Source organism: Streptomyces sp. NRRL S-1813, assembly GCF_000719605.1.
Classification (GTDB): Bacteria; Actinomycetota; Actinomycetes; order Streptomycetales; family Streptomycetaceae; genus Streptomyces; species Streptomyces decoyicus.
In genome coordinates, this window is sequence record NZ_JOHB01000041.1 from 1 (window position 1) to 56,331 (window position 56,331).

A 56,331-nucleotide genomic window follows, 5' to 3' on the forward strand; every position below is an offset into this window, starting at 1 on the left:
CGGAGCCCGGAGCCCGGAGCCCGGAGCCCGGAGCCCGGAGCCCGGAGCCCGGAGCCCGGAGCCCGGAGCCCGGAGCCCGGAGCCCGGAGCCCAAGGCCCGGAGCCCGGAGCCCAAGGCCCGGAGCCCAAGGCCCGCCGCCAACCCAAGGCCCACCGTCCAGCGCCCGAGGCTCGTCGTCCCCGCCCAGCGCCCAAGCCCCGCCGCCCTGAACTCAAGGCTCAGCGCCCCCAGCCCGTAGCCCTGAGCCCGAAGGCCCGGCGTCCCGAGCCTCATAGCCGCCCCTGAGCCCCACCGCAGCCACGGGCCCCACCGCAGCCAGGGACCTCACCGCCGCCAGGGACCTCACCGCCGCCCTGAGGCCCAGCACCCCTCAAGACCACGCCCACCCCGACGCCCCTCACCCCCCAACGCGGCGCACGAAGTCCATGAACTCCTTGGCGGCCGCTCGTATCTCTCCCTCCGTCCAGTCCATGGCGGACGCGGAAACCGTCACCTCGGTCAGTGCCAGGCCGGGCGGGCCGGGCGGCGTGGGCTCGAACCATCGCTGGAACACCGCTGTCCTGGTTTCCTCCGCCTGGCGCAGCACGGCCTCGTCGAGCAGCTCGGGCGGGTGCGGCAGCCACACATGGAACTGATGGGTGTGCGGCACCTCCGGGTGCACCCTGAACCACGGGACACCGGCCTCGGCCAGGCTCTCGCCCAGCGCGTGGGCCACGACCTTCGCATGGGCCACGTACTCCGGCAGCCGTGGCAGCTCACGGTCCATGCCGATCAGCGCGGCCAGCGCGGCCGGCCACTGCTGGAACAGCTGACCGCCGTACCGGTGCCGCCAGGCCCGTGCCTCCTCGGCGAATTCCTCGGTGCCCGCGAGCGCGGCGCCCGATATGCCGTCCAGTGACTTGTAGAAGGAGACGTACACGCTGTCCGCGAGGGCCGCGATCTCCGGGAGCGTACGGCCGAAGTGCGGGCCGCACTCCCACAGTCGCGCGCCGTCGAAGTGCACCACCGCATCACGGTCCCGCGCCGCCGCCACCACCGCGGTCAGCTCGTCCCACGACGGCAGGACGAATCCGGCCTCCCGCAGCGGGAGTTCGAGAGAAAGGGCTCCGAACGGCTCCGCCAGGTCGTATACCTCCGCGGCGGTCGGCAGCCGCGGTGCGTTCGTCGGATGCACCATGCGCAGCCCGCTGACCACCGCATAGGCGTCGCGCTCATGCATCTCCAGATGTGACAGGTGATGGCCGGCGACCGTTGCGTTGCCCGTACGCCCCGCCCAGCAGCGCAGTGCCACCTGCTGGGCCATCGTGCCGGTCGGGAAGAAGGCGGCGGCCTCGGTGCCCAGGGCGTCGGCGGTCCGGCGTTCCAGCTCGCCGACCACGCTGTCGTCGTTGCCGTAGAAATCCGGCCGGTTGTCCAGGTCGTACGCGGCCGGAGCATCGGTCACCAGACGGTCCAGCCGCTCGCGGAGGGTCTCCAGGGACGCGTCTCCCGCCAGCATGCGCTCCGATCCGCGGAAAGCCGCCAGCCTCCGTGCCCGCTTCGCCGACTCGGCACTCGTCCCGGCCTGCGCGGCACCTGAGACTTCCTCCGAGCCCGAGCCCGAGCCCGAGCCCGAGTCCGTGACGCCGCCGGCCGCTTCCCTCATGCGCCTCATATGCCCCCCTGGCTGCTGTTTCCCTGACGCTTTCTGCGCTTCGTTGCATCGAGCATGGCGCAGTCCCGCGCGGCGCCGCGACCCCTGTGGATAACTCCCGCGCGAGACCCCTGTCTCACCTTCCGCACAGCTCTGAATACCGCCGGAAACACTCGCGTAGCATGGCGATGAATCGTCCGGTACCCCCCGCGGACTGGAACGGAAGGCCATCGCCGCGTGAATGCAATGCCACCCACCGAGGCCCAGGACCGACCCGCCCGGCTGACCGTCGGAGTCGTCGGCGCGGGCCGTGTCGGGCCCGCCCTCGCCGCTTCGCTCCAGCTCGCAGGGCACCGCCCGGTTGCCGTGTCGGGCGTCTCCGACGCCTCCGTACGACGCGCCGCCGAGCTGCTGCCCGATGTCCCGCTGGTCACCCCGGCCGAGGTGCTCGCCCGTGCCGACCTCGTTCTGCTGACCGTCCCCGACGACGCCCTCGCCGGCCTGGTGAGCGGCCTCGCCGAGACCGGCGCCGTACGGCCCGGCCAGCTGCTGGTGCACACCTCGGGCCGGTTCGGCACCGCCGTGCTGGACCCGGCCACCCGCGCCGGCGCCCTGCCCCTCGCCCTGCACCCGGCCATGACGTTCACCGGCACCTCCGTGGACGTCCAGCGGCTGGCCGGCTGCTCGTTCGGTGTGACCTCGCCCGACGAGCTGCGGATGGCCGCCGAAGCGCTGGTCATCGAGATGGGCGGGGAGCCCGAGTGGATCGCCGAATCGGCCCGTCCGCTCTACCACGCGGCGCTCGCCATCGGCGCAAACCACCTGGTCACGCTCGTGGCCCAGTCGATGGAGCTGCTTCACGACGCGGGCGTGCAGGCCCCGGACCGGATGCTGGGGCCCCTGCTCGGCGCCGCCCTGGACAACGCGCTGCGGTCCGGTGACGCGGCGCTGACCGGCCCGGTCGCACGGGGTGACGCCGGCACCGTCGCCGCCCATATCGCGGAGCTGCGCCGGCATGCGCCGCAGAGCGTCGCCGGATATGTCGCCATGGCCCGTACGACCGCGGACCGGGCACTGGACCACGGTCTGCTGAAGCCGGAACTGGCCGAGGACCTGCTCGATGTGCTCGCCGACCACGGCGACGGCCCCGGCCCCGCACCGGGCACCTCCGCCCCCGACACCTCCGGTCCCCACACCTCCGGCCCGGACCCCGACGCCCCCGACCCCGACGCCCCCGGCCCCGACGTCTCCGGCCCTGACACCACCGGCCCGGACCCCGACGCCCCCGACCACGGCCCCGAGGAAGGCGACCGATGACCTCCTCGCCGCTGAGCCCGCACCCGGACCGGCCCGCGAACGCGAGCCATCCCACCCCGCCCATGGACGCCGGCCACCAGGCCCGGACCGCGGACGCAAGCCACCCCGTCCCGCCCGCGGGCGCAAGCCACCCCGCCCACCCCGCCCACCTCGTCCACACCGCCGCCGCCCTCCGCGACCTGCCGCGCAGCACCGGTGCCCGCGCCGTCGTCATGACCATGGGCGCCCTGCACGAGGGCCACGCCACCTTGGTCCGCGCCGCCCGCCGCCGGGTCGGTCCCGAGGGCCAGGTCGTCGTCACGGTCTTCGTCAATCCGCTGCAATTCGGTGCCGGGGAGGACCTCGACCGCTATCCGCGCACCCTGGACGCGGATGTCGAGCTGGCCGCCGCGGCGGGCGCGGACGTGGTCTTCGCCCCCTCCGTCGACGAGGTCTACCCGGGCGGCGAACCGCAGATCCGGATCGCCGCGGGCCCCATGGGCACCCTCCTGGAAGGCGCCAGCCGCCCGGGGCACTTCGACGGCGTACTGACCGTCGTCGCCAAGCTGCTGCATCTGACGGCGCCGGACCTCGCCTTCTACGGGCAGAAGGACGCCCAGCAGCTCGCGGTCATCACGCGGATGGCCGCCGACCTCAACTTCCCCGTCGAGATCGTCGGCGTCCCCACGGTGCGCGAGGACGACGGACTCGCCCTCTCCAGCCGCAACCGCTATCTCTCCGGCCCGGAGCGCTGCACCGCGCTCGCGCTGTCGGCGGCGCTGTTCGCGGCCCGCGACCGGCTCGCCGCCGAGGAGGCGCTGCGCGTCCGCGCCGCCTCCGTGGGCCACCACCCGGCGCCGGACCGTGCCGCGGCGCTGGCCGCCCTCGGCGAGGACCGGGCCGCCGCCGACGCACACGCCGTCGCCTACGCCGCCGCGGGCGCCCTGCACGGCCCGGCGGTGGCGCGCGCCGCGGCCCGCGCGGTGCTGGACGACGCCGCCCGTCTGGATCCGCCGCTCACGCTCGACTACCTGGCCCTGGTCGACCCGTCGGACTTCACCGAGGTCCCGGACGCGTACGAGGGCGAGGCCATCCTCGCGGTCGCCGCCAAGGTAGGCAGCACGCGACTCATCGACAACATCCGCCTCGTCTTCGGCGCCGGACGACCGGAGGCGACGGCTGCCCAACAGGGCGGAACCACCACGGAAGCGGCGGACACGGGGAACACGGGGGACGCAGTCACATCCGCCGCTGCCGCTCCCTCCGCTTCCGCTTCCCCTCCCTCCGTCACCTCCACCCCGCCCGCCACACTCCCGACCACCCCCCAAGGCCCCCTCGGAGCGACCCGATGACCGCCACCGGAACAGGTACCGCCCCCGGCCCCGTCTCAAGCACCGGCATACGTCTGAACGCCCCGGCCCCGGGCTGGTCCATCGAGGCGGACGTCGTGGTCGTGGGCTCCGGGGTGGCCGGGCTGACCGCCGCGCTGCGCTGCGCCGCGGCCGGCCGCCGCACCGTCGTCGTCACCAAGGCCCGCCTGGACGACGGCTCCACGCGCTGGGCGCAGGGCGGTATCGCGGCGGCTCTCGGCGACGGCGACACCCCCGAGCAGCATCTGGCCGACACCCTCGTGGCCGGCGCCGGACTGTGCGACGAGACGGCCGTACGGGCCCTGGTCACCGAAGGCCCGGCCGCCGTCCACCGGCTGATCAGCACCGGCGCCCGCTTCGACACCGCCCCGGGCAGCGACGAAATAGCGCTCACCCGCGAAGGCGGCCACCACCGCCGCCGTATCGCGCACGCAGGCGGCGACGCCACCGGGGCCGAGATCTCCCGCGCGCTCGTCGAGGCGGTCCGCGCGGCCGGGCTGCGCACCATCGAGAACGCCCTCGTCCTCGACCTGCTCACGGACGCCGACGGCCATACGTCCGGCGTCACCCTGCACGTCATGGGGGAGGGCCAGCACGACGGCGTCGGGGCCGTACACGCCCCGGCCGTGGTGCTCGCCACCGGGGGCATGGGGCAGGTCTTCTCCGCGACCACCAACCCGGCGGTCTCCACCGGTGACGGGGTGGCCCTGGCACTCCGCGCCGGCGCGGAGGTCTCCGACCTGGAATTCGTCCAATTCCACCCCACCGTCCTGTATTTGGGCCCGGAAGCGGAGGGCCAGCAGCCGCTGATCTCCGAGGCCGTACGGGGCGAGGGTGCCCACCTCGTCGACGCCGACGGCACCCGTTTCATGGTCGGCCAGCATGAACTCGCCGAACTGGCGCCCCGTGACATCGTCGCCAAGGCGATCATGCGCCAGGCCCACGAACAGGGCGTCGAGCACATGTATCTGGACGGCCGGCACTTCGGCGCCCAGATGTGGGAGACCCGTTTCCCGACCATCCTCGCCGCCTGCCGCAGCCACGGTATCGACCCGGTCACCGCGCCGATACCGGTCGCCCCCGCCGCGCACTACGCCTCCGGCGGCGTACGCACCGATCTGCGCGGGCGCACCACCGTCCCCGGCCTCTACGCGTGCGGCGAGGTCGCCTGCACCGGCGTCCACGGCGCCAACCGGCTCGCCTCCAACTCCCTCCTGGAAGGCCTGGTCTTCGCGGAGCGGATCGCCTCGGACATCGCCTCGGACATCGCTTCGGAAACCGCCGTGAGCGGCGCCGCGGACCACCGCGCCGGCCCGGCTCCGGCTTCCGAGCCGTCCACTCCGTCCGCCCCCCGCACCACCCTTCCGCTCCTCGCCCCCGAGGCCCGGATCACCGTGCAGCGGATCATGACCGCCGGTGCCGGCGTGCTGCGCAGCGCCGAGAGCCTCGCCCGCGCCGCCGCCGAACTGGACCGCATCCACCGCGAGGCGGCCGGGAGGAACGGCACACCGGGCACCCGCGAGCCCGCCGACGGGCCCCTCTCCGGGAGCACCGGGAGCACCACGAGCACCGGGAGCACCACGAGCACCGGAAACGCCGCCGCCGCCCCCGCCGACCGCAAGGCCCCCGAGCCCGGTGTGGAAGCCTGGGAGGCGACCAACCTCCTGTGCGTCGCCCGGGTGCTGGTCGCCGCGGCGCAGCGCCGTGCGGAGACCCGCGGCTGCCATTGGCGCGAGGACCACCCGGACCGTGACGACGCCTCCTGGCGCCGGCACTTCCGCATCACCCTGGATGCGGACCGCGCGTTGACCCTCCGTACGACGGCGACCGCCGATTTCCCGCCGACCACGGCCTCCTGACCCCAGGCTCACCCACCCCACCGGTCCCACCCACTCCACCGACGACCCTCGACCCACCGCCCGCCAAGACAGCCCACACCGCCTCTCTCCCCGAATACGGAGCCCAGCCCGTGAGCAGCACCCCCGACGACCTCCCCCTCCTCCAGATCGGCGGACCCACCGGCGGCGCCTCCGCCTGGGGGTCCCCCCAGACAGCGTCCGGGGGCGGCTGCGGCGACGCCTGCGGCTGCGGCGGCGACGAGGGCGCGTACGAGCTCGACCCGCTGACCTGCGGCCTCGACCCCGACCTGGCCGCGCTCCTGGTGGCGGCCGGGCTCGACCCCGTACAGGTCGAGGACATCGCCCACCTCGCCGTTGAAGAGGACCTCGACCAGGGTGTGGACGTCACGACCGTGGCGACCGTCCCCGAGGACGCGGTCGCCACCGGCGACTTCACGGCCCGTGAGGCCGGTACGGTCGCCGGGCTGCGGATCGCCGAGGCGGTGCTGTCCATCGTGTGCACCGATGAGTTCGCGGTCGAGCGTCATGTCGAGGACGGCGACCGGGTCGAGGCCGGCACCACGCTGCTGAGCGTCACCACCCGCACCCGCGACCTGCTCACCGGCGAGCGCAGCGCACTGAACATCCTGTGCCGCCTGTCGGGCATCGCGACCGCGACCCGGGCCTGGGCGGATGTGCTCGAAGGGACGAAGGCCAAGGTCCGTGACACCCGTAAGACGACACCGGGGCTGCGCGCCCTGGAGAAGTTCGCGGTGCGCTGCGGTGGCGGCGTCAACCACCGGATGTCGCTGTCGGACGCGGCCCTGATCAAGGACAACCACGTGGTCGCGGCGGGCGGCATCGCCGAGGCGTTCACGGCCGTACGGGACGAGTTCCCCGGTGTGCCGATCGAGGTGGAGGTCGACCGGATCGACCAGATCCCGCCGATCCTCGCCGAGGGTGCCGATCTGATCCTGCTGGACAACTTCACCCCGGAGCAGACCCGGGAGGCGGTGGAACTGGTCGCCGGCCGCGCCATCCTGGAGTCGTCGGGCCGCCTCACTCCGGACAACGCCCGTGCCTACGCGGACACCGGTGTCGACTACCTCGCGGTGGGCGCGCTCACGCACTCCTCCCCGATCCTCGACATCGGCCTCGACCTGCGCGAGGACGACGAGCAGGGTCCCCAGGGTGCGGATGACGCTGCGCGTGAGGACCGCTGACCGCCATGCTGCTGACCATCGACGTAGGCAACACCCACACGGTCCTCGGCCTCTTCGACGGCGAGGAGATCGTCGAGCACTGGCGGATCTCCACCGACGCCCGGCGCACCGCCGACGAGCTCGCCGTCCTCCTCCAGGGCCTGATGGGCATGCACCCGCTGCTCGGCGACGACCTGGGCGACGGCATCGAGGGCATCTCCATCTGCTCCACGGTGCCCTCCGTCCTGCACGAGCTGCGTGAGGTGACCCGCCGCTACTACGGCGATGTACCCGCCGTCCTGGTGGAGCCGGGCGTCAAGACGGGCGTGCCGATCCTCATGGACAACCCGAAGGAGGTCGGCGCCGACCGGATCATCAACGCCCTGGCGGCCGTCGAGCTCTACGGCGGCCCCGCGGTGGTCGTCGACTTCGGTACGGCCACCACCTTCGACGCGGTCAGTGCGCGCGGCGAGTACGTCGGCGGCGTGATCGCACCGGGCATCGAGATCTCCGTGGACGCGCTGGGCGTCAAGGGCGCCCAGCTCCGCAAGATCGAACTGGCCCGGCCGCGCAGCGTGATCGGCAAGAACACCGTGGAGGCCATGCAGTCCGGCATCCTCTACGGCTTCACGGGCCAGGTCGACGGTGTGGTGCAGCGGATGGCGCGGGAGCTGGCCGAGGACCCGGACGAGGTGACCGTGATCGCCACCGGCGGGCTGGCGCCGATGGTGCTCGGTGAGTCGTCGGTGATCGACGCCCACGAGCCGTGGCTCACCCTCATCGGCCTGCGACTGGTCTACGAGCGGAACATCGCCCGGTCGTAGAGGGACACCGGCCGGTCGTGGCAGAGACCGCCCGGCCGGAGCGGGCGGAGTGGGCCGGAGCGGCCGGAGCGGGCGGAGTGGGCCGGAGCGGCCGGAGTGCGCGGCGCCGCCGGGGCAGGGCGGAGCACCGCCCGGCCCTCCGAGCCGTTCCGCGCCGCGCCAGGGCACCGGTGGTGCGGCTCGCTGCCGCGCCACCGTTCACGAATTAAGCGGCTTTTGTCGGAAACGGTCGTAAAGTCGCCACATGCCAATGCCAAACGGAACCCGCGGCGGCATGGCGTTCAGCGCCGATGAGTTGCGTGTGCTCCGTCGCGCCCTCGCCCATGCCCTGCAAACGACGTCCCACCCCGCCCCGCTCGGCGTCCCCCGCCCCGAGTGGTCGCAGGACATCCAGGAATATCTCCGGCTGGCCGAGGCCGTGGACGAGGCGGTCCGCGAAGGCGGCCGGCTGCGCGCCTTCCTGCTCGCCGACCTCGCCCGATACCGCGAAGCCCTGCCCGGCTCGGCCACCGGCTACCTCGCGCAGCTGGCCGAGGCGCTGGCGGCCGGCCATGTCCCCGGCCCCGACGATCTCGCCGCCCTGCGGTCACTGGGCGAGCGGCCCGGCACGGCCGCCGAACGCGAACGTCGCAGCGCCCTGCTGCGCCACTGCGAGCAGCTGGCCGAACAATCCGTACGAACCCGGCTCCGCGCGCTGCCAGGCGGCCGCTCAGCCGCCCGCAACGGGCGGGAACCGGAGCCCGCACGGGAGCCGAAACCGGAACGCAAGCCGGAGCCTGCGCCGTCGCCGCAGCCGAAGACGCCGCAGCGGGACCGGCCCATCCCCACGCCGGGAGAGGTCTTCCCGCCCCGCCGCAAGCCCGCCCCGCCCCCCGAGAGCCGCACCGCCTGACCGCTGCGTACCCTGGCTGCGTACTCTCGGAGGCTCAGCCCTATAAGGAGGCCACACGCCATGGATTACGTCGCAGCGCTGCTCCCGCCCGTAGTGATGGCCGTGGCCTTCACCGCTCTGATCGTGACGATCATCAAGAGCCAGGGCGGAGCGAACAAGGCCAAGGAGGACGCGGCCGTGGACGCCGCGCTGGCCCGCGCCGAATCCGCCGGCCAGGAGCCCGCGGCGCACCGCGCCTGAGCCGCCCGCCGCCCTTTCGGCGGCCCGCACGCACCGTACGGCCCGGGATTGATCATCCCGGGCCGTACCTCCTTTTTCCGGCACAAACGCCACGAGATCAACGGGCATTCGCGACATCTCCCACTATTGTTCTTGTGTGCCGAGACGCTTGGGTGATCTGGAAGACGCGGTCATGACGCGGGTCTGGGAGTGGAACCGCCCGGTCACCGTTCGCGAAGTCCTGGAAGATCTTCAGAAGGAACGGTCGATCGCCTACACCACGGTCATGACCGTATTGGACAACCTCCATCAGAAGGGCTGGGTGCGCCGCGAAGCAGAAGGCCGCGCCTATCGATATGAGGCGGTCTCCACTCGCGCCGCCTACGCGGCCGCACTGATGAACGAAGCATGGTCCGCCAGCGACAACCCCGCGGCCGCTCTTGTGGCCTTCTTCGGCATGATGTCGCCGGAACAGCGGCATGCCCTGCGTGATGCCGTGCGGATGGTGCAAGTCGATGAACCCGCGGAAGACGCAGAACAACAGGCACCGGAGCCCGAAGAGGCCGCGCCCGCGGAAGTAGACGAAGCACAAGCGGCACCGGAAGGCGCCGCTGAAGCCGGATCGGCCGAAGGGGATGAACCCGGGGCGAGTGCCACCGGCAACGGGCGATAGCGTCCCGGCATGCCTCCGCATTCAAAAGGGCTCACCGTCCGCCGTGCCAGGACCGCCGATGTACCGGCCGTGCGCCGTCTCATCGACGCCTACTCACGCAACGGGATCCTGCTCGACAAAGCCACCGTCACGCTTTACGAGGACATCCAGGAGTTCTGGGTCGCCGAGCGGGACGAAGACGCCGAGGTCGTCGGCTGCGGAGCACTCCACGTCATGTGGGAAGACCTCGCCGAGGTCCGCACCCTGGCCGTGGATCCCCGGCTGAAGGGATCCGGCGTCGGCCACCAAGTCCTGGAGAAGCTGGTGCGCACTGCGAGCTGGCTCGGAGTACGGCGCATTTTCTGTCTCACCTTCGAAGTCGACTTCTTCACCAAGCACGGCTTCGTGGAGATCGGCGAAGCCCCGGTAGACGGTGATGTCTACAGTGAGCTGCTGCGTTCCTATGACGAGGGCGTTGCGGAGTTCCTGGGCCTCGAACGAGTGAAGCCCAACACCCTGGGTAACAGCCGGATGCTTCTGCACCTGTGATGAGTGTTCTATGTCCGAATCGCTCCCCTATCTCATGGCTACGGAAGCATGCGTTCCCCGGTCTGCGGGCAAGTGAACCCTACCCAAGGGTTTGTGTTTTTCCCGGAAAAGCGGTTTGCTTTCCGTCGTAATCCGCATTCGATGAAAGGGAAACCGGTGGCACAGAAGGTTCAGGTTCTTCTTGTCGACGACCTCAACGGTGGCGAGGCGGACGAGACGGTGACGTTCGCTCTCGACGGCAAGTCCTACGAGATCGACCTCTCGGACGGCAACGCGCAGAAGCTGCGCGACTCGCTTGCCGACTTCGTGAAGGCCGGCCGGCGTACCGGTGGCCGCGCTTCTTCGGGCCGTGGCAAGGCACGTGCCGCTGCTTCCGGCGGCAGCCAGGACACCGCGAAGATCCGTGCCTGGGCGAAGGAGAACGGCTACAACGTCAATGACCGTGGCCGCGTCCCCGCCGACATTCGTGAGGCATTCGAGAAGGCCAACGGCTGATCGCCTCTCGCGCGGTCCGATTGGCTATTACGAGCACGCGACAACCGGGCACGGTGGCACTCCGTTGCTGCCGCGCTCACGAGCCGCACGAGGTCGGGGGCGCCTCCAACGTCCCCGAATCCTGCCCCGAACCCCGTGGTGGGCAGGGAATTCTCCGCCTCGCGCCCGGTCCGGGGAGGCCGCACCCACCTCGCGGCCTCCCGCGAGCCGAATCCGTATGACAGTGCTGTGCCGGCGGAGAACGCCGGCGCGGGCATCCGGTCTCCCGTCCCACGCGTCGTGAGATCCGCTGCGAGTGCGCCCCACTCCAGCCATTCCAGGATTCCCGGGAGTTCTTCGGCGCCGCCGGCCGCGATGAGCATGAGCAATTTCGGCCGATCACCCGTGTGTTTCCCGCCGCATCCGGCCCGAAGGAGCGCCACCGGGCCGGTGCGCGGCAGTCGCCGCAATACGGCGCTTCCCGCATCGGCCGGCATCTCCAGGACATCGAAGCGCAGCCCCGTCAGCAGCTCCACCGGCTCCGTTCCGGTGGTCGGCCAGCCCAGCTCCTCCTCGTACCAGCGGCGGACCGTGACGAGGGTGGGGGCGAGGGGACTGCGGGGGCGCGGAAGCACGCGGGCCATGCCCGGTGCAACTCCCGAAAACCCGGGAAGTTACGCTGGGTGGATACTTGGATACGCACCGTACCCGCGCAAGAGGGTGTGCGGGGGCATTCAGTGGCGTGCGGATGTTCGCCCGTAGCGGATGGAAGGGCTCTGCGCCGCATGGAGTGTCAGTCCCTGCGGGTAAGACAGTCTCAGTGGGAAGAGACGGTGTGACCGGCGCCCGAGGCGCTTCTCCCCGGCTGACGGCCGGTGGCGGACGGCGTGTCGGTACAGGGCGCGTTCGCCACGGGCGTAGTGGCAGTGGGCGTATATGCCTGGCCTGCGGGAACATCGTCTCGCACCATCGAGTTGGAGCAGATGTCAGCTGTTCGGCAGTAAATTTCCCCGCCGGAGCGGGGGTGATCCGGACGGGTGTCGGCAGTTGGAATGAGCTGTCCCGCCCCGCGGGACTAGCATGCGGAAGGACAGGGAGGGGACCGACCCCTAACTGCCTGACCGCTCTGAGGAGCGATTAACGATGTTCGAGAGGTTCACCGACCGTGCGCGGCGGGTTGTCGTCCTGGCTCAGGAAGAAGCCCGGATGCTCAACCACAACTACATCGGCACCGAGCACATCCTCCTGGGCCTGATCCATGAGGGTGAGGGTGTCGCCGCTAAGGCCCTGGAGAGCCTCGGGATTTCGCTCGAGGCGGTCCGCCAGCAGGTGGAGGAGATCATCGGGCAGGGCCAGCAGGCTCCGTCCGGGCACATTCCCTTCACCCCCCGTGCCAAGAAGGTCCTGGAGCTCTCGCTCCGCGAGGCCCTCCAGCTCGGCCACAACTACATCGGTACGGAGCACATCCTGCTCGGCCTGATCCGCGAGGGCGAGGGCGTCGCCGCCCAGGTCCTGGTGAAGCTGGGCGCCGATCTGAACCGGGTGCGGCAGCAGGTCATCCAGCTGCTCTCCGGCTACCAGGGCAAGGAAGCCGCCACCGCCGGCGGCCCCGCCGAGGGCACTCCCTCGACGTCCCTCGTCCTGGACCAGTTCGGCCGCAACCTGACGCAGGCCGCTCGCGAGACCAAGCTCGACCCGGTCATCGGGCGCGAGAAGGAAATCGAGCGGGTCATGCAGGTGCTGTCCCGCCGTACCAAGAACAACCCGGTCCTCATCGGCGAGCCCGGCGTCGGCAAGACGGCGGTCGTCGAGGGCCTGGCGCAGGCCATCGTCAAGGGCGAGGTGCCCGAGACCCTCAAGGACAAGCACCTCTACACCCTCGACCTCGGTGCCCTGGTCGCCGGCTCCCGCTACCGCGGTGACTTCGAGGAGCGCCTGAAGAAGGTCCTCAAGGAGATCCGCACCCGCGGCGACATCATCCTGTTCATCGACGAGCTCCACACCCTGGTGGGTGCGGGCGCCGCCGAGGGCGCGATCGACGCCGCGAGCATCCTCAAGCCCATGCTGGCGCGAGGCGAGCTCCAGACCATCGGTGCCACCACGCTCGACGAGTACCGCAAGCACCTGGAGAAGGACGCGGCCCTCGAGCGCCGCTTCCAGCCGATCCAGGTCGCGGAGCCGTCGCTCCCGCACACCATCGAGATCCTCAAGGGTCTGCGGGACCGCTACGAAGCGCACCACCGCGTCTCCATCACGGACTCCGCGCTGGTCGCGGCGGCCACCCTCGCCGACCGCTACATCTCCGACCGCTTCCTGCCGGACAAGGCGATCGACCTGATCGACGAGGCCGGCTCCCGGATGCGGATCCGCCGCATGACCGCACCGCCGGACCTGCGCGAATTCGACGAGAAGATCGCCGATGTGCGCCGGGAGAAGGAGTCCGCGATCGACTCGCAGGACTTCGAGATGGCCGCGGGCCTGCGCGACAAGGAGAAGCAGCTCCTGGCCGCGAAGGCGAAGCGGGAGAAGGAGTGGAAGGCCGGCGACATGGACGTCGTCGCCGAGGTGGACGAGGAGCTGATCGCCGAGGTTCTGGCGACGGCCACCGGCATCCCGGTCTTCAAGCTCACCGAGGAGGAGTCCTCGCGGCTGCTGCGGATGGAAGACGAGCTGCACAAGCGCGTCATCGGCCAGAAGGACGCCATCAAGGCGCTCTCCCAGGCCATCCGCCGTACGCGTGCCGGCCTGAAGGACCCCAAGCGTCCCGGTGGCTCGTTCATCTTCGCCGGTCCGTCCGGTGTCGGTAAGACCGAGCTGTCCAAGACGCTGGCGGAGTTCCTGTTCGGCGACGAGGACGCGCTGATCTCCCTCGACATGTCGGAGTTCAGCGAGAAGCACACGGTCTCGCGGCTGTTCGGTTCGCCTCCCGGCTACGTCGGCTACGAAGAGGGCGGCCAGCTCACCGAGAAGGTGCGCCGCAAGCCGTTCTCCGTCGTGCTCTTCGACGAGGTCGAGAAGGCCCACCCGGACATCTTCAACTCGCTGCTCCAGATCCTGGAGGACGGTCGCCTGACCGACTCCCAGGGCCGGGTCGTGGACTTCAAGAACACGGTCATCATCATGACGACCAACCTCGGCACCCGGGACATCTCCAAGGGCTTCAACCTCGGCTTCGCGGCCCAGGGTGACACCAAGTCCAGCTACGAGCGGATGAAGAACAAGGTCAACGAAGAGCTCAAGCAGCACTTCCGCCCCGAGTTCCTCAACCGTGTCGACGACACCGTCGTCTTCCACCAGCTGACCGAGGAAGACATCATCCAGATCGTCGACCTCATGATCAACAAGGTGGACGAGCGGCTCAAGGACCGCGACATGGGCATCGAGCTCAGCAGCGAGGCCAAGTCGCTGCTGGCCAAGCGCGGGTACGACCCGGTGCTCGGCGCCCGTCCGCTGCGCCGCACGATCCAGCGCGAGATCGAGGACGCACTCTCGGAGAAGATCCTCTTCAGCGAGCTGCGTCCGGGCCACATCGTGGTCGTCGATGTCGAGGGCGAGGGTGAAACCGCCAAGTTCACCTTCCGCGGCGAGGAGAAGTCGGCACTGCCCGACGCCCCGCCGATCGAGTCCACGGCCGGCGGTTCGGGCCCGAACCTGAGCAAGGACGCCTGACCGGCACCGCGGATATCTCGCATACGGCACTGCCCCGGAATCGTTTCTCACGGTTCCGGGGCAGTTCTGTATGCGGCAGAGAAATGCAGCGCCGTAATTGCTAGGTCATTTTCGGCCGTTTCTGGACAACGTTCCCGGCGCCCGCCCGCTACATCTGAACGACGCCAATCCCTTCGGGAACACCCCGCACCGGCGGAATACGACGGCCGATGCGAAGTGTGTCCAGTTTCGGAAAGGCGGACAGCCACTCCATGGAAACGCCCAGATCGTAGGCGAGCCACAACCGGGTCAGGCCCTCGGCCGGAACAATGCCCTCGATGAGCTGGTCGGGCGTGAAAGGACCGGCGATCCGCAGATGCGGGCGCCCGCCCAGCCGGCGCAGTGCATGCAGCTCCTCCAGGTCGGAGACCGGAAAGTACAGCTCGGCCGGTTCCAGGTGGGCGATGATCTCGCGGGCGTAGCGGGCGGTGTCATGGCGCCGCCAGGCTCCGGCGAGCTGCGTCCGTACCTCGTGATGGGCCCGGTCGCGCAGGCCCGTCAGATAGTCGATCGCCATGTCGTCGGCGATCGAGGTGGCGGTGATCGCGAGGAGGTAGGCCTCGCGGTCGGAGACATGGGCGGGGTCCGGGAGCATCTCCAGCACGATCGGCCCTATCCAGCCCAGCGCGCGGGCCCCGGACGGCGTGCTGGGCCGCACCATGTCGCGGGTGAAGCGCTGCACCCGCGCCCGCACCGCCGGGTCCAGCTCGGTGGCGTGCTCCAGACAGGCCGCCGCGAGCAGCTTGCGGTGCCGGGCCTCGGCGGCGCGTACACCGGGGTGCGGGGCGAGCAGCCCGTCCAGGAGGGCCGCGCACTCATCGGGCCGGGCCAGGGCCACGGCCATCCGGATGACGTCCTCCCAGTTGTCGTGGTGGGCATGGTCGAGCAGCAGCTCGAAATCGTGCCGCTGCACCGTCGCCCGGGCGGCGAGATAGTCCTGGAAGGTGCGGTGCACGAAGTCGACCGTGCCGGGGGTGGGCTCACGCAGCAGCCCGGTGCGGTTGAGCAGATGCCGGAAGACGTCCTCGGGGCCGCCCTGGCGGGCCGCGTCCGGGATCGCGGGCAGATGCCGGGCGAGGGTGTCGACCGCCGTCACCCGGTCCATCTCCGAGCGGCCGTTGACCAGCATCCAGTGGGCGAGCTTCTGGAGCAGCTGGATCTTGGGCTGCCGGGTCAGCTCGACCCCGTCGGTGGCCGCCATCGCCCGCTCCCGGTCCCGGCGCTCCAGCAGCATCGACAGCGCCGCGTCGTAGAGCTCCTTGCGGCCGTTGGGCAGATACCCCCGGCGGTCGCGGTGCAGGGCGCACAGCAGCCCGCACATCAGCGGATTGGTCGCCAGCCGCCCCAGATCGCGGGTGATCCGTACGGCATTGAGCAGCGTCCGCTCGTAATGGCCGAGCCGGTCGAGGTCGGCCGGGCTCTGCTGGGCCGCGGCGCGGTGCCAGCGCTGGATGAACGCGGCGACGTCCTCGCGGCTCATCGGGGCCAGCGACACCTCGCAAAAGCCCTCGTCGGCGAGCCAGTTGCCGGGGACGGCGGACGGCCGGGACGTGACGATCCAGACGTTGCCCGGATAGCGCACGGTCCACTCGCCGAGCTTGCGGCGCACCTGCTCGCGGTCGCTCTCGGGGGCCTCGTCGATCCCGTCGATCAGCAGCAGCGCGCGGCCCGCACCGAGAACGCGCTCCGTCCAGCCGGCCGGCGCCTCCCCGGCCTCCCCGTAGCCGACGGCGCCCAGAAAGGTGGCGGGGGAGGGGGAGGCCCTCGCGGGCGAAGCGGCGTACGGGCAGCAGGAACGGAACCCGGCCGCGCAGACCCGCGAGCACCTCGGGCAGCTCGTCGCGGGCGGTGGCGACGGTCAGCCACTGGAGCAGCGTCGTCTTGCCCGACCCGGCCACCCCGCGGACCAGCACCTGCCCGCGGCCCGACAGCGCCTGCTCGGCGGGGAGCGGCGGGTCGTCCTGCCCGGCGGTGTCCGGCGCGGAAGCGGCGTCCTGCGGCGCGTCGGCGTCCGTGGGGACGGGCTCGCACTGGAGCCCCAGGTAGGCGGCGTCGAGCGGCCAGCTGTCGGGGGAGTGCGCGAGGTCGATACCGAAGATCGTGAGGTGGTTGTGGAGGGCGGCGGTGTCGTGGGCGTAGCGGGCCTCGAAGGCGGCGTCCCGGAGGGCGGGGTCGTGAACGGTGCTGTCGTGGGGGGAGGGGGCCTCCGGGGCGGTGTACGGGGCGGCGATGTCCTCGCGGCCGGGGCTCACCGGGGCGGCGTACCGGGAGGTGGCGTCCTCGGCGGCCGGAAGCGGGGGCCGGAGCCCGGACGTGCCGTGGCCGTCGATCAGAGTGGCGAGGGTCCGGGTCTGCTCGACGAGGCTGCGGGCCACGTACCCCGACCGCCGGGTGAAGAAGTACAGGATGTGCAGCGCGACGGCATCCAGCAGCAGGCTGTGCAGCCGGGCGCCGTCGGCGGTCAGATGCCGGGTGACACCGGGCACCGTCTCGCACAGCCGACGGGCGAATTCGGCGGGCAGGAGCCGGGCGGCGTCGAGATCGTCCATCTCGATGTCGGCGAGGGCACGGAGGGTACGGGCCAGGGCGGTGGTGACGGCCCGGCCCTCGTCGCCGCACGTCCCGTCCAGCGCCTGCTCGACGAGGACCACGGCGAGACCGTGCAGCTCCCGCTCCGTCAGCGCCGGCTTCTCGCCGGTGAAGGAGAGCAGCGCGGAGATGCGTACGGGCCGGTCGACCGGCCCGGCGAACGGCCCCTCGGTGACGAAGAGCTTGCGGACCAGCGGATCGAGGGCGTGGGGGGTGAGGCGGGCGACGATGTTCGCGGGATCCATGAGTTCCCCGTAACTGCGGTACTGGGTATCGGGTTTGAGGGGGTCGGCGCTGCTCGTAAGCCTATGTGCGGGGGCGCGGGTAGCGGGTGAGTTTGATGTGGGGAGGGAGGGAGTGGCGGGGCTCCGGGCGGAGGCGTGAGAGGCGCAGCTCCTGGAGATCGGGCAGGGCTGCCAAGGGAGAAAGATCGATGGGAGCGTCGATCCCGCTTTGGAGCTGGAGTTTCCGGACGTCAGGGAATGCGGGCAGGGCCGAGCTCAGCAGGCGGCTCATATCGGATCCGGGGCGGCGCGTGCTGTTGAAGATTTCGAGCGTTCGCACCTGCGGAAGCCGGAGGCCGGAGGCCGGAGGCCGGGCGGCAGGCGCAGGGTGCCTCCTTCTGTTCCCAGACCGAACGTGAATCGCTCCAGCTCCTTCAGGGAGGCCAGCGCATTCCACTGGCGCTCGTCGAAGTCATCGGGGATGTGATCCAGTTGGAGGGGGAACGGATGGGCAGGTCCGCGAGCGGGGCGACGCTTTCGACCGCGGGGCAGTCCCACAGCGACAGCCACTCCAGTGACGGGAACTCACGGAGGAACGCGAGGTCGGTGATCTCCGGGTTCTCCGTGATGGCCAGCTTCGGATCAGCTCGGGCTGCAATGCGTCGAGGAGTTCAGAAGCTGTGTAGGGGCCGCCCACAGAAACGCGTGACCGGCCACCGAGTGTCTTGAGCGCTCGCAGCTCGGAGGGAGACGTCGCGGTGACGGTCACATCGGCGTCCAGATGCTGGATGATCTCCTGGGCGTATCTGTCCGTATCGGCTGCTCCGCGAACCGGCCCCCGGGTTCCGCGGCGGCGGGCACGGCCGGCAGGGCCTCGCCGATGATGCGCTCCGCCCGTTCGCGGTCGAGTTCCGTACGGCCGTTGCGGATGAGCCAGTAGGCGAGCCGCTGGAGGAGCTGGATCTGCGGCTCGTCGCTCAGCTCGATGCCCGTGGGGGCGGCCATGTCGCGTTCGCGGTCGCGGCGGGAGAGCAGCATGCCCAGGGCGGCGTCGTAGAGCTCCTTGCGGCCGGTGGGCAGATAGCCGCGGCGGTCCCGGTGCAGTGCGCAGGTCAGGCCGCACATGAGGGGGTTGGTGGCGAGCCGGGCGAGGTCCTGTTTGGTGTGTACGGCGGCCAGCAGGGACTGCTCGTAGGCGTCGAGCCGGCCGGGGTCCTCGGCGGCGCAGCGGGCCGCGCCGTGCCAGCGGCCGCGGGGTGGGCAGCGGCGCGCCGTCCCGGGTGAGGGTGCGCAGCGGGAGGACGAAGGGGATCCGGCCGTAGAGGCGGGGGAGGGCCGTCTCGCCGGGGCCTTGGTGCAGGAGACGGCCAGCCACTGGACGAGGGTGCTCTTGCCGGAGCCGGCGACACCGCGCAGCAGCACCCGGTCGCGGCCGGCCAGGGCCTGGTCGGCGGGGGCGGGAACGGGGGCCGCCGGTTCGGACCGGGGGGCGCCCTCCTCGGTGAAGGGGCTGATGCCGGGCAGCTCGCAGCCGGCCGGGGCCGTCGCCTCCAGGCTCGTATAGGCCGCATCCAGCGGCCACCGGTCCGGGGAGTGGGCGAGATCGATGCCGTAGACGGTCAGCCGGCCGTGCTTGCGCGCCAGGTAGGCGAGGTAGCTGCGCTCGAAGGCGGCGTCGGCGGCCCGTGGGGACGGATGCCGCTCGATGAAGGCGTCGATGATGCCGATCAGGCCGTCCAGGCTCCGGCTCTGCTGGACGAGGGTGCGGGCCACGAAGGCCGAGCGCCGGGTGAAGAAGTGGACGATGTGCAGGCAGGCGGTGCCGAGCAGGGCGTCGTGCAGCAGCTCGGCGTCCCGCGAGAGGCCGCGGACGGCGGGTGGGCGGGCCGCTTGCAGACGGGCGGCGAGGGCGGCGGCGCCCAGGTGGACGGCCTGGACGTCGTCCATGTCGAGCTCGCGAGGCCGCGCAGCGTGGCGGCCAGGGCGTCGGCCACGGCCGGCTCCTCATCGGCGGGGAGCGGGCGCTCGCCGGGGCCGCAGGCCCGTACGGCCCGGTCCACCAGCTCCGTCGCGAGCCTGTGCAGGTCCTTGTCGGAGAGGGGTCCGCTTCTCGCCCTTGAAGGTGACCAGGCCGGATATCCGTACCGGCGCCGCCACCAGGCCGGCGCCCGGCCCCTCCTTGACGAAGAGCTTCTTGACCAGCGGTGCGACCACGCCCGAGACGAGCCGGGCACCCACTGCTGAAGGGTCCATGGTGCGGTCCGCCCTCCCCCGTGGCCGGTGCTGTCGTCCGGCCAGGCCAGGGCGCCGCCGGGGCCGCCGGGCGGGGATCGGCCAGGTTCACGCGGAGGGTGGACGGCGCGGGGAGGGTGTGGTCCAGGCCACGGATATCGGGCCTCCCATTCCCGGCGAATACGGACATTTAGCGGCCTTGAGTTACCGGGGTCACAAAGGCCGGGTTACCGGGGTCACAAAGGGCGAGTTACCGGCGTCACAAAGGCCGGGTAACCCGGGTCACAAATACCCGAGTAACCCCCGTCACAGTGGTTCTCGACCCCGAATCGGGCGTCCGAATGGCCGCCGAAAGGGATTGGATCTTGTTTATCGGTGACATGGCGCACAGCTGATTTGGGGCCTACTAAAGAATTTAGGGGAAGTGGGCTGCGGAGCCGCCGGGGTTTTCGGGGGCGAGGGTGGGGGGCTCGGGCGGTGGAGACCCGGGGGGACCGGGCTCCCAAGCGACATCTGGAGAAAGTGCCTGTTCAAGGGGTGCGTGGCGGATCCGCCAGGTGTTCCAGATGTCCGGATTTGGGGGTTTCGCGCATGTCTGCGGAGAGGGCGCAAGGGCCCAGTTCACTCGGCTCCACGTACGGGCCGGGTTAGTAGAAAGGCACCTTGGCGGGGCGGCGAATGCGGGTTACCAAGGAATGGCAATCCCGGACCGCAGCCGGGAAAGCCAATCAAAGCTCTGGAGGAAACCCGCATGTCGAAGTTCGCCGCTCTCCGCAATTCGAAGAAGACCGCTCTGCGCAATCGCGTCGCCATAGTGGCCGCCGGTGTCGGCGTTACCGCCGCGCTCGGCGCCGGTGCCGCCACGGCCGCCGACGGTGGTCTGCTGAACCTCACCTCGGGTGTCGGTTCGACCGTCACCGCGCAGGCCGACGCGCAGGCCAAGTCCGTCGCCGACGCCAAGGCCGCCGCGGCCAAGGCCAAGAAGGACGCGGCCAAGAAGGCCAACGCCTGGGTGACGCCGGTCGACAAGTACACCCTGGGCTCGACCTTCGGTCTGGCCGGCAACATGTGGTCGCACAGCCACAGTGGCCAGGACTTCGTCGTGCCCAGTGGCACCCAGGTCAAGGCCGCGCACTCCGGCACCGTCGTCAAGGCCGGCCCCAACGGTGGCGGCGACGGCCCGGCGTACGGCAACGCCATTGTGATCAAGCACGCCCCCGGGGTGTACACCCAGTACGCGCACCTGTCATCGATCCAGGTCCAGGTCGGCCAGCAGGTCGGCACCGACCAGCAGATCGGCCTGTCCGGCAGCACCGGCAACTCCTCCGGTCCCCACCTGCACTTCGAGGTCCGCACCGGCCCCAACTACGGGTCGGGCATCGAGCCGACCGGATTCCTGCGGGCTCACGGCGACACCGTCTGAGCTGAGTCCGGCCGGGCTGGCCGGCGGTGCGGCGGGTTTGCCGCCGTGACCAGTTCTGTGGCGACCTCGAGGATGGCCTTGCGCTTCTCCTCGGGGTCGCCCTCCACGTTCTGCATCGCGAACATGCCCGCATGCATGGAGAACAGCGCCGTGATGCAGCGCACCTGATCCGTCAGCTCCGATTCGGGCTCCTTGAGGAGGCCGAAGAGCGTCAGCATGCGTGACTTGAAGGTCTCGCCGATGCTCAGATCGCGCACCGCCGCCTGGTTCTCCTGCATGAAGCGGAAGAGGGGCTCGGCCGAGCGCAGCGACTCGCTGTAGCGGCGGATCAGCTCCTGCTTGGCCTCCAGGGTGCGTGGCTGCTCCTCGGCCCAGACGATCAGCTCGTCGATGGGCCTGGCCAGGTCCTGGAACAGGCTGATGACGATGTCTTCCTTGGTCTTGAAGTGGTAGTAGAGGGCCGCCTTGGTGACCTCGAGCTTCTCGGCGATCTCGCGCAGCGAGGTCTTGTCGTAGCCCTGTTCGGAGAACAGCTCCAGCGCTACGTCCTGGATGCGCTGGCGGGTGTTTCCCCTGCGCGCCTGTGCGCTCATGGCGTTCTCCTGCGTTGTCGGTACTGGTCAGAGAGCTGCCCAGCCGGGCACCAGAGAAACTTACTTGACGCCCGGCTAGTTGGCCGCCTACCTTCATCACTGTACTGAACTAGCCGGGCGGCAAGTAAGTGGGAGTGAGCAATGGGGAAGTCGCAACATGCGACCCCGACGGGGGACGGACGGATACCGGCGACGAAGGGGAAACCGGGCGCGGCACAGGACCCGGGCTCGGCCAAGCAGCCGCCCGGTGTACGGGTGGTGCTCTTCGCGCTGATGATCGCGATGCTCCTCGCGATGCTGGACAACATGATCGTCGGTACCGCGATGCCGACGATCGTCGGTGAACTGGGCGGGATGGACCATCTGTCCTGGGTCGTCACGGCCTACACCCTCGCCACCGCCGCCTCGACGCCGATCTGGGGCAAGCTCGGCGACATGTACGGACGCAAGGGCGTCTTCCTGTCCTCCATCGTGCTCTTCCTGATCGGCTCCGCGCTGTCCGGCATGGCACAGGACATGGGACAGCTGATCGGCTTCCGCGCCGTACAGGGCCTGGGCGCGGGCGGTCTGATGGTCGGCGTCATGGCGATCATCGGCGATCTGATTCCGCCGCGGGAGCGCGGCAAGTACCAGGGCATGATGGCCGGTGTCATGGCCGTCGCCATGATCGGCGGGCCGCTGGTCGGCGGCAGCATCACCGACCACCTCGGCTGGCGCTGGAGCTTCTACATCAACCTGCCGCTCGGTGCGATCGCGCTGGCCATGGTGACCGCGGTGCTCCACCTGCCGAAGAAGCGGTCGCAGACCCGGATCGACTACGTCGGCGCCGCGCTGCTCACCCTCGGCATCACCTCGCTGGTACTGATCACCACCTGGGGCGGCACCGAGTACGACTGGCTGTCCGGCCAGATCATCGGCCTCGGAGTCCTCGGCGTGGTCGCGCTCGCCCTCTTCGTGCTCGTGGAGCGCAAGGTCAGCGAGCCGGTGCTGCCGCTGCACATCTTCCGCAACGGCAACTTCTCGCTGGTCACGCTCATCGGCTTCCTGGTCGGCTTCGTGATGTTCGGGTCGATGACGTTCCTGCCGCTGTTCCAGCAGACCGTGCAGGGCGCCTCGGCCACCAACTCCGGCCTGCTGCTCCTGCCGATGCTGCTCGCGATGATGGCCGTGTCGCTGTTCGCCGGCCGGGTCACCACCCAGTCCGGCAAGTACAAGATCTTCGTCGTGGTCGGCGGCGGGCTGATCACCGCGGGCCTCGCGCTGCTGTCCCTGATGGACACCGACACCACGCGCTTCACCTCGGGCGTCTACATGGCGGTGCTCGGCGCCGGTATGGGCTTCCTGATGCAGACCACGATGCTGATCGCGCAGAACAGCGTCGAGATGAAGGACATGGGCGTCGGCTCGTCCTCGGCCACCCTCTTCCGTACGATCGGCGGCTCCTTCGGCGTCGCGATCTTCGGTGCGATCTTCACCCACCAGGTGCAGTCCACGATGGCCGAGCGGATCGGCAAGGCCGGCGAGAAGATGACCAGCGGCGGGGCCCAGATGGACCCGAAGGGCCTGGCCAAGCTCCCGCCGATGATCAAGGACGCCTACGCGCACGCCGTCGCCACCGGCACCCACCACGTCTTCCTGTGGGGCGCCGCGATCAGCATCGTCGGCTTCGCCGCGGCCTGGTTCCTCAAGGAGGTGCCGCTGCGCGGCGGCCCGGCCAAGCCCGCCGAGAGCCCGGAGGCCGGAGACGCCCCGGCGGACCGGGTGGCGGTGCCGGAGGCCGTCTGACCGGCCCTCTGACCGGCCCTCAGTTATCGGTCCCGTAGCGGCCCCCGGCATCCCGCCGGGGGCCGCTCGACGTGTACGGGGGAACCGCTGTGTACGGGGGGACCGCTGTGGACGGGACGACCCGGTCCCCGGTCACCCGATCACCTGGTCACCCGGGCCGGCGGGTCAACCGGGCCACCGGCTCAGCGGTCCGGAAGATGGAGAACCGGAAAGCTGCCCGTATTGGTCGGGGCGTTCTCCGGCAGCCAGAGGACGGAGACGGCACCGGTCGAGCCGTCGGTGAGTTCATCCGCGTTGCGGAAGGTGAGGCGGGCACCCAGTACGCGGGCCTGGCCCGCCGCGATGGTCAGCCCCAGCCCGTGGCCGCGGCCCGCCCGGTCGCTGCTGCCGGTACGGAAGCGGCTGGGACCCTCGCGCAGCAGCGCCTCGGGGAAACCCGTGCCGTGGTCGCGGACCCGCAGGACCCGCCCCTCGACGGTGACCTCGATCGGCGGCTTGCCGTGCCGGGCGGCGTTGGCGATCAGATTGCCGAGGATCCGCTCCAGCCGGCGCGGGTCCGTGGTGACCTCGGCGTCCCGTACGACATCGATGGCGATGCCCGGGTCGAGGGCGCGCACCCGCCGGGTGACGAACTCGCCGAGCGCGACGTCCTGAAGCTCGGCGCGCTCCGCATGGCCGTCGAGCCGGGCCACTTCCAGCACGTCCTCGACGAGGGTGCGCAGCGCCTGCGCACGGTCGCGTACGAGTTCCGAGGGACGGCCGGGCGGCAGCAGTTCGGCGGCGGTCAGCAGACCGGTCACCGGGGTGCGCAGCTCGTGGGCGATATCGGCGGTGACCCGCCGCTCGGCCTCGATGCGCTCCTGGAGGGCGTCCGACATGGCGTCCACGGCAAAGGCCAGATCGTCGGTCTCGTCGCGTACCCGCCCGCTGCCGACCTCGTCGCGGATCCGGACCGCGGTGTCGCCGTCGGCGAGCTTGCCGGCGGCCGCGGCCGCCTTGCGCAGCCGCTTGGACAGCCGCCCGCCGACCAGCACCCCCAGCGCGCAGCCGCCGACCACCACCGCGGTCGAGCCGATGACCAGCGCCTGGTCGAGATCGTCGAGGACGGCGAAGCGGTCGGGGAAGCGGTCGTGGACGGACAGCACCCGGCCGTTGCTGAGCGGCGAGGCCGCCCACACATCGGGCGCGGTCTGACCGGTGTCCTGGAGGTAGGTGGCGCGCTTGTTCTTGGCCACCTCGTCACGCAGCGCCTCCGGCAGCGCCGGGTCGTCGATCTTCGCGCCGAACTGGAGCCGGTTGGTGGAAACGAAGATCTTCTGCGTGAAGTTGAGCCGCTCGATCTGCACATCCCGGCTGTTGTCGAGCATGGAGTGACGGGCGGCGTTGTGCACCACAAGGCTCAGCGCGATCGCGACCAGCGCTCCGACGAGTGCGATCGCGGCACTGAGCTTCCATCTCAGCCCCGTCCGCAGGGCCAGCCTGACCACCAGAGGTGTCAGCCTCTCAACTTGTATCCGAAGCCGCGGACCGTCTCGATCCGGTCCTGGCCGATCTTGCCGCGCAACCGCTGGACATGGACGTCCACCACCCGGGTGTCACCACCCCAGCCGTAGTCCCAGACCCGCTCCAGCAGCCGGTCGCGCGAGAGGACCGTACCCGGCGCGTTGGAGAACTCCAGCAGCAACCGCATCTCGGTCGGCGTCAGCGCGACGTTCTCGCCGCCCTTGCGCACCTCCATGCCCTCGGTGTCGACCTCCAGATCACCGAAGCGCAGCACCGCCTCGGCGGCATCGGCCGGATCCGCCGCGGCGGCACCGGCCCGGTCCGGGCCACTGGCGTGACCGAAGCGGCGCAGCACGGCGCGGATCCGGGCGACCAGCACCGCGCCGTCGAACGGCTTGGTGACATAGTCGTCCGCGCCGGCCTCCAGACCGAGCACCACATCGATCGAGTCGGCGCGCGCCGACAGCATGATCACGGGAACCGTCGACTCGTCACGGATCCGCCGGCACAGGCTGACACCGTCGAGTCCCGGCACCATCACATCGAGCAGCGCGATGTCGGGGCGGTCGGCGCGGAACGCCTCCAGGCCCGCGAGCCCGTCGGGCATCGCGGTGACCGTGAATCCGTCGCGTTCCAGGGCGAGCTGGGTGGCCTCGCGGATGACGTCGTCGTCCTCGACGAAGAGCACATGGGTCTCGGCCATGCGGTTGTCTCAACCCTCCGTTTCCGTGCCGTCGTCCGGCAGGCTGCCGTCGGCGGTGGTCTTGCTGTAGTCGGTGTGATACGGGCGGCCGTGCTCCTTGAAGCGGCCGTCCGCCCAGCGGTAGCTCATCACGTCCTCGCCGGAGGGGCAGCACACCTTGTCGCCCGTGGCGTAGGTCTGCTTGGAGACCTCGAGGTCGCCCTTGTTGACCCCGGCGTAGACCGACGGCTGTTCGTTGATGTACACGGTGTCATACCCGTCCGGGGCACCCTCGTGCCTGCGGAAGACATACGCGCCGATGCCGACGGAGTCCGCGCAGGTCATGACGTTCACGATGACATCGGGGGCCTTGGCGCCGGTCAGCGACGCATACGTCACCTCGACCGGGTACTCGTCCGCGGCGCACGGCTTGGCCAGCGACCTCTTCACATCCTGGCCGACCTTCGGGGCGTGCTTCAGCAGCTTGACGGCGTCGACCTTCTTGTAGCGGGCGGTCGCGGTCGGGCTGGGAGTGGTGTGCACCGCGCCCTTGGGCGCGGGGGTGGCGCCGGCCGTCCCCTCGCTGCGCACGCCCTCGCCGCCCGGATTGCACCCGGCCAGCAAAAGGCCGACGGCGGCCACACCTGCCGTGGCCGCGCCGCCTTTGGTCAACCCGCTCCTGGTCAACCTGTTCCTGGTCAATCCGCTCCTGCTCACCGTGCTGCTCGCACAGCCGCCGAACCCGCTGCTGTTCCTGAGGTGATTGTCGCGCGTCGAGGTGTGAGCCGTAAGGCGCCTGGCGTTGTGTCCGTTTTCATCGGCAAAGACGCGTTTCGTGTGGTGCTTGGTGTGATGTCGGTTGTGGTGCTGCGTGACGTGGCGCCGCGTGCCGTGCGCCGCGGGTCAGGCCGCGCACCGCTCCCGGCCCTGCTCGCCACGCTCCAGCATCCGCGCATCGATGTCGCGCATCTGAAGCTCCTGCCGCAGCCGGGCCAGCGCACGGTGCAGCGTGCTCTTGACCGTTCCCGTGGACATGCCCAGCGCCGCCGCGGTCTCCTCCGTGCTCATCTGCTCCCAGTGTCGCAGCACGACGACGCTGCGCTGCTTGGGAGCCAGTACCCCGAGGATGTCCATCAGCAGGGCGCGGTCGGCGCGCTGCTCGGTGCCGTCGTCCACGCTCGCGTCCGGGAGCTGCTCGGTGGGCACCTCTTCGAGCTTGCGCGCCCGCCACCACTCCGTCCGCGTGTTGATCATGACGCGGCGGAGGTAGGCGTCGGCCAGTGACTTGTCCGCGATGCCGTCCCAGCGCCCGTAGGTGCGGACCAGTGCCGTCTGGAGCAGATCCTGCGCGTCGACCGGGTCGGGCACCAGGCGCCGGGCGCTCCGCAGCAGGGCCTCCTGCCGCGTACGAACGTACTCTTCGAAGTCCAGTACCTTGCCGCCGCTGGTCGCCATTCCGACGCCTCCGATCCGCTTACGTTTCCCCACGTTGACCGTGCTGGCGGTCATCTCCAGCACGAGGAAGACGCTACGGAGGGGGTGTTGCGGCGTAATGTGCGTCGGCCCCACAGCGAGTGCACGGAAAACCCTCGGTTGTGTAACAGCCCGCCAGGGGTCATACCTCGGACGGACGGCGGCCCCGTTTGGGTCATCCTCCGGGGGGAGAAGCACCCCCGCCGGAAGGCCTATCGGCTGTGACGCGGCGGCCATCGCGCAGGCGGAAGGTCTTCTTCCGGTCGTATCCGGTGCACTTTCCGGTCAAGTGACGCCAAAGGTGACACGGGGTCAGGCAACGGCAGAGGACACCGAAGGGCGCGGCCGCCGAAGTGACCGCGCCCCCTTCCTCGCTTACAGGCCTACAGGTAATTCCCTGCGGCTGACGGCCGCACTACGTGAGCGGCAACCGATAGCGGCCACCGCCGAGCGGCTCCACCAAACCGTCCGCGACCAGCCCGTCCAGCGCCCGGGCCCGCTGCACCGGCTCGCCCCACACCGCGTCCAGCGCCTGCTGCGGCACCGGCGAGACCGCCTCGCGCAGAACGGCGAGCAGCTTGCCGCGCACCTGCCGGTCGGTACCGGCATACGTCTGGGTGCGGCGCGGCGGACCGTCGTGCGCCGGGGACCCGGCCTGCCGCCAGGCGCACTGCGCGGCGATCGGGCAGCGCCCGCACTCCGGTGCACGCGCCGTGCACAGCAGCGCACCCAGCTCCATCGTGGCCGCCGCCCAGCGCGCCGCCAGCTTCTCGTCCTCGGGCAGCAGCTGGCGGGCGAGTTTGCGCTCCGCCGCGGTGGTGGCGTTCGGCGGGAACTGACGGCCGGCCACCGCGCGGGCGAACACCCGGCGCACGTTGGTGTCCAGCACCGCGTGCCGCTGCCCGTACGCGAAGGACGCGACCGCGGCGGCGGTGTACTCGCCGACGCCGGGCAGCGCCAGCAACTGGCCGTGCTCGCGCGGTACGTCGCCGCCGTGCCGCTCCTGTATGGCGGAGGCGGCGGCATGCAGCCGCAGGGCGCGGCGCGGATAGCCGAGCCGGCCCCAGGCCCGTACCGCCTCGCCCGGCGCCTCGGCGGCCAGGTCGGCGGGGCGCGGCCAGCGGGCCAGCCACTGCTCGTAGACCGGCAGCACTCTGCTGACCGGGGTCTGCTGCAACATGAACTCGCTCACCATCACACCCCAGGCGCCCGCCTCGGGGCGGCGCCAGGGCAGATCGCGGGCGTGCTCGTCGAACCAGTCGGTGACCGGGCGGTGCAGCGCGGTCCCGTCGGCGGCTCCCGCGGCCGCGTCGGCGGCAGAAGCGGTCTCGGCGGCGGCGGTCGTGGCAGTGGTGGTGACAGGCGTCGAAGTCATGGCACTGCCGATCCTGGCACGTCCAAGGTCGCCCAGGAAACGTACCGGGCCCGCCCCGCCGCGCGCCCACCCGCACGCAGGACGGCCGGTTGCGCACGGTTGGCGGCTACCGGCGGTACGAGGCGGCCGGGCGCCGGCCCGGACGAGCGGCACGCGGTCGCCGGGCGGCAACCCGGGGCAAGCGGCACGCGACGGCCGGGCACCGGCTTGGACGAGCGGCACGCGGCGGCCGGGCGGCAACCCGGGGCAAGCGGCACGCGGCGGCCGGGCGGCAACCCGGGGCAAGCGGCACGCGGCGGCCGGGCGCCCCGACACGATCCGGTGGGAACTGGTTACTCTCCGTAATCGTTGCTGGAATAATGGAGGCGTCGCAAGCGAGGATGCGGGCATGGCGGAGATGAACGGTGCGGAGGGTATGGACGGCGGCGCGGTGGGGCCGGGTGGTGCGGTGGGGCCGGACCGTGGCGCCGGGGCAGACGGTGAGGCCGGGGCAGGCGGGGTGGAACGTGTGGGCGGCCGAGCGGCGGGGGCGGGCGGTGTGTCCGAGGCGAGTGGCGCGGCGGGGCTGGACGGCGGGGCGGGGCCGGGCGGTACGTCCTGCCCGGAGGCGATCCGGCGGGCGCTGGCCGCCCATACGACGATGACGCTGGCGTACGCGGACGAGGACGGGCCGCAGGCGTGCGCGGTGCTGTACGCGACCGCCGCGAGTGCCGTGGCCGTCGCGAACGAGGTGACTGGCGCGACTGACATGACCGGCGGGACCGGCGCGACTGACATGACTCACGCGGCGGGCACGGTGGGTGCGGTGGGCGGTGAGGCGGCGGGATATGGGCCCGCGCTGTACTTCGTCACGGCGACCACGACGCGGCACGGCCGGGCCCTCGCGGAGCCCGGCGCACGGGTCGCGTTCACGGTGCAGCAGGATGGTCAGGAGTGGAGCGCCCTGACCGGGCTTCAGGGCCGGGGCCGCTGCCGCGTCCTGGCCGGTGCCGAGCGGGCGGCCGGCTGGCGGATCTATCTGGAGCGCTTCCCCTTCGTGGCGGCGAGCGACCGGCTGCGCGCCGCCCTGGAGCGGACCGAGCTGTGGGAGCTGCGCCCCGACTGGCTGCGGCTGATCGACAACGGACGGGGCTTCGGCCACAAGGAAGAGTGGTCTAGCCCGTGAGCCCGTGAGCCCGTGAGGCTGGGGTGGCTGGGCTCGTGAGGTGGGGGTGGCCGGGTCCGTGAGGAGGGGGCCTGGCGCCGTGAGCCCCGAGCGCCCGGCGTCGCGAGGTGCGATTGCCCGGCTCGGTGAGGCGGGGGTGCCTGATGTCGTGAGGGAGGGTGGAGTGCCTGATGCCGTGAGGGCACAGTGCCAGGCGTCGTGAGGTGGGGATGCCAGGTGTTGTGAGGCGGGGGTGCCTGGCGTCGTGGGGGCCGGTGTTGTGAGGCGTGAGTGTCGGGTTCTGTGAGGGGGAGCGCACCGCAGGGGCTCGCGTTTCTTCTCCGCTTCGTCGGGCGCCAAGTGTGCTGTATCCGGTGAAAGTGAGGCCGGAGTGGAGCAGAAGCTGACCTAAGGGGGCATCAGGCCCGTTAGGGCCGGAAACGCGGCCGGGGAGCCGTCGCCGGGCCGATCATGGGAAAAGTTGCAGCCGGATGCGGCGGGTACTGGCCGGTGCTGGTGCCGATCTCTCGTAGAGTTTCCGCGTGGGATCACTGCGCAATCCGATCGGGCCGCTTCCCTCCTCCATCTACTGGCGGCGGAGGGCCGTTGCGCTGGCCATCGTCGTGCTGCTCGCCCTTCTGGTGGTGTGGGCCCTCAACTTGGGCGCAAGCGGCGGAAAGAGCGGCGACGAGGGCAAGGGGTCGCAGGGTGACGGGCCCGCGACGTCCATCACGCCGGGGCCCTCCGCCAGTGGTCCGGTGAACGACCAAAAGCCGGGCGGGCGCGATGAGTCGGGCGGCGGGGGCTCGGACTCCGGGGCTGGTTCCGGTGGTGGCTCGGGTGCCGCGGGCGGCGACAGCGACGGTTCCGGTGGTGGCTCGGGCAGTTCGGGTTCCGTTCCCGATGGGCCGATCGGCCAGGGCTCGGGCAAGAATGCCGTCCGGGCCGCCTCTTCGCTCCCCAACTGCGTTTCCGGTAAGGCGGAGTTGGTGCTGCGCAGCGTCAAGGATTCCTATGAGCCGGACGTCAAGCCGAAGTTCGAGCTGACGATCAAGAACGCGGCCGGTGCCGCCTGCAAGGTGGACCTCGGGCAGAAGGCCACGGTGCTCACCATCACCGACACCGCGGGCGACGACCGGGTGTGGGCCTCGAACGACTGCCCGTCGGGCACCGCGCCCGCGCTGCTGAAGGTGCCGGCCGAGAGTTCCGTGAAGCGCACCATCGTGTGGGACCGCCGGGCCAGCGGCCCGCAGTGCGCCACTCCGAGCTCGGCCATGGTGCCGGCCGGCAAGTACCTGATCGAGGCGAAGGTGCCGGGGCTGGAAGCGGCCGATACGTCGTTCGTCCTCGCCAAGGACTGAGGCCGGGAGCGGGCGGCAACGGCCGGGGGAACCGGCCGGGGTGCGACCGGTCCGCTGACGCCGGTCCGCTGAGGCCGGCCCGGCTAGTCGGCCGTTCCGCCGGACCTGGCGCTGTGGCGTGACAGCTGCGACACCTGCGATACCTGCGACGGCTGCGACAGGTGTGCGACAGGTGTGCCGGAGGATCTTTCGCCGCGGCGCGGTGCCACACCACGGCGGTGAGGCACGGTGCCCGCGGCGCCACGGCGGTGAGGTCCGACCCCATCAGCGCCATGCGGCATCAGCCCCATCAGCCCCATCAGTGACGTCGACCGTCGACCGTCGGCCGGGTTGCATCTACCTCCCGCGCACCATCCGGCACCATCAGTCGCACCTACCCTCCAGGCACCGTCAACGCCCGCCCGCTCCAGGCACCGTCAGGCGCACGCACCCTCCGCGCACCGTCGTACGTACGTACCTTCTGGGCCTGGCCCGGCCGACATACGCACCTTCGGGCCCAAGCCCGCCGCAAGCACTCCGGCACCGGCGCCCCGCACGCACCCTCCCCGCCCAGGGCGCCGCACGTGCCCTCCGGTCCAGGACGCCGCACGTGCCTCCGATCCCTGGCCCCGGCACGCCCCCCCGGCGCACCTACACGTACCGCTCCAGGATCGACGACTCCGCCAGGCGTGACAGGCCCTCGCGGACCGAGCGGGCGCGGGCCTCGCCGACGCCGTCGACCGTCTGGAGGTCATCGACGCTGGCGGCGAGCAGCTTCTGGAGGCCGCCGAAGTGGTCGACGAGGCGGTCGATGACCGTGCCGGGCAGCCGGGGGACCTTCGCCAGCAGACGGAAGCCGCGCGGGGAGACCGCGGAGTCCAGCGTCTCAGGGGCGCCGGTGTAGCCCAACGCGCGGGCCACGATGGGGAGTTCGAGAAGTTCGGTGTGGCTGAGCGCGTCCAGTTCGGCGAGCGCTTCGACGACCGTGCGGGAGCGCTTGGCGGTCGGCTCGGGGACGTAGTCGCGGACGACCAGCTCGCGTTCCGGCTCGACGCCGGCGATCAGTTCATCCAGCTGGAGGGTGAGCAGCCGGCCGTCCGTGCCGAGCTCGACGACGTACTCGGCGATTTCCGTGGCGATCCGGCGGACCATCTCCAGGCGCTGGGCGACCGCGGTGACATCGCGGACCGTCACCAAGTCCTCGATCTCCAGGGCGGAGAGGGTGCCGGCGACCTCGTCCAGGCGGAGCTTGTAGCGCTCCAGGGTCGCCAGCGCCTGGTTGGCGCGGGAGAGGATCGCGGCCGACTCCTCCAGGACGCGGCGCTCGCCGTCCACATAGAGGGCGATCAGGCGCATCGACTGGCTGACGGAGACGACCGGGAAGCCGGCCTGGATCGAGACGCGCTGGGCGGTGCGGTGGCGGGTGCCGGTCTCCTCCGTCGGGATGGAGGCGTCCGGGACCAGCTGGACGCCGGCCCGCATGATTTTGGTGATGTCCTTGTCGAGGACCAGCGCACCGTCGAGCTTGCACAGTTCGCGCAGCCGGGTCGCGGTGAACTCGACGTCGAGGACAAAACCGCCGGTACACATGGATTCGACGGTCTTGTCGAAGCCCAGCACGATCAGCCCGCCCGTATTGCCGCGGAGGATGCGCTCCAGGCCGTCGCGCAGGGCCGTACCGGGCGCGACGGCGCTCAGCGTGGCGCGCATCAGGCTCTCGGTGCCGGAACTGCCGCCGGACCTGCCGGGAGTCGATGCCCGGTCGTTGGCTGCCACTGCACTCCTCCGTCGGAAGGTCTGTCGGTCCGCAGGCCGCCCGGCCCATGCCGTGTTGACGTACAGCGGAGCGTACGTGGCCGACAGGCAATTCTGCGGTGACGGGCGAGACCAGGGCAAAGTCTACCGGCGTGCGCCCTCTTCCTGTGGGGCCTCCCGGCGCACCCGCTTGGGCAGGACGCTCAGGGCCTGTCCGATGTCGGCGACCTCGAGCACCCGCATCCCGTCGGGGATCTTTCCGGGGTCGGACGGGACCAGGGCGTGGGTGAAGCCGAGGCGGGCCGCTTCGGACAGCCGGCGCTGGACGCCGGTGACCCGTCTGACCTCGCCGGCGAGGCCCACTTCGCCGATGGCGACCAGGTTTTTGGGGAGGGGGGTGTCGCTGGCGGCGCTGGCGAGGGCGAGCGCCACCGCGAGGTCGGCGGCGGGTTCGGTCAGCTTCACTCCGCCGACCGTCGCGCTGTAGATGTCGCGTTTGCCCAGGGCGCTGATCCGGCCGCGCTGCTCCAGGACGGCGAGCATCATCGAGACCCGGGAGGTCTCCAGGCCGGAGGTCGTGCGCCGGGGGGAGGGGATCTGGGAGTCGACGGTCAGCGCCTGCACCTCGGCGACCAGGGGGCGGCGGCCCTCCAGGGTCACTGTCAGGCACGTACCGGGCACGGGCTCGGCGCGGCGGGTCAGGAACAGGCCAGAGGGGTCGGTGAGGCCGGTGATGCCTTCGTCGTGCAGCTCGAAGCAGCCGACCTCGTCGGTGGTGCCGTAGCGGTTCTTGACGCCGCGGACGAGGCGGAGCCGGGCGTGCCGGTCGCCTTCGAAGTGCAGGACGACATCGACGAGATGCTCCAGGAGGCGCGGTCCGGCGATGGCGCCGTCCTTGGTGACATGGCCGACCAGGAGGGTGGACATACCGCGGTCCTTGGATGCCCGGATCAGTGCGCCGGCCACCTCGCGGACCTGGGCCATGCCGCCGGGGGCGCCCTCGATCTCGGGGGAGGCGACGGTCTGCACCGAGTCCAGGATCAGGAGGGAGGGCTTGACCGTGTCCAGGTGGCCGAGGACGGCGGAGAGGTCGGTTTCGGCGGCCAGATACAGATGGTCGTCGAGGGCGCCGATGCGGTCGGCGCGCAGCCGTACCTGGCTGGCGGACTCCTCGCCCGTCACATACAGGGTGCGGTGGGCGTCGGAGGCGGCCTTGGCGGCGACGTCCAGCAGCAGGGTGGACTTGCCGACGCCGGGCTCGCCGGCCAGCAGCGCGACCGCGCCGGGGACCAGTCCGCCGCCCAGGACGCGGTCCAGCTCGGGCACGCCCGTCGAGCGGGCGGTGGCCTGCTTGCCGTCGACCTCGCCGATGGGCAGGGCCGCGGTGGTGACCCGGCCGGGCGCGGTCGTGCGCACCGCGGGGGCGCCGCCGAACTCCTCGACCGTGCCCCACGCCTGGCACTCGGGGCAGCGCCCGAGCCACTTTGCGGTGGTCCAGCCGCATTCCGTACAGCGGTAGGAGGGGCGCTCCTTGCCCGAGGATTTACGCGTTGCCATGGGGTCACCGTAGCGGTGGGGTCTGACAAAGCTCCCGCAGGCTCTTCAGGAGCAGGGCCCCGTCCGGACTTCTCGGGGCGGGGGCGGGCCGTGCTCGCCGGCGGGTGCACCGACCGAGTGGCGCACACGGAGCGCCCTCGCGGTGTAAAGGGCCATTCGTGTCCTCTTTTGAGGGAGATGGTCACCCGTAAGGGTTAAAGTGTCCCACGCGAGCAAGACCGGCTGCATCATCCGCCTACCGTCGCCGGGGTGATGAGCAGCAGGCCCGAGCACCCCACGCACTCCACCGGCGCACACCGGTCGCGCGGCAACGGCCGGCGCCGGAGCCGGCCGCAGCCCTCCGAGCGGCCCGGCCCGGACGCCACGCGCCCCCCGGAGAAGCGCCCCGACGGCTACGAGCCCTACCTGGACGGGCTGTTCACCTACTGCCTGTCGGTGCTGTGCGAACATGACGCGGCGACCGCGGTGCTCGGTGAGATGCTCGCACTCGCCGAGCGGCACCACGGCCGGCGCCCCGCCGACCGGGCGCGCTACCGCTCGTGGCTCTACGCCCTGGCCCGCTGGGCCTGTCTGCGCCGGCTCGCCGAGCGCACCGGCCCGGCCGCCAAGAGTCCGCCCCCCAAGAGCCCGGACACCAAGGGCCCGGACACCAAGGGCCCGGACGCCGCAGCCACCGCCGCAGCCGCTGCCGCAGCCACCGCCGACGCCGAGCGCCGGCAGCGTGAACTCGCCGCGCTGGCCTGGCCGGAGGCCGCGGGCACCACCCCCCAGCAGCGCGAGGCGCTGGAGCTCTCCGTGCGCCACCACCTCTCGGCCGACGAGGTCGCCGCGGTGCTCGGCGCCGACCCGATCGCCACCCGTGCGCTGCTGGCCGCCGCGTCCTGCGAGGTGGAGCGGACCCGGGCGGCGCTGGCCGTCGTCGAGTCCGGCCGCTGCCGCGAGGTCGCGCAGCTGGCGGGCGACACCCAGATGCTGCTGGGCGCGGCGCTGAGCCGGGAGCTGGTGCGCCATGTCGACGACTGTGCCGAGTGCCGGCGGACCGCCGAGCGGGCCACCGCCCCGGGGACCTGGCCGGGTACGGCGCCGGTGGTCCGGGGCACGCTGCCGCTGGTCGCCGCGCCGCACGAGGCCGTGTTCGGTGCGCTGGCGGCGGCCCGGGGCGCCAAGTCGGGCCGTGCGGAAGGCGTGGCCGGTGCGGGAGGCGGTGGCCGGACGGGTGGGGCAAACGGTTCTCCTCGCTATGACCGCAACGGATTTCCCGTCGGCCCCCCTACGGACCGGGTGGCCCGCCGGCGCAGGCGGCGCGGCCGGGCGCTGACCACCACCGTGGTCGCCACGGTGATCGCGGCGCCGGTGCTGGCCCTGTGGGCGGCGTACCAGGGCGGCTCCGCCACGGACGAGGCGGCGGACGGCACGCCCTCGGTGACGGCCAGCGACACGGAGGCCGGGGAGCGGCTGGGCGGCCGCCCGTACGAGAACGCGGGCAACGCCAGGACGTCGCCCGAGCCCGGTATCCGGACCGGCGACGGGACGCCCGATGTGTCCGTCGAAGTGATCAGCGCGGACGGCACCCCGCAGCGGCCGGGCGGGCCGGACAGCCGCAAGGTGTCCGGCCACGCTCTGCTGACGGTCGCCGCGCAGCCCAGGGGCCGGACCACGGTCCTCACGCTCAGCGCCTCGGGCGGCGCTCCGGTGCGCTGGCGCGCGTCGGCGGGCGCGGCCTGGCTTCAGATGAGTCATACGGCGGGGTCGCTGCGGCCGGGCGAGTCCACCACGATCACGGTCTATATCGACCACGACCGGGAGCCCGCGGGCCACTGGCGGGCCAGGATCGCCATCGAGCCCGGCGGCACCGCCGTCACGTTGAAGGGCCATGGCACGACCGGCCCCGCCCCGGGCCCGCAGCGCCCGACGCCACCCCCCAAGCCGAAGCCGACACCGCGCCCCTCGCACCCGGCGCCGACACCCACCCCGACCCCGACGACCCCGACGCCCGCCCCCACGTCTCCGACGCCGAGCCCGAAGCCGACCGGCCCCGGCCCGTCCTCGACACCGTCGAACACGACGCATCCCGCCCGCTGAGCGCACCGGAGGCACGTCGCGCGCACCGGCGTCACGCCGCCCCGGACGTGCCCCCTGCCTCCTCTTCCGCTGCTTCTCCTACGTCCTGCTTCTCCTGCGTCCGCCCCTTCTGCTTCTGAGGCTTCTTCGGGGGCGTGGGGTCCGCCGGATGCGGCGCCATCGGCAGTGTCGCCGCCAGCCGCTCCTCGCACAGCTCGGCGAGCTTGGCGTAGCCCTTCTTGCCCATCAGCTCGGTCAGCTCCGGCTTGTAGGAGACGTAGACCGGGTCGCCCGCGCCGTGCGCCGAGGTCGCCGAGGTGCACCACCAGTGCAGGTCATGGCCGCCGGGGCCCCAGCCGCGCCGGTCGTACTCGGCGATCGTCACCTGAAGGATCTGGGTGTCGTCCGGCCGGTCGATCCAGTCGTAGGTGCGCCGGACCGGCAGCTGCCAGCAGACGTCCGGCTTGGTCTCCAGGGGCTCGCGGCCCTCGCGGAGCGCGAGGAGGTGCAGGGAGCAGCCCGCGCCGGCCGGGAAGCCGGGGCGGTTCTGGAAGATGCAGGAGCCCTCCCAGCGCCGGGTCTGCCGCTCGCCGTCCTCGTCCTCCTGGACCCAGCCCGACTCGGTGCCCACGTCGTGGTGCTGCCACACGTCGGGCGTGAGCCGTGCCACGTGTTCGGCGACCCGCTTCTCGTCGTCGGCGTCCGAGAAGTGCGCGCCGAGCGTGCAGCAGCCGTCGTCCGCCCGGCCGGCCTGGATGCCCTGGCAGCCGCTGCCGAAGATGCAGGTCCAGCGGGAGGTCAGCCAGGTCAGGTCGCAGCGGAAGATTTGTTCGTCGTCGGCCGGGTCGGGGAAGGTGACCCAGGCGCGGGCGAAGTCGAGGCCGACCTCGTCGGCCGGGGCCTTCTTCGGGGACCGCGCCCCCTCAGTCGCCTGAGAGCGCCGCTTTTCTTCCTTCATGAGCGCTTTTTCGTGCTTCGCCTTTTTCGTCTTTGCCACGCCTCCAGCCTAAGGCGCGTCGCGGGGGGCACCGCGACGACAGGAGTGCGTGGCGGTCGCAGTAGGTTTCCCCGTATGAGACTCGGTGTCCTCGATGTGGGTTCGAATACGGTCCATCTCCTGGTGGTGGACGCACACCCGGGCGCGCGCCCGCTGCCCGCCTATTCGCACAAGGCGGAGCTGCGCCTTGCCGAACTCCTCGACGAGGCCGGGGCGATAAGCGACCCGGGCGTGGAGCGCCTGGTGGCGACCGTCCACGAGGCGCTCCAGGTGGCGGAGGACAAGGGCGTCGAGAGCGTGCTGCCGTTCGCCACCTCGGCGGTCCGCGAGGCCACCAACGGGGAGGACGTGCTGCGCCGGGTCGGCGTGGAGACCGGCGTCGAGCTGCGGGTGCTCTCCGGTGAGGACGAGGCGCGGCTCACCTTTCTCGCCGCCCGCCGGTGGCTGGGCTGGTCGGCCGGCCGGCTGCTGGTGCTCGACATCGGCGGCGGCTCGCTGGAGATCGCGTACGGCCTCGACGAGGACCCGGACGTGGCGGTGTCGCTGCCGCTGGGCGCCGGACGGCTGACCGCGGGCGATCTGCCCGGTGACCCGCCGGAGGCCGACGACGTCCGGACGCTGCGCCGCCGGGTGCGCGCCGAGATCGCCAAGGTGGTGAGCGAATTCAGCCGCTACGGCACTCCCGACCGCGTCGTCGGCACGTCCAAGACCTTCCGGCAGCTGGCCCGTATCGCGGGCGCCGCGCGCTCGGGGGAGGGGCTCTACGTCCAGCGGGAGCTGACCCGCAAGAAGCTGGAGGAGTGGGTGCCGCGGCTGGCCGCGATGTCCGCGGACGAGCGGAGCAGGCTGCCCGGTGTGTCCGAGGGACGCTCGCGGCAGCTGCTCGCCGGGGCGCTGGTCGCCGAGGCGGCGATGGATCTGTTCGGGGTCGAGACGCTGGAGATCTGCCCGTGGGCGCTGCGCGAGGGCGTCATTCTGCGGCGGCTGGACCATCTGCCGTAGGGCGCCCGGCGGCTGCCCGGCGCCCGCACGGCACCCGGCCGCCGCCCGCCCGGCGGGCGTGAGACTCGTCACGCCCCGTCGGACCCCGCCACACCCGTTGTCCCCGGTCCCGCCGTCCCCCGCCTCCACCGACAGGGGGCCGGGGCCGCCGGACCTCCTGCCCTGCGCCCTGCCACGGCCCGTACGCTGTCCTTCGTGACAGAGCCAGTGGTGCGCATCCCGGATGCGAAGGTCGCGCTGTCCACGGCCTCGGTGTATCCGGAGTCGACGGCGACGGCCTTCGAGATCGCCGCGCGCCTCGGCTACGACGGCGTCGAGGTCATGGTGTGGACCGACCCGGTCAGCCAGGACATCGAGGCGCTGCGCCGGCTCTCCGACCACCACGGTGTGCCGGTGCTGGCCATCCATGCCCCGTGTCTGCTGATCACCCAGCGGGTCTGGTCCACCGACCCCTGGGTCAAGCTCCAGCGCGCCCGCACCGCCGCGGAGAAGCTGGGCGCCTCGACGGTGGTCGTGCACCCGCCGTTCCGCTGGCAGCGCAGCTACGCCCGGGAGTTCGTCCGCGGGGTGTGGCGGATGGAGCACGAGACGGACGTGAAGTTCGCCGTCGAGAACATGTACCCGTGGCGCTACCGGGACCGCGAGATGCTCGCGTACGCCCCGGACTGGGACCCCACCAACGACGACTACCGGCACTTCACGGTCGATCTGTCGCACACCGCCACCGCCCGCAGCGACGCCCTGGAGATGGTGGGGCGGATGGGCGACCGCCTCGCGCACGTCCATCTCGCCGACGGCAACGGCTCCGCCAAGGACGAGCACCTGGTCCCGGGGCGCGGCAGCCAGCCCTGCGCGCAGATGCTGGAGCGGCTGGCGGCCACCGGTTTTGAGGGCCATGTGGTCGTCGAGGTCAATACCCGCCGGGCGATGTCCGCCACCGAACGCGAGGCCGACCTGGCCGAGGCGCTGGCCTTCACCCGGCTGCATCTCGCCTCGCCGACCTGGGTCCCGGGTTCGTGAGCGGCCGCGGGGACGGGCCGCAGGACGCGTCCCCCGGGCCCGGTACGCCGCCCGCACCACCGGTACGCCGCCGGGGCCGCCCGGCCCGCGCCGCCGCCGAGGCCGGTCCCGGTGCCCGTGAGCGGATTCTGGCCGCGGCCCGTACGGAGTTCGCCGAGCGCGGCTACGACAAGACCTCGGTCCGGGGCATCGCCAAGGCGGCCGGGGTGGACGCGGCGCTGGTGCATCACTACTTCGGCACCAAGGAGCAGGTCTTCGAGGCCGCCATCGAGCTGACCTTCGCGCCCGCGCTGACCATGCCGGAGGCGGTCGCGGGCGGCGGTGAAGGGGTGGGCGAGCGGATGGCCCGCTTCATGTTCGGCGTCTGGGAGAACCCGGTCACCCGGCAGCCGCTGCTGGCGATCATGCGCTCGGCGCTGACCAACGACACCGCGGCGGCGGTGCTGCGCGGCCTCATCGAGCGCCGGATGCTCCAGCGCGTGGCGGGCGAACTGCACGTCCCCGACCCGGAGTTCCGGGTGCAGCTGGCCGCCGGGCACCTCATCGGGATCGCCATGCTGCGCTATGTGATCAGGATGGACCCGGTCGCCTCGGCGGACCCGGAGGAGATCATCGCCATGGTCGCGCCGACTCTCCAGCGGTATCTGACACAGCCCTGACAATCGGCTTCCGCGGCGCCCCAGAGGCCTGATCGCTGCCACGACCTGCACGAACGACTTCCTCCCGGGTGTCCGCAGTCCGGGCAGGCGTCTCACATGCCGGAGAGGCTGTCCAGATCTTGGATCAGAGGCGTAATCTCGACGGGAGCTGATATATGACGCCGCCCGGTATGTGGCAGGGCCAGGTAACCGGCGCCGGCGGTCATACGGACGAACATCCCGAGGGAGTGACCATCGTGCCCGAGCTGAGGTCCCGCACCGTTACCCATGGCCGCAACATGGCCGGCGCCCGAGCCCTTATGCAGGCCTCCGGCGTAGCGCGGGAGGACTTCGGCAAGCCGATCATCGCCGTCGCCAACAGCTTCACCGAGTTCGTGCCCGGCCACACCCACCTCCAGCCGGTCGGCCGGATCGTCTCCGAGGCGATCCATGAGGCCGGCGGCATCGCCCGCGAGTTCAACACCATCGCGGTCGACGACGGGATCGCCATGGGCCACGGCGGCATGCTCTACAGCCTGCCCTCCCGCGACCTGATCGCCGACTCCGTGGAGTACATGGTCGAGGCGCACTGCGCCGACGCGCTGATCTGCATCTCCAACTGCGACAAGATCACCCCGGGCATGCTGATGGCCGCGATGCGGCTCAACATCCCGACAGTCTTCGTCTCCGGCGGCCCGATGGAGTCCGGCAAGACGACCCTCGTCGACGGCACGGTCCGCACCCTCGACCTGGTCGACGCGATCTCGGACGCCGTCAACGACAAGATCTCCGACGAGGACATCCTCCGTATCGAGGAGAACGCCTGTCCGACCTGCGGCTCCTGTTCCGGCATGTTCACCGCCAACTCCATGAACTGCCTGACCGAGGCGCTCGGCCTCTCGCTGCCCGGCAACGGCTCGACGCTGGCCACCCACACCGCCCGCAGGGCGCTGTACGAGAACGCCGGCCGCACGGTCGTCGAGATCACCAAGCGGCACTACGACGAGGACGACCACACGGTCCTGCCGCGCAACATCGGCACCCGCGCCTCCTTCGAGAACGCCATGGCCCTGGACATCGCCATGGGCGGCTCGACGAACACGATCCTGCATCTGCTGGCCGCCGCCCAGGAAGCCGGCCTCAGCTTCGACCTGGACGACATCAACGCGGTCTCGCGCCGGGTGCCGTGCCTGGCCAAGGTCGCGCCGAACGTCGCGCCGGGCGGCACGTACTACATGGAGGACGTGCACCGGGCCGGCGGTATCCCCGCCATCCTCGGTGAGCTGTGGCGCGCCGGCATGCTCCACGAGGACGTGCACACCGTGCACAGCGCCTCGATGGAGGAGTGGCTCAAGACCTGGGACGTGCGCGGCGGTTCACCGTCCGACCAGGCCGTCGAGCTGTGGCACGCGGCGCCCGGCTGCAAGCGTTCGGCGACCGCCTTCTCCCAGTCCGAGCGCTGGGACAGCCTCGATGTGGACGCCGAGGGCGGCTGCATCCGTGACCTGGCGCACGCCTACTCCGTCGACGGCGGCCTGGCGGTCCTCAAGGGCAACCTCGCCGAGGACGGCTGCGTCGTGAAGACCGCCGGCGTCGACGAGTCGATCTGGACGTTCGAGGGCCCGGCCGTGGTCTGCGAGTCGCAGGAAGAGGCCGTCGACAAGATCCTCAAGAAGCAGATCAAGGAAGGCGACGTCGTCGTCATCCGCTACGAGGGCCCCAAGGGCGGCCCCGGCATGCAGGAGATGCTCTACCCGACGTCCTTCCTCAAGGGCCGCGGCCTGGGCAAGGCCTGCGCACTGGTCACCGACGGCCGCTTCTCCGGCGGCACGTCCGGCCTCTCCATCGGCCACGCCTCGCCGGAGGCGGCGGCCGGCGGCACCATCGCCCTCGTCGAGGACGGCGACCGCATCCGGATCGACATCCCGAACCGCACCATCGAACTCCTCGTCGGTGACGTGGAGTTGGAGTCCCGCAGGCTGGCCCTGGAAGGCGTCTACGCGCCCAAGCAGCGCGAGCGCAAGGTCTCCCAGGCGCTGCGCGCGTACGCGGCGATGGCGACCAGCGCGGACAAGGGCGCGGTGCGCGATGTGAGCAAGCTGGGCTGAGGCCGGGGCGCACACGGCACGGCGCAGCAAGGCGAGCAAGACAGAGCAAGACGCAGCAGGACGCCGCACGGTGCCGGCGGTCGTGGAATACGACCGCCGGCACCGTGCTTCGCTTTGTTTTTTCGGCTACGGCCCGCCGCTGACCGGCCGTCTCTCCAGGGAGAATCGATCACCGTGGTTGAGGACGACCCCACCGCCGGCCGAACCCCGCGCGACGTTCTCCTGGAGAGCCTGTTGGGGAGGCTGCGAGAATTCGTGGCCTCCCCTTTGACGCCGGGTTCGCATGTGCTGCGGGGGCTGCTCCCACCGACAGAAATGGATCGCGGGGCGAGAGTCGTCTTGTGGGACGGCCAAGACCTTGGCACCACATACGCCCTGGAGATCCCGCTGCTCGACGATGACGGCGAGGAAATCCCCCACGATCACTTCATCGCCGCACTACGCGCGTGCATCGTCCAGCGCCCCGGCCGGTATGGGGCCCGTTCTTGGAACCGGGGGCACCTCAGGCGCCGGGCAGCGCCCCGCCCTTCACGGCGGTGACGAAGGACGACCAGGCGGTGGCGTCGAAGAGCAGCGCCGGGCGGTGGGGGTCCTTGCTGTCGCGGACGGGGACGAGGGCGGGGAAGTCGTCGGAGACTTCGAGGCACTGGCCGCCGTCCGGGTTGCTGTAGCTGGACTTGCGCCAGGTGGCGGTGGTCAGGAGGTCGTCGGAGACCTCGATGCAGGCGCCGCCGTCCTGGTTGCTGTACGTGCTCTTGCGCCAGGTCACGGTGCTCAGGTCGATCGCTCGCACGGCACTTCCTCCAACATCCGCATGACGAACTTCCGCGATTCGGCCGGGCTCAACGCCAGGTCACGCACCGCATCGTACGCGCGTTGCAGACGCTCAACAGAACTGGTTTCTTCGATGAGTTCGCCTCGATGGGCGTTCTCCGTGTAGGCGACGGTGCGGCCGTCCGGTAGCCGCAGGAACATCACATCGGTGCTTACCAAGCCGTGCGGCCCAGAGCCATGCGGCAGTACATGGAGCGTGACGTTCGGACGCTCAGCTGCCTCGGCCAGGTTCTCCAGCTGTTTTCGCCACTGCTCGCATCTTCTAGCGACGTGCGTAACACAGCCTCGGAAAGGATGGTGCGGAAAGGTGGCGCGTCCTCACCCATTAACAGCTCGCGGCGCCCTATGCGCGCTTCGACATCTCGGGTCAGCTCTTCGCCTTTGGTGCCGCCCGCTGCCAGCACTACGCACGCGTACCCGTCCGTCTGAAGCATGCCCGGAAGAAGACTCACGCCGTAGTGCCACAGGCTTAACGCCTCCGCTTCCAGCGTCATATAGCGCCGGTACCGCTCCTTGAACTGCTTAGGATCCCCCGCTGCCAACTCCCACAGCGTCAGCAGCAGACCAGGCGTCCCGTAGTGCTGATCCAGCGCCTGTGCCACCTCCGGGCCGCCCAGCGTCTGGCCGCCCTCCATCTTGCCGAACAACGACCAGTCCCAGCCCAGCACCTCGCCCAGCTGCCGCAGGCTGTCGCCCTTCTGGGCGCGCAGTAATCGCAGCTCTTCCACGAATCGTTGGCGCGGCTCCTGGCTCCGACCGGTGACCGCTCGCCTCGGCGGCATGGCGACCTCCTCCGTGGAAGGTGTGGAACTAACGGTGCGTGGTCGCGAAATACGGCGCGCAAGCGGCATTCACGGCCTTTTCCGGGCCCATTCTCGTAAGGGCCGGAACACACACGGTAGTTGCGCTCCGGTCCTCCAGGCAGGAAAAACGACAGACAGGAGCGGTGCTGATGACAGAGGAACGGCGGGCGGCGGCCGACAAGAGGGCAGAGGCCGAGGCGGCCTGCGCCGAGCTGGCGGCCGCGCTCAAGCGGACGGGCATCGTCCTGCCGTCACTCGGCGTCGACCCCGTCTCGTACGGCTACGCGCAGCCTCGTCCGCTCATCGAGCTGGGGCGCTGCAACCTGGAGACGACGCACCGGCTCATCGCCGCGCTCGACCGGGAGGCCCGGTGACCGCGCGCGTCCCGTACGTCTCCCCGGCGTGCCATGTCGGCACGCACGCGAGGTGCACCAAGGGCAGCGCCGGGCCCGAGGCCACCACCGTCCCCGGAGTCCGGCGGGAAGCCTGCGCCTGCCGGTGCCACGCCCCGGGCGGTGCGCGGCCCGGGGGTCACCAGGCGGCCGGGTCCTTCGTCGCCGCGGCGAAGACCGTGCCGTCCGGCGCCGCCGCGTAGATCCGGCCGCGGGACGCGTCCACCCGGGGTGCGGGCAGCATCTGGAGATAGCCGTTGTGGCGGCGGCCGTCCAGCCGCGGCGGAGTCTGGCCGAGCAGCCCGCCGGAGTGGGTGTCGACCGCCAGCAGCCGTCCGTCCGCCGCGGTGAAATACAGCGTGCCGCCGCTGACCACCGGTGCCGAGCCCCGGCTGACCGAGGTCTCGGTGTCCCACTTCCGTTCCCCGACGGCCTGCAACGCACCGCCCTCGGCCAGCAGATACACCGACTCGCCGTGCACCACGGCGGCCACCTGCTCGAGCGGCGCGGCCAGCGGGAGGCGCCGGGTACGGCCGGTGGCCGGGTCGTAGCGGAGGACGGCGGTGGTGCGGTACGTGAACTTCGCGTCGGTGACGGTCAGATAGAGGGCTCCCGACGTACCGGTTCCGGCCAGGGCGAGGGTGCCGGGCAGCCGCCGGGACGAGCGGACCGTGCCGTCCGCCGGGTCGATGGCGGTGACCTGGGTGCCGGTCCCGTCGGGGGTGCCCTCGGCCGCATAGGCGGTGTGCGGGCCGCCGAACGAGGAGAAGAGCGGCAGTTGGTGGCCCGGGAAGCGCTTGTGCCAGCGCTGCCGGTGGGTGGTGCTGTCGAGTGCGGAGACCGTGCCGTCCGCGGCCGTCAGCAGGATGCGGTTGCCGACGATCCTGGTCTCGCCCTCGTATCCGGAGAGGTCCTTGGTCCAGCGGGTGGCGCCCTTGCCGCCGGGCGACGGATCAAGGGCGCTCAGCTTCTTGCCGTCGCCGGAGAAGACGTACAGCAGCCCGCCGGAGAGCACCGGCGGGGTCGGCGACGCGGCGTACTTCGCGGCGTTCTTGCCCTGGGAGCGGTGGTCCGTACGCCGCCACGACGGCCGGCCGGTGTCCGGATCGAGCCGGGCGGCCGGGACACCGGACTGGCCACAGAAGACGGCGCCGGATCCGGCGGTGCAGAAGGGCATTTCGGCGTCATGGCCCGTGGGGCGCTCGACGAGCGTGGTCCGCCACGGGTGGAAGGCGGCACGTTCGAGGTGCGACGGGCGGGTCTGGAGGGCGGGGTCCTGCCCGGTCCCGCCCGGGGCCAGCGCCCGGACGCCCGCGAAGGCCCCGGCGCCGGTCACGACCAGGGCGAGCGCGGCCCAGAGCGGCCAGCGTCGGGAGCGGGCCGGGCGGCGGGGACCGTCGGGGCGGCCCGAGTCGGTGCGGTGTCCGGGGGCGGCCGGGGGGCCGGCGTCGGCGGGGCTCTCGACGGGCGCGGGCACGGGGGCGCGGACATGCGTCGTCTCGGCGCGCGGCGGGGCGGTCTCGGCTCGTACGGGCGCGGGCTGTGCCGGCTGCCGCTGTACGTGCCGGCGCTGTTCCGGTATCCGTACCTCCGCCGGCGCCACGTCCGGCAGCGCACCGTCCGCCAGAGCGCCGTTCGCTGCCGCCGCGTCCGGCAACGCGCCGCCCGGTAGCGCACTTCCCGGCAGCACGCCTTCCGTCAGCGCGGCGCCCAGCGGTGCCCCCGGCGGCGCCCCGTGCGGCGCATCCGTCCGCAGCAGCTCCATCAGCGCGCCCGGCGTCGGCCGGTCCGCCGGGTCCTTCGCCAGGCAACTCTCGACCAGCGGCACCAACTCCGCCGGTACGCCCGCCAGATCGGCCTCGTCGTGCACCACCTGGTACGCGACGATGTAGGGGCTCTCCGAGTCGAACGGGCCGCTTCCGGTGGCGGCATGCACCAGGACCGAACCCAGCGCGAAGACATCCGCGGCCGGCCCCACCTCGCGCGGCCGCTGGAACTGTTCGGGTGCCATGAAGGGCGGCGTACCGATCAACTTGCCGGTCTCGGTGCGCATTTCGCTGTCCGACGGCCGGGAGATGCCGAAGTCGATGACTTTCGGACCGTCGGCGGCCAGCAGCACGTTTCCCGGCTTGAGATCGCGGTGCACCACCCCCGCGCGATGGATGTCGCGCAGCGCCTCGGCGAGCCCCGCAGCCAGCCGCCGCACCTCCGCGACCGCCAGCGGGCCGTTCCGCTTCACATGGTCGGAGAGGGTCGGGCCGGGAATGTGGAGGGTCGCCATCCACGGGCGTCCGGCGTCCGGGGCGGCGTCCACGACGGGTGCCGTGAAGGCCCCGCTGACCCGCCGCGCGGCGGCCACCTCCTGCCGGAACCGCCCGCGGAACTCCGGGTCCTGGGCGAATTCGGCATGGATGACCTTGACCGCGAGCTGTAGTCCGGAGGTCGAGCGCGCAAGGTGGACCACGCCCATACCGCCGGAGCCGAGCCGCGCCTCCAGGCGGTACTGGCCGGCGTATTCCGGATGCTCCGCTTCCGGGCCGACCCCGGAATTGCGCAGCGATGGCATGGTTCCCACCCCCGTGTTGTTCCCTTGCCATTCGGTCGCAGGTGCGACGCGCGGAGCCTAGTCGATGGCGCGTACGAGAGGAGTGAGGCTTGCTAGCGTGCCGTGGCAGAACCGCGCCGCGTTGGGTCGCGGACATCATCACGAGCGCCTTCACGCGCTTCGTCAACGGGGGAGAACAGCATGACGACTCAGGACGATCTCGGCTCCGTGGAACCGGCCGGCGACCAGGTGCTCGCCGCCGCGGCCGGCGGGCTCACCTGTCCCGTCGCACCCGGCTACCGCGTCAAGGTCCGCCAGGGGCCCGGCACCAACTACCCGGCCGTCCGCACGCTGGCGGAGGGGGCCCGGATCCAGATCCGCTGCCAGCGCCCCGGCCAGTCGGTCAGCGGCCCGTACGGCACCTCGGACATCTGGGACTGCATCGGGTCCGGCCAGTACGTCTCCGATGCGTACGTCCGGACGGGCAGCAGCGGCATGGTCGCGCCGCGCTGCGCCAACTGAGGCGCGGCGCCACCACACCTCCGGACACCGGGCCCGGCCGGGGATAATCGCCGTCATGAGCGATGAGCAGACGTCCTCGCCGAGCCCGGAGCCCGGCGGCCCCGGGCACGGCGGCCCCGAGCCGGAGGAGCTCCGTTTCTTCGGCACCACCTGGGTCCACCACGACGGCGGCTACGGCCTGCGCCGGGCCGGTGCCGCGGTGGGCTCGCTCGCGCTCGCCGCGGCCGGTGCGGTCGTGCTGCGCTTTGCGTTCCAGGGCCTGGAGATCGCCGCCGTCGGCCCGTTCGTCGGCGTCCTCGTCGTCGCCGGCTTCGCCGTCTGTAGCGCCCTGGCCTTCCGCCGCACCTGGGACGGCTTCGTGCGCCGCCCCGCCCCGGGCGCCCGGGGCGCGGCCGACACGTCCTCCCACGGCCTGATGCTGATCGGCTTCATCGGCTCGCTGCTCGCCTACTTCTGCCGCAGCCTCGTGGAGGCCCCCGGGGAGAAGCTGTACCGCGCCGAGTACGCCGCGGCCCGTGAGCGCCACGAGCGCCGCCGCGGCGCCCGTACCGGCAATCCGGCCGCCAAGAAGCCCCGGTCCAAGAAGCGCCGCTGAACCGGCCGGCGGCGCGCTCCGGTCCTTCGCGTACCGGGCCGCAGCCGTGGGGAACCCCCTGCCTGGGAACACCTCCCCGCCTGGGGAAAACCTCCCAAGCCGCTCCGCACACCCGCGTCCCCGGCCAGGATGAGCCGTATGCCGCACGGAACCCCGCAGGAGCAACTGCCCTTACCGGCCGGGCCGCCACCGCCCGCCGAGCCCTCCCGGCCCCCGGCCCAGGCCACCCTCGCCCGGTCCTTCGACGCGGTGGCCGCCCAGTACGCGGCCGCCCGCCCCGGCTATCCGCCGGCCCTCTTCGACGCGATCGAGGAGCTGGCCGGGCAGTCGCTGGCGGGGGTGCGGGTGCTGGACGTCGGCGCCGGGACCGGCATCGCGACCGGGCTGCTCACCGCAGGAGACTCCCGACCTGATCCGGGACCTCGCCCGGGGTGTGCTGAGGCCCAGTGCACCTGGGCCGCGGCACATCTGGGCCTCAGTACAGCTGCTCCGGCCGCCCCTTGCCGTACAGCCACTCATCGAACAGCTCGGTCAGATCCACGTCCGTGCGCGCCTGGCAGAAGGCGATGAATTGCTTCGAGTCGGCATTGGAGTAGCGGTACTTGGCGGGCCACTCCTTGAGGATCTTGAAGAAGGTCTTGTCGCCGACGGCGTTCCGCAGCTGCTGGAGCAGCATCGCGCCCCGCTCGTAGACGGGGGGCGCGGTCACATTCTCCGGTGAGCCCGGATCGCCCGGCGGGAAGTCCCAGCGCCTGGTGTCCGTCTTGTCCTCGTAGAGCGCGTCGAACTGCTGCTGCGGGGTCTTGCCCTCCTCGCGCTCCTCCCACAGCCACTCGGCGTAGGTGGCAAAGCCCTCGTTGAGCCAGGTGTCCTTCCAGGTCTTCGGGGTCACCGAGTCGCCGAACCACTGATGGGCCATCTCGTGCACCACGGTCGAGGTGTCCGGCGCCCCGGCGTAGACCGGCTTGGTCTGGGACTCCAGTGCGATCCAGGTGATCCGGGCCGGTGTGTGATCGACGATCGCGCCGGCGGAGGAGAAGGGATAGGGGCCGAACAGCCCGCTCTCCCACTTCACGATCTCCGGCAGCCGCTCCAGCGGCTTCTTGCTCGCTCTGGCCTCCGCCGGATCCACTGCGACATACAGCGGCAGCCCGTCGGGCGTACGGGACCTGCTGACATTGAACCTGCCGATGCCGGCGGTGGCGAGGTAACTGGCCATGGGCTGCCCGTTGTGCCACTCGAAGGTGGTGCGGCCCTTGGCCGTCCTCTCCGACCGCAATTCCCCGTTGGCGACGGCGGTATAGCCCTTCGGCACGGTGATCTCGAAGTCGTACGTCGCCTTGTCGTCGGGGTGGTTGTTGCCGGGGAACCACGTCATGGAGCCGGCGGGCTCACCCGACACGAACGCCCCGTCGGCGGTCTTGACCCAGCCCTCCCGCGACCCGTCCGGGTCCTTCAACTCCTGTGGCGTCCCGCCGTAGTTGACGCGCGTCCGGAACTCCGCGCCCTTGCGCAGACCGGCGGCCGGCCGGACGACCAGCTTGTGCCCCTTACGGGAGAACGCGGCGTCCTTGCCGTCGACCCGCACGTCCGACACCCGCAGCCCTTGCAGATCGAGCTGGAAGGACCGCAGGTCCTTCGTGGCCTCGGCGGTGATCTCGGCCGTCGCCTCCAGCCGCTTCTTCTTCACGTCGTAGTCGAGATCGAGCCCGTAGTGGCGCACCTGATAGCCGCCGTTGCCGAGCGCCGGGAAGAGCGGGTCGCCCGCCGAGCCGCTGCCTGCCGTCCCCCGGACGCCCATGGCGCCGCCGGCGCACGAGGAGAGCAGCAGGGCGACGGACAGGGCGGCAGTCGCACCGCAGGAGCGGAAGGGCCGGCGGTTCACAGCACTCCAAGGGTCGGCGGGCACAGGCCCCCCGACCCTACGGTCATTTCTGCCGCAACACCGGTCCCTTCCGCTTAGGTTGCCTTACGAGGCAATGGACGATGTTTTCTGCCGGTTGGTCCCGTCAGGTCCGCGGCGCTGCTCCTCCCAGCTGCCGAGCGCGGCCGCACACGCATGGTCGAGATGCCGCAGCCCGGACAGATCCAGCTCGATCTCCCGGTCCTCGGGCAGCGCCTCCAGCTGGTCGAGCAGCTTCGGCAGCCGCAGGAACGTGGCATGGCCGAGGGCCCGTACGAGGATGGGGCGCCGGGGCCCCGGGGCGAGGGGCCCGTGTCCTGCCGTGCCCTCGCCGGTGGCGGGTGCCGCCGGGTCGTCCAGCCCGGTGATCTCCAGGTGCACGTGCGAGGTCTCCCACGCCGACTTGGCAATGGCCATCAGCAGCCCCAGCAGCACCCCCTCGAACATGTTGGTGGCCACGATCGCCACCGCTGTCGCGGCGAGCACCACGGCCTCACCCCGGTGCTCCCGCCACAGCGGACACCACTGCTTCACCGGGATCAACTTGCTGCCCGCATGCACCAGTACGCCGGCCAGCGACGCGAGCGGCACCACGCCCAGCGCCGCCGGGAGCGCCGCCGCGAAGACCAGCAGCCACACCCCGTGCAGCACCCGCGAGGCCTTCGTCCGCGCCCCGGCGTGCACATTCGCGGCGCTGCGGACGATCACCGCGGTCATCGGCAGTGCGCCCAGCAGCCCGCAGACGGTGTTGCCCGCGCCCTGCGCCATCAGCTCCTTGTCGTACTCGGTCTTCGGCCCGTCGTGCAGCCGGTCCACCGCGGCCGCGCTGAACAGCGACTCCGCCGACGCGATCAGGGTGAACGCCAGCACGGTGCCCAGCGCACCGGCCACCGCCCCCGCCTCCACCAGCCGCAGGAAGTCCGCGCCGCCCGGCGGCTGGACGACGTGCAGCAGGCCCGCCACCTCGACCCGGGCCACCGGCAGATCCAGCACGAACACCACGGCCGTCGCCAGCGCCACCGCCACCAGCGGCGCCGGCACCACCCGCGCCGCCCGCCGCCACTTCGGCCACAGCACCAGCACCGCGATGGTGCCCACGCCCACCGCCAGCGCGGCCGGCGCGGTGCCGGACACGGCGGTGGCCACCGCGAGTTTCGGCAGCCCGCCCAGATTCGCGGGCCCGCTGCCGGGCGCCTTGGCGTCCGCCAGGGCGTACAACTGCCCGGCGATCAGCACCAGTCCGATACCCGCCAGCATCCCCTGGACGACCGACACGGAAATGGCCCGGAACCAGCGCCCCAGGCGCAGTGCTCCCATGGCCAGCTGAAGCACCCCGGCAATCAGCACCAGCGCGCCCAGCGTGCCGAGCCCGTACTCCTGCACGGCCTCGTAGACCAGCACGGTCAGCCCCGCGGCCGGGCCGCTGACCTGGAGGCTGCTGCCGGGGAGTAACCCGGTGAGCAGCCCGCCGACGATCCCGGTGACCAGCCCGAGTTCGGCCGGCACCCCGGATGCGACGGCCACTCCGACACACAACGGGACGGCGACGAGAAAGACGACGAGCGACGCGGTGACATCGGCGCGCCAGAGCGACAGTGAACGCCGTGACGGTATGGACGGCCGGAACGCGCGGAGTCGGACAACACGGAACCTACGCATGAGGATGCCTCCAGCGAGTGCGAGATGCGGTGGCGCACGGATACGCACGAGCGGACGCGGAGCGGCGCGGGCAGCCGGCCGGTGACCGGCGCTCTGCCGCCGGCGCTCGCCTGCTGCCGCGCAACGCCACGAGGCGCGCGCCATGAAGGGGGATGACGGCTGGATCCGTCGGATGCGCGGGCCGGGGGAGGCCCTTGAGAGCAGCTCTCGGCTCTCAGCAGCGGAAAACGAGGTGGTGGACCGGCAGTTCGCCGGATCTCGACAGGGGGACGGCCTGCCGGCCGGTCAGCGGGACGGCCACCCGCAGCCCGCCGTCGGTCCGTACCCGGCCGGCGGTCGACACGGTCGTGACCGGCGGGGGCGGTGCGGACACCGCGGCCGTGGAACGCCCGCTGCGGCGCGGCTGACAGCGGTAACTGCCGGATTCCGGGTGCTCCGAGGTGTCCGAATCCGTGGTCGTGGTGCCCGCGGAACCGGCACGGGTGGCGCCGTTCGTGGCCGGGGCGGCCGCCGGGCTCTGTCCGTACGCGCCCTCCGCGAGGGCCGGCAGGGCCAGTACGACGGCCACGACGATCAACAGGAGCCGGCCGAGGCCGCCGACCCGGATCTTCGCCATCGTCGCCCCTTCCGGTGCGGCTGGACAGGTCACCCCATTGTGTCCAAGCGGACACGCAGGACCGCATCTCGGTATGTAACCACCCTGTAAACGCGGAGTTATCGACCAGGAAAGGCCGGTTCCCTTCGCTCCAGGCGCCCGCCGGTGCCCATACGGCTCCCCGGTGCGCCCCCTCCGCACCCCCTTCCGCCGCCTTGTCACCGCAATGGCCCATCGGTCCCCTCGGCCCGCCTACCCCGCCCACCCCGTGCCGCCTCGTCACTCACTTCTCCCTGACCCGTCCCGTCCGCACGGTTGACGCCCCACCCCGCCCGGAGCATTATTCATCGCATGATGAATAATGGCTGTGATCCCGATGATCCCGCCGTCCACGCCCACGACCTCACCGTCGCCCGCGGCGGCCGCACCGTCCTCGACGCCCTCGCCTTCGACGTGCCCCGCGGCCGGATCACCGGCCTCCTCGGCCCCTCCGGCTGCGGCAAATCCACCCTGATGCGCGCCATCGTCGGCACCCAGGCCAAGGTCACCGGCACCCTCGACGTCCTCGGCCGGCCCGCGGGCCACCCCCGGCTGCGCCCCCGCATCGGCTATGTCACCCAGGACCCGTCCGTATACGACGACCTCACCGTCCGCCAGAACCTCGACTACTTCGCCGCCGTCCTGCACCCCGGCCGGGCCGCCCGCGGCCGCCGCCGGGAGAGCGTCACCCGCGTCATCGAGGACGTCGACCTCACCGCCCGCGCCGACGCCCTCGCCGGCAACCTCTCCGGCGGCCAGCGCAGCCGGGTCTCCCTCGCGGTGGCCCTGCTCGGCGCCCCGGAACCCCTCGTCCTCGACGAACCCACCGTCGGCCTGGACCCCGTCCTCCGCCGCGACCTGTGGCAGCTCTTCCACACCCTCGCCACCGACCGCGGCGCCACCCTCCTCGTCTCCTCGCACGTCATGGACGAGGCCGAGCGCTGCCACCGGCTGCTCCTGATGCGCGAGGGCCGCATCCTCGCCGACGGCGCACCCGACGCTCTCCGTGACCGCACCGGCTCCCCCACCGTTGAGGCCGCCTTCCTCCATCTGGTCGACGAGGCCGGGGCCACGGGCCGCCCGCCGGAGCCGGCGACCGGCCGCACCACCCCCAAGGAGTCAGCGCGATGACCACCGCCCCTCTTGCCGACACCGCCCCGCCCGCCGCCGGCGCACCGCACTCCACCACCGCGCCCTGGTCCCCGTCCCGCACCCTGGCCACCGCCGCCCGGGTCCTGCGCCAGCTGCGTCACGACCCGCGCACCATCGCGCTGATGCTCGTCGTGCCGTGCGTGATGATCGCCCTGCTGCGCTACGTCTTCGACGCCCGCCCCGAGACCTTCAACAGCATCGGCGCCTCGCTCCTCGGCATCTTCCCGATGATCACGATGTTCCTGGTGACCTCCATCGCGACCCTCCGCGAACGCACCTCGGGCACCCTGGAACGCCTGCTCGCCATGCCCCTCGGCAAGGCCGACCTGATCAGCGGCTACGCCCTGGCCTTCGGCCCGCTGGCGATCGTCCAGTCGGCCCTCGCCACAGCCCTCTCCGTCTGGGTCCTCGGCCTCGACATCACCGGCTCCCCCTGGCTGCTGCTGCTCGTCGCCGTCCTGGACGCCCTCCTCGGCACCGCCCTCGGCCTGTTCGTCTCGGCCTTCGCCGCCTCCGAATTCCAGGCCGTCCAGTTCATGCCCGCCGTCCTGATGCCCCAGCTCCTGCTCTGCGGCCTGTTCACCCCGCGCGACACCATGCAGCCGGCCCTGGAGGCACTCTCCGACGTCCTCCCGATGTCCTACGCCGTCGACGGCATGAACGAGGTCCTCAAACACCCCGACATCACCGGCGACTTCGTCCGCGACACCGCCATCGTCACCGGCTGCGCCCTCCTCGTCCTCGCCCTCGGCGCCGCCACCCTCCGCCGCCGTACGACGTGACACCGTCCCGGCCCTCGATACGCCCCGGCGCCGCGCGTCCCCAAGTGCGAGGATGACGGGAGAACCGACCAGGCACGCACCACGGCGAGGTGAACCGCAGCATGACCCAGAAGGTCGCCGTACTCGGCACCGGAAAAATCGGCGAAGCCCTGCTCAGCGGAATGATCCGAGGCGGCTGGGCGCCCTCCGACCTCCTGGTCACCGCCCGCCGCCCGGAACGCGCCGAGCAGCTGCACGACCGCTACGGCGTCGAAGCGGTCAGCAACGCCGAGGCCGCGAAGTCCGCCGACACCCTCATCCTCACCGTCAAGCCCCAGGACATGGGCGCCCTGCTCACCGAGCTGGCCCCGCACGTCCCCGCCGACCGCCTGGTCATCAGCGGCGCCGCCGGCATCCCCACCTCCTACTTCGAGGAACGCCTGGCCGCCGGCACCCCCGTCGTACGAGTCATGACGAACACCCCCGCTCTCGTCGACGAGGCGATGTCCGTCATCTCCGCCGGCACCCACGCCACCGGCGCGCATCTCACCCGCGCCGAGGAGATCTTCTCCGGCGTCGGCAAGTCCCTCCGCGTCCCGGAGTCCCAGCAGGACGCCTGCACCGCGCTCTCCGGCTCCGGCCCGGCGTACTTCTACTTCCTCGTCGAGGCCATGACCGACGCCGGCATCCTCCTCGGCCTGCCCCGCGACAAGGCCCACGACCTCATCGTCCAGGCCGCCATCGGCGCCGCCGTGATGCTCCGCGACAGCGGCGAACACCCCGTCAAGCTCCGCGAGAACGTCACCTCCCCGGCCGGCACCACCATCAACGCCATCCGCGAACTCGAGAACCACGGCGTACGCGCCGCTCTCATCGCCGCCCTGGAAGCCGCCCGCGACCGCAGCCGCGAACTGGCCTCCGGCAACGGCTGACCGAAGACCCGCCCCGGGGGCGCGCCGCACACCGCGCCCCCGGACCGGACCACCGGCATTCATCCCGCGGGCAGCAGCCCCACCGCCTCGAACGCCGCATCCACCCGCGGCCTGGCGAGGGCACGCGCCCGCTCCGCACCCCGCCGCAGCACCGCATCCACATACGACGGCTCGGCGGCCAGCTCCGCATGCCGCTCCCGCACCGGCCGCAACGTTTCCACCACGGCCTCCGCCACATCCTTCTTCAACGCGTCGTACGAGTCGTACTCCCCGGCCAGCCGCTGAGGATCACCGCCCGCACAGGTGGCCAGCACCTCCAGCAGATTCGCCACCCCGGGGCGCCGCTCCGGCTCATACGTGACGTCCTGCCCAGAATCCGTCACCGCCCGCATCACCTTCTTCCGCACCACCTCGGGCTCATCCAGTACGTAGACGATCCCCGCGGTCCGGGCGTGCGACTTCCCCATCTTCGACGTCGGATCCTGCAAATCCATCACCCGAGCCGCCACCGCCGGATACGTGGCCTTCGGCACCACGAACGCAGCCCCGTACCGCTGGTTGAACCGCACCGCCAGATCCCGCGTCAGCTCCACATGCTGCACCTGGTCCTCCCCCACCGGCACCTCATGCGTCCCGTACGCCAGGATGTCCGCCGCCATCAGCGCCGGATACGTCAGCAGCGACAGCCGCACACTCCCGCCCCGCGCCTGCTCGACCGCGGCCTTCTCCTTGTACTGGATCATGCGCCGCATCTCACCGTCGGAGGCCGTGCACTCCATCAGATACGACAGCCGCAGATGCTCGTCCACGTGACTCTGCACAAACACCGTGCAGACCTCCGGATCCAGCCCCGTGGCCAGCAGCAACGTCGCGGCCTGCCGACTGAGCCGCCGCACCCGCGCCGGATCGTGCTCCACGGTCAGCGCATGCAGATCCACCACACAGAACAGCGCCTCCGCACGATGCTGGTCCTCCTCGGCCCACCGCCGCAGCGCCCCGAGGTAGTTCCCCAGCGTCAGATGCCCCGTCGGCTTCACCCCACTGAAGATCCGCGTACGCGCCCCGGCCGCCATCGCCATCTCGTTCATCCGTCTCTCCCGAACTCCTGCACTCCCGCTGAGTGCGTGTCGAGACCGCCGACCTCACCGGCCGGCTACGGGAAGGAGATACGCAAACGGCCGCCGAAGCGGCGGCCGTGGTCATGCATGCGCTGCTGGTCGGCCGCCGTCAGGCGAGCCACCACTGCTGTACGAGCGCATGCGTAGTCATGGGCCCAAAGTACCCGGCAAACCCCTGCCAGGCACGGGTTTGAACAACCCCAACCCCTCGTGTAGTGTCCTCCGAGTTGCCACGGAGCCGACAGGGTCCGGGCAGCCATCCCGCCGCTTCGCGGCACCCACTACTGCACGGCCCCTCACCGGGAACAATTTCGGCATGCCG

43 protein-coding genes and 4 pseudogenes are annotated in these 56,331 nt (G+C 71.5%); 27 read left to right on the forward strand and 20 right to left on the reverse strand.

Going from position 1 to position 56,331, the window contains the following annotated elements:
- Positions 1 to 398: 398 nt before the first annotated feature.
- On the reverse strand, positions 399 to 1,646 hold the full coding sequence (locus tag IF67_RS0134435) for a beta-eliminating lyase-related protein (RefSeq protein ID WP_030992427.1): 1,248 nt from the start codon (positions 1,644 to 1,646) through the stop codon (positions 399 to 401).
- A 234-nt stretch (positions 1,647 to 1,880) separates the two neighbouring features.
- Here IF67_RS0134435 and IF67_RS0134440 point away from each other — a divergent pair, with 234 nt between their 5' ends.
- The 10 genes from IF67_RS0134440 (at position 1,881) to IF67_RS0134485 (ending at position 10,971) form a co-directional block, all read left to right on the forward strand.
- Entirely contained in the window at positions 1,881 to 2,951 is a 1,071-nt protein-coding gene (locus tag IF67_RS0134440; protein ID WP_051818918.1) for a Rossmann-like and DUF2520 domain-containing protein, read from the forward strand.
- A gap of 62 nt (positions 2,952 to 3,013) precedes the next feature.
- On the forward strand, positions 3,014 to 4,282 hold the full coding sequence (panC, locus tag IF67_RS0134445; RefSeq protein ID WP_078889800.1) for a pantoate--beta-alanine ligase: 1,269 nt from the start codon (positions 3,014 to 3,016) through the stop codon (positions 4,280 to 4,282).
- Positions 4,279 to 6,159, forward strand: coding sequence for an L-aspartate oxidase (locus IF67_RS39780; RefSeq protein WP_051818920.1), 1,881 nt, complete (start codon positions 4,279 to 4,281; stop codon positions 6,157 to 6,159). The genes panC and IF67_RS39780 overlap by 4 nt, the downstream gene beginning before the upstream one ends.
- 110 nt (positions 6,160 to 6,269) lie before the next feature.
- On the forward strand, positions 6,270 to 7,361 hold the full coding sequence (gene nadC / locus IF67_RS0134455; protein ID WP_030992434.1) for a carboxylating nicotinate-nucleotide diphosphorylase: 1,092 nt from the start codon (positions 6,270 to 6,272) through the stop codon (positions 7,359 to 7,361).
- A gap of 5 nt (positions 7,362 to 7,366) precedes the next feature.
- Complete coding sequence (locus IF67_RS0134460; RefSeq protein ID WP_030081646.1) at positions 7,367 to 8,164, forward strand: type III pantothenate kinase; 798 nt, start codon at positions 7,367 to 7,369, stop codon at positions 8,162 to 8,164.
- Positions 8,165 to 8,438: 274 nt separating this feature from the next.
- Entirely contained in the window at positions 8,439 to 9,056 is a 618-nt protein-coding gene (locus IF67_RS0134465) for a hypothetical protein (RefSeq protein ID WP_030992436.1), read from the forward strand.
- Between the two features lie 60 nt (positions 9,057 to 9,116).
- On the forward strand, positions 9,117 to 9,296 hold the full coding sequence (locus IF67_RS0134470) for a hypothetical protein (RefSeq protein ID WP_030992438.1): 180 nt from the start codon (positions 9,117 to 9,119) through the stop codon (positions 9,294 to 9,296).
- A 172-nt stretch (positions 9,297 to 9,468) separates the two neighbouring features.
- On the forward strand, positions 9,469 to 9,948 hold the full coding sequence (locus IF67_RS0134475) for a BlaI/MecI/CopY family transcriptional regulator (protein WP_030992440.1): 480 nt from the start codon (positions 9,469 to 9,471) through the stop codon (positions 9,946 to 9,948).
- Between the two features lie 9 nt (positions 9,949 to 9,957).
- Entirely contained in the window at positions 9,958 to 10,476 is a 519-nt protein-coding gene (locus IF67_RS0134480) for an amino-acid N-acetyltransferase (protein WP_030081638.1), read from the forward strand.
- 156 nt (positions 10,477 to 10,632) lie between these two features.
- Complete coding sequence (locus IF67_RS0134485) at positions 10,633 to 10,971, forward strand: histone-like nucleoid-structuring protein Lsr2 (RefSeq protein ID WP_030992442.1); 339 nt, start codon at positions 10,633 to 10,635, stop codon at positions 10,969 to 10,971.
- Here IF67_RS0134485 and IF67_RS45405 read toward each other — a convergent pair.
- On the reverse strand, positions 10,902 to 11,594 hold the full coding sequence (locus IF67_RS45405; protein ID WP_078889797.1) for an SCO3374 family protein: 693 nt from the start codon (positions 11,592 to 11,594) through the stop codon (positions 10,902 to 10,904). The genes IF67_RS0134485 and IF67_RS45405 overlap by 70 nt on opposite strands.
- A 499-nt stretch (positions 11,595 to 12,093) precedes the next feature.
- Here IF67_RS45405 and IF67_RS0134490 point away from each other — a divergent pair, with 499 nt between their 5' ends.
- Positions 12,094 to 14,619: an ATP-dependent Clp protease ATP-binding subunit gene (locus IF67_RS0134490; RefSeq protein ID WP_030081634.1), complete on the forward strand. Its 2,526-nt coding sequence runs from the start codon at positions 12,094 to 12,096 to the stop codon at positions 14,617 to 14,619.
- A gap of 148 nt (positions 14,620 to 14,767) precedes the next feature.
- On the opposite strand, the pseudogene IF67_RS46415 reads toward IF67_RS0134490, so the two are convergent.
- Positions 14,768 to 17,492 (reverse strand): annotated as a pseudogene (locus IF67_RS46415) (NACHT domain-containing protein).
- Between the two features lie 816 nt (positions 17,493 to 18,308).
- Positions 18,309 to 19,724 (reverse strand): annotated as a pseudogene (locus IF67_RS45420) (NACHT domain-containing protein); the annotation flags it as partial.
- A gap of 730 nt (positions 19,725 to 20,454) precedes the next feature.
- Between IF67_RS45420 and IF67_RS0134505 the strand changes: the two are divergent.
- A complete protein-coding gene (locus IF67_RS0134505; RefSeq protein WP_030992444.1) occupies positions 20,455 to 21,126 on the forward strand; it encodes a M23 family metallopeptidase in 672 nt (223 codons plus the stop codon).
- Here IF67_RS0134505 and IF67_RS0134510 read toward each other — a convergent pair.
- Entirely contained in the window at positions 21,108 to 21,719 is a 612-nt protein-coding gene (locus IF67_RS0134510; protein ID WP_030992446.1) for a TetR/AcrR family transcriptional regulator, read from the reverse strand. The two genes, IF67_RS0134505 and IF67_RS0134510, sit on opposite strands and share 19 nt — an antisense overlap.
- 141 nt (positions 21,720 to 21,860) lie before the next feature.
- On the opposite strand from IF67_RS0134510, the gene IF67_RS0134515 reads away from it, so the two are divergent.
- On the forward strand, positions 21,861 to 23,504 hold the full coding sequence (locus tag IF67_RS0134515) for an MDR family MFS transporter (RefSeq protein ID WP_030992448.1): 1,644 nt from the start codon (positions 21,861 to 21,863) through the stop codon (positions 23,502 to 23,504).
- 182 nt (positions 23,505 to 23,686) lie between these two features.
- Here IF67_RS0134515 and cseC read toward each other — a convergent pair whose 3' ends face one another.
- The 5 genes from cseC to IF67_RS0134545 all read right to left on the reverse strand — a co-directional run bounded on the left by cseC (position 23,687) and on the right by IF67_RS0134545 (position 28,537).
- Positions 23,687 to 24,991, reverse strand: a complete 1,305-nt coding sequence (cseC, locus tag IF67_RS0134520) for a two-component system sensor histidine kinase CseC (RefSeq protein WP_030992450.1) — start codon at positions 24,989 to 24,991, stop codon at positions 23,687 to 23,689.
- 8 nt (positions 24,992 to 24,999) lie between these two features.
- A complete protein-coding gene (cseB, locus tag IF67_RS0134525; protein WP_030992451.1) occupies positions 25,000 to 25,710 on the reverse strand; it encodes a two-component system response regulator CseB in 711 nt (236 codons plus the stop codon).
- 9 nt (positions 25,711 to 25,719) lie between these two features.
- On the reverse strand, positions 25,720 to 26,361 hold the full coding sequence (locus tag IF67_RS0134530; protein WP_078889798.1) for a hypothetical protein: 642 nt from the start codon (positions 26,359 to 26,361) through the stop codon (positions 25,720 to 25,722).
- 231 nt (positions 26,362 to 26,592) lie between these two features.
- On the reverse strand, positions 26,593 to 27,198 hold the full coding sequence (locus IF67_RS0134540; RefSeq protein ID WP_078889799.1) for a SigE family RNA polymerase sigma factor: 606 nt from the start codon (positions 27,196 to 27,198) through the stop codon (positions 26,593 to 26,595).
- A gap of 379 nt (positions 27,199 to 27,577) precedes the next feature.
- Entirely contained in the window at positions 27,578 to 28,537 is a 960-nt protein-coding gene (locus tag IF67_RS0134545; protein ID WP_030992456.1) for an A/G-specific adenine glycosylase, read from the reverse strand.
- A 388-nt stretch (positions 28,538 to 28,925) separates the two neighbouring features.
- On the opposite strand from IF67_RS0134545, the gene IF67_RS0134550 reads away from it, so the two are divergent.
- Complete coding sequence (locus tag IF67_RS0134550; protein WP_234341529.1) at positions 28,926 to 29,702, forward strand: hypothetical protein; 777 nt, start codon at positions 28,926 to 28,928, stop codon at positions 29,700 to 29,702.
- Between the two features lie 521 nt (positions 29,703 to 30,223).
- The gene (locus tag IF67_RS0134555) at positions 30,224 to 31,042 is read left to right on the forward strand and encodes a hypothetical protein (RefSeq protein ID WP_030992459.1); all 819 of its coding nucleotides are present in this window, start codon (positions 30,224 to 30,226) and stop codon (positions 31,040 to 31,042) included.
- 630 nt (positions 31,043 to 31,672) lie between these two features.
- On the opposite strand, the gene disA is transcribed toward IF67_RS0134555, so the two are convergent.
- On the reverse strand, positions 31,673 to 32,797 hold the full coding sequence (gene disA, locus IF67_RS0134560) for a DNA integrity scanning diadenylate cyclase DisA (RefSeq protein ID WP_030992461.1): 1,125 nt from the start codon (positions 32,795 to 32,797) through the stop codon (positions 31,673 to 31,675).
- 123 nt (positions 32,798 to 32,920) lie between these two features.
- The gene (radA, locus tag IF67_RS0134565) at positions 32,921 to 34,333 is read right to left on the reverse strand and encodes a DNA repair protein RadA (protein ID WP_030992462.1); all 1,413 of its coding nucleotides are present in this window, start codon (positions 34,331 to 34,333) and stop codon (positions 32,921 to 32,923) included.
- Between the two features lie 252 nt (positions 34,334 to 34,585).
- On the opposite strand from radA, the gene IF67_RS0134570 reads away from it, so the two are divergent.
- Positions 34,586 to 36,415, forward strand: a complete 1,830-nt coding sequence (locus IF67_RS0134570; RefSeq protein ID WP_030992463.1) for a BACON domain-containing protein — start codon at positions 34,586 to 34,588, stop codon at positions 36,413 to 36,415.
- A 31-nt stretch (positions 36,416 to 36,446) separates the two neighbouring features.
- Here IF67_RS0134570 and IF67_RS0134575 read toward each other — a convergent pair whose 3' ends face one another.
- Positions 36,447 to 37,391 carry a hypothetical protein gene (locus IF67_RS0134575; protein ID WP_234341531.1) on the reverse strand — a complete coding sequence of 315 codons (945 nt, stop codon included), beginning with the start codon at positions 37,389 to 37,391 and terminating at the stop codon, positions 36,447 to 36,449.
- Between the two features lie 75 nt (positions 37,392 to 37,466).
- On the opposite strand from IF67_RS0134575, the gene IF67_RS0134580 reads away from it, so the two are divergent.
- The 4 genes from IF67_RS0134580 to ilvD all read left to right on the forward strand — a co-directional run bounded on the left by IF67_RS0134580 (position 37,467) and on the right by ilvD (position 42,159).
- Positions 37,467 to 38,393, forward strand: a complete 927-nt coding sequence (locus IF67_RS0134580) for a Ppx/GppA phosphatase family protein (RefSeq protein ID WP_030992466.1) — start codon at positions 37,467 to 37,469, stop codon at positions 38,391 to 38,393.
- Positions 38,394 to 38,588: 195 nt separating this feature from the next.
- A complete protein-coding gene (locus IF67_RS0134585; RefSeq protein ID WP_199812828.1) occupies positions 38,589 to 39,413 on the forward strand; it encodes a sugar phosphate isomerase/epimerase family protein in 825 nt (274 codons plus the stop codon).
- Entirely contained in the window at positions 39,410 to 40,072 is a 663-nt protein-coding gene (locus IF67_RS0134590) for a TetR family transcriptional regulator (protein WP_030992469.1), read from the forward strand. The genes IF67_RS0134585 and IF67_RS0134590 overlap by 4 nt, the downstream gene beginning before the upstream one ends.
- A 236-nt stretch (positions 40,073 to 40,308) precedes the next feature.
- On the forward strand, positions 40,309 to 42,159 hold the full coding sequence (ilvD, locus tag IF67_RS0134595) for a dihydroxy-acid dehydratase (protein WP_030992470.1): 1,851 nt from the start codon (positions 40,309 to 40,311) through the stop codon (positions 42,157 to 42,159).
- Between the two features lie 502 nt (positions 42,160 to 42,661).
- Here the strand turns inward: ilvD and IF67_RS0134605 are convergent.
- Together IF67_RS0134605 and IF67_RS39795 are read right to left on the reverse strand one after the other, a co-directional pair.
- Positions 42,662 to 42,952: a DUF397 domain-containing protein gene (locus tag IF67_RS0134605; RefSeq protein ID WP_030992473.1), complete on the reverse strand. Its 291-nt coding sequence runs from the start codon at positions 42,950 to 42,952 to the stop codon at positions 42,662 to 42,664.
- Positions 42,934 to 43,775, reverse strand: a pseudogene (locus IF67_RS39795) (helix-turn-helix domain-containing protein). The gene IF67_RS0134605 and the pseudogene IF67_RS39795 overlap by 19 nt, the downstream one beginning before the upstream one ends.
- Before the next feature lie 170 nt (positions 43,776 to 43,945).
- On the opposite strand from IF67_RS39795, the gene IF67_RS0134615 reads away from it, so the two are divergent.
- Entirely contained in the window at positions 43,946 to 44,170 is a 225-nt protein-coding gene (locus IF67_RS0134615) for a hypothetical protein (protein ID WP_030992475.1), read from the forward strand.
- A gap of 157 nt (positions 44,171 to 44,327) precedes the next feature.
- Here IF67_RS0134615 and IF67_RS0134625 read toward each other — a convergent pair whose 3' ends face one another.
- Positions 44,328 to 46,754, reverse strand: coding sequence for a protein kinase domain-containing protein (locus tag IF67_RS0134625; protein ID WP_030992478.1), 2,427 nt, complete (start codon positions 46,752 to 46,754; stop codon positions 44,328 to 44,330).
- Positions 46,755 to 46,934: 180 nt separating this feature from the next.
- On the opposite strand from IF67_RS0134625, the gene IF67_RS0134630 reads away from it, so the two are divergent.
- From IF67_RS0134630 to IF67_RS45425, 3 genes and pseudogenes are all read left to right on the forward strand, one after another.
- Positions 46,935 to 47,255 (forward strand): hypothetical protein, encoded by a 321-nt coding sequence (locus IF67_RS0134630; RefSeq protein WP_030992480.1) that lies wholly within the window; start codon positions 46,935 to 46,937, stop codon positions 47,253 to 47,255.
- Between the two features lie 55 nt (positions 47,256 to 47,310).
- Positions 47,311 to 47,850, forward strand: coding sequence for a hypothetical protein (locus tag IF67_RS0134635; RefSeq protein ID WP_030992481.1), 540 nt, complete (start codon positions 47,311 to 47,313; stop codon positions 47,848 to 47,850).
- Positions 47,851 to 47,988: 138 nt separating this feature from the next.
- Positions 47,989 to 48,246 (forward strand): annotated as a pseudogene (locus IF67_RS45425) (SAM-dependent methyltransferase); the annotation flags it as partial.
- 79 nt (positions 48,247 to 48,325) lie between these two features.
- Here IF67_RS45425 and IF67_RS0134640 read toward each other — a convergent pair.
- The 3 genes from IF67_RS0134640 to IF67_RS0134650 form a co-directional block, all read right to left on the reverse strand.
- Entirely contained in the window at positions 48,326 to 49,735 is a 1,410-nt protein-coding gene (locus IF67_RS0134640) for a M1 family metallopeptidase (RefSeq protein WP_030992483.1), read from the reverse strand.
- An 84-nt stretch (positions 49,736 to 49,819) separates the two neighbouring features.
- Positions 49,820 to 51,412 (reverse strand): SulP family inorganic anion transporter, encoded by a 1,593-nt coding sequence (locus tag IF67_RS0134645; protein ID WP_030992485.1) that lies wholly within the window; start codon positions 51,410 to 51,412, stop codon positions 49,820 to 49,822.
- A 214-nt stretch (positions 51,413 to 51,626) separates the two neighbouring features.
- Positions 51,627 to 52,028: a hypothetical protein gene (locus tag IF67_RS0134650; protein ID WP_030992487.1), complete on the reverse strand. Its 402-nt coding sequence runs from the start codon at positions 52,026 to 52,028 to the stop codon at positions 51,627 to 51,629.
- A 330-nt stretch (positions 52,029 to 52,358) separates the two neighbouring features.
- On the opposite strand from IF67_RS0134650, the gene IF67_RS0134655 reads away from it, so the two are divergent.
- From IF67_RS0134655 to proC, 3 genes are all read left to right on the forward strand, one after another.
- Positions 52,359 to 53,177 carry an ABC transporter ATP-binding protein gene (locus IF67_RS0134655; RefSeq protein WP_030992488.1) on the forward strand — a complete coding sequence of 273 codons (819 nt, stop codon included), beginning with the start codon at positions 52,359 to 52,361 and terminating at the stop codon, positions 53,175 to 53,177.
- On the forward strand, positions 53,174 to 53,980 hold the full coding sequence (locus tag IF67_RS0134660; protein ID WP_030992489.1) for an ABC transporter permease: 807 nt from the start codon (positions 53,174 to 53,176) through the stop codon (positions 53,978 to 53,980). Before IF67_RS0134655 ends, IF67_RS0134660 begins: the two co-directional genes overlap by 4 nt.
- 101 nt (positions 53,981 to 54,081) lie before the next feature.
- The gene (gene proC / locus IF67_RS0134665) at positions 54,082 to 54,891 is read left to right on the forward strand and encodes a pyrroline-5-carboxylate reductase (protein ID WP_030992491.1); all 810 of its coding nucleotides are present in this window, start codon (positions 54,082 to 54,084) and stop codon (positions 54,889 to 54,891) included.
- 59 nt (positions 54,892 to 54,950) lie between these two features.
- On the opposite strand, the gene trpS is transcribed toward proC, so the two are convergent.
- Positions 54,951 to 55,979, reverse strand: a complete 1,029-nt coding sequence (gene trpS / locus IF67_RS0134670; protein WP_234341533.1) for a tryptophan--tRNA ligase — start codon at positions 55,977 to 55,979, stop codon at positions 54,951 to 54,953.
- Positions 55,980 to 56,331 lie beyond the last annotated feature (352 nt).

Excerpts from the sequence above, each read along its gene's own strand:
- IF67_RS0134435 (WP_030992427.1), bottom strand. The coding sequence starts at position 1,646 with ATGAGGGAAGCGGCCGGCGGCGTCACGGACTCGGGCTCGGGCTCGGGC.
- IF67_RS0134440 (WP_051818918.1), top strand. The coding sequence starts at position 1,881 with ATGCCACCCACCGAGGCCCAGGACCGACCCGCCCGGCTGACCGTCGGA.
- panC (WP_078889800.1), top strand. The coding sequence starts at position 3,014 with ATGGACGCCGGCCACCAGGCCCGGACCGCGGACGCAAGCCACCCCGTC.
- IF67_RS39780 (WP_051818920.1), top strand. The coding sequence starts at position 4,279 with ATGACCGCCACCGGAACAGGTACCGCCCCCGGCCCCGTCTCAAGCACC.
- IF67_RS0134460 (WP_030081646.1), top strand. The coding sequence starts at position 7,367 with ATGCTGCTGACCATCGACGTAGGCAACACCCACACGGTCCTCGGCCTC.
- IF67_RS0134465 (WP_030992436.1), top strand. The coding sequence starts at position 8,439 with ATGGCGTTCAGCGCCGATGAGTTGCGTGTGCTCCGTCGCGCCCTCGCC.
- IF67_RS0134470 (WP_030992438.1), top strand. The coding sequence starts at position 9,117 with ATGGATTACGTCGCAGCGCTGCTCCCGCCCGTAGTGATGGCCGTGGCC.
- IF67_RS0134475 (WP_030992440.1), top strand. The coding sequence starts at position 9,469 with ATGACGCGGGTCTGGGAGTGGAACCGCCCGGTCACCGTTCGCGAAGTC.
- IF67_RS0134480 (WP_030081638.1), top strand. The coding sequence starts at position 9,958 with ATGCCTCCGCATTCAAAAGGGCTCACCGTCCGCCGTGCCAGGACCGCC.
- IF67_RS45405 (WP_078889797.1), bottom strand. The coding sequence starts at position 11,594 with ATGGCCCGCGTGCTTCCGCGCCCCCGCAGTCCCCTCGCCCCCACCCTC.
- IF67_RS0134490 (WP_030081634.1), top strand. The coding sequence starts at position 12,094 with ATGTTCGAGAGGTTCACCGACCGTGCGCGGCGGGTTGTCGTCCTGGCT.
- IF67_RS0134505 (WP_030992444.1), top strand. The coding sequence starts at position 20,455 with ATGTCGAAGTTCGCCGCTCTCCGCAATTCGAAGAAGACCGCTCTGCGC.
- IF67_RS0134510 (WP_030992446.1), bottom strand. The coding sequence starts at position 21,719 with ATGAGCGCACAGGCGCGCAGGGGAAACACCCGCCAGCGCATCCAGGAC.
- IF67_RS0134515 (WP_030992448.1), top strand. The coding sequence starts at position 21,861 with ATGGGGAAGTCGCAACATGCGACCCCGACGGGGGACGGACGGATACCG.
- cseB (WP_030992451.1), bottom strand. The coding sequence starts at position 25,710 with ATGGCCGAGACCCATGTGCTCTTCGTCGAGGACGACGACGTCATCCGC.
- IF67_RS0134540 (WP_078889799.1), bottom strand. The coding sequence starts at position 27,198 with ATGACCGCCAGCACGGTCAACGTGGGGAAACGTAAGCGGATCGGAGGC.
- IF67_RS0134545 (WP_030992456.1), bottom strand. The coding sequence starts at position 28,537 with ATGACTTCGACGCCTGTCACCACCACTGCCACGACCGCCGCCGCCGAG.
- IF67_RS0134550 (WP_234341529.1), top strand. The coding sequence starts at position 28,926 with ATGGCGGAGATGAACGGTGCGGAGGGTATGGACGGCGGCGCGGTGGGG.
- radA (WP_030992462.1), bottom strand. The coding sequence starts at position 34,333 with ATGGCAACGCGTAAATCCTCGGGCAAGGAGCGCCCCTCCTACCGCTGT.
- IF67_RS0134570 (WP_030992463.1), top strand. The coding sequence starts at position 34,586 with ATGAGCAGCAGGCCCGAGCACCCCACGCACTCCACCGGCGCACACCGG.
- IF67_RS0134580 (WP_030992466.1), top strand. The coding sequence starts at position 37,467 with ATGAGACTCGGTGTCCTCGATGTGGGTTCGAATACGGTCCATCTCCTG.
- IF67_RS0134615 (WP_030992475.1), top strand. The coding sequence starts at position 43,946 with ATGACAGAGGAACGGCGGGCGGCGGCCGACAAGAGGGCAGAGGCCGAG.
- IF67_RS0134625 (WP_030992478.1), bottom strand. The coding sequence starts at position 46,754 with ATGCCATCGCTGCGCAATTCCGGGGTCGGCCCGGAAGCGGAGCATCCG.
- IF67_RS0134630 (WP_030992480.1), top strand. The coding sequence starts at position 46,935 with ATGACGACTCAGGACGATCTCGGCTCCGTGGAACCGGCCGGCGACCAG.
- IF67_RS0134635 (WP_030992481.1), top strand. The coding sequence starts at position 47,311 with ATGAGCGATGAGCAGACGTCCTCGCCGAGCCCGGAGCCCGGCGGCCCC.
- IF67_RS0134645 (WP_030992485.1), bottom strand. The coding sequence starts at position 51,412 with ATGCGTAGGTTCCGTGTTGTCCGACTCCGCGCGTTCCGGCCGTCCATA.
- IF67_RS0134650 (WP_030992487.1), bottom strand. The coding sequence starts at position 52,028 with ATGGCGAAGATCCGGGTCGGCGGCCTCGGCCGGCTCCTGTTGATCGTC.
- IF67_RS0134655 (WP_030992488.1), top strand. The coding sequence starts at position 52,359 with ATGATGAATAATGGCTGTGATCCCGATGATCCCGCCGTCCACGCCCAC.
- IF67_RS0134660 (WP_030992489.1), top strand. The coding sequence starts at position 53,174 with ATGACCACCGCCCCTCTTGCCGACACCGCCCCGCCCGCCGCCGGCGCA.
- proC (WP_030992491.1), top strand. The coding sequence starts at position 54,082 with ATGACCCAGAAGGTCGCCGTACTCGGCACCGGAAAAATCGGCGAAGCC.
- trpS (WP_234341533.1), bottom strand. The coding sequence starts at position 55,979 with ATGAACGAGATGGCGATGGCGGCCGGGGCGCGTACGCGGATCTTCAGT.